This is a genomic window from uncultured Gemella sp. (genome assembly GCF_963537375.1).
Taxonomy (GTDB): Bacteria; Bacillota; Bacilli; order Staphylococcales; family Gemellaceae; genus Gemella.
In genome coordinates this window covers 1-57,671 of record NZ_CAUTDQ010000002.1, presented here as the reverse complement: position 1 = coordinate 57,671, position 57,671 = coordinate 1, and the positions used below count along the sequence as shown (strand labels likewise).

55 protein-coding genes and 2 tRNA genes (1 of these 57 running past the window's edge) are annotated in these 57,671 nt (G+C 30.8%); 50 read left to right on the top strand and 7 right to left on the bottom strand.

What is annotated here, in order from left to right; translation table 11 throughout:
* The 3 genes from RYK99_RS00910 to RYK99_RS00900 form a co-directional block, all read left to right on the top strand.
* Positions 1–5,967 carry the 3' portion of a ZmpA/ZmpB/ZmpC family metallo-endopeptidase gene (locus tag RYK99_RS00910; RefSeq protein WP_314989288.1) on the top strand. Its footprint begins 246 nt before the window's first position, so the window shows 5,967 of its 6,213 coding nt (coding positions 247–6,213); the start codon falls outside the window, past its left edge; its stop codon occupies positions 5,965–5,967.
* Positions 5,968–6,104: 137 nt separating this feature from the next.
* Positions 6,105–6,866: a copper homeostasis protein CutC gene (locus RYK99_RS00905; RefSeq protein ID WP_314989286.1), complete on the top strand. Its 762-nt coding sequence runs from the start codon at positions 6,105–6,107 to the stop codon at positions 6,864–6,866.
* Positions 6,859–7,242 carry a VOC family protein gene (locus tag RYK99_RS00900; protein WP_314989284.1) on the top strand — a complete coding sequence of 128 codons (384 nt, stop codon included), beginning with the start codon at positions 6,859–6,861 and terminating at the stop codon, positions 7,240–7,242. Before RYK99_RS00905 ends, RYK99_RS00900 begins: the two co-directional genes overlap by 8 nt.
* A 51-nt stretch (positions 7,243–7,293) precedes the next feature.
* On the opposite strand, the gene RYK99_RS00895 is transcribed toward RYK99_RS00900, so the two are convergent.
* Positions 7,294–8,286 (bottom strand): ornithine cyclodeaminase family protein, encoded by a 993-nt coding sequence (locus RYK99_RS00895; protein WP_314989282.1) that lies wholly within the window; start codon positions 8,284–8,286, stop codon positions 7,294–7,296.
* 418 nt (positions 8,287–8,704) lie between these two features.
* Here RYK99_RS00895 and RYK99_RS00890 point away from each other — a divergent pair.
* The 23 genes from RYK99_RS00890 (at position 8,705) to RYK99_RS00780 (ending at position 29,055) form a co-directional block, all read left to right on the top strand.
* A tRNA-His gene (locus tag RYK99_RS00890) sits at positions 8,705–8,780 on the top strand.
* Between the two features lie 19 nt (positions 8,781–8,799).
* A tRNA-Cys gene (locus RYK99_RS00885) sits at positions 8,800–8,873 on the top strand.
* A gap of 236 nt (positions 8,874–9,109) precedes the next feature.
* Complete coding sequence (locus RYK99_RS00880) at positions 9,110–9,997, top strand: phosphate/phosphite/phosphonate ABC transporter substrate-binding protein (RefSeq protein ID WP_314989280.1); 888 nt, start codon at positions 9,110–9,112, stop codon at positions 9,995–9,997.
* A gap of 128 nt (positions 9,998–10,125) precedes the next feature.
* The gene (ruvA, locus tag RYK99_RS00875; RefSeq protein ID WP_314989279.1) at positions 10,126–10,707 is read left to right on the top strand and encodes a Holliday junction branch migration protein RuvA; all 582 of its coding nucleotides are present in this window, start codon (positions 10,126–10,128) and stop codon (positions 10,705–10,707) included.
* Between the two features lie 19 nt (positions 10,708–10,726).
* The gene (ruvB, locus tag RYK99_RS00870) at positions 10,727–11,728 is read left to right on the top strand and encodes a Holliday junction branch migration DNA helicase RuvB (protein WP_048801927.1); all 1,002 of its coding nucleotides are present in this window, start codon (positions 10,727–10,729) and stop codon (positions 11,726–11,728) included.
* A 168-nt stretch (positions 11,729–11,896) separates the two neighbouring features.
* Positions 11,897–12,661: an epoxyqueuosine reductase QueH gene (locus RYK99_RS00865; RefSeq protein WP_204643292.1), complete on the top strand. Its 765-nt coding sequence runs from the start codon at positions 11,897–11,899 to the stop codon at positions 12,659–12,661.
* Between the two features lie 336 nt (positions 12,662–12,997).
* Positions 12,998–13,261 (top strand): phosphocarrier protein HPr, encoded by a 264-nt coding sequence (locus tag RYK99_RS00860; RefSeq protein ID WP_003145399.1) that lies wholly within the window; start codon positions 12,998–13,000, stop codon positions 13,259–13,261.
* 1 nt (position 13,262) lies between these two features.
* A complete protein-coding gene (ptsP, locus tag RYK99_RS00855; RefSeq protein ID WP_314989273.1) occupies positions 13,263–14,975 on the top strand; it encodes a phosphoenolpyruvate--protein phosphotransferase in 1,713 nt (570 codons plus the stop codon).
* Between the two features lie 496 nt (positions 14,976–15,471).
* Positions 15,472–16,494, top strand: a complete 1,023-nt coding sequence (gene pheS / locus RYK99_RS00850) for a phenylalanine--tRNA ligase subunit alpha (RefSeq protein ID WP_314989271.1) — start codon at positions 15,472–15,474, stop codon at positions 16,492–16,494.
* A 12-nt stretch (positions 16,495–16,506) separates the two neighbouring features.
* Positions 16,507–18,900, top strand: coding sequence for a phenylalanine--tRNA ligase subunit beta (pheT, locus tag RYK99_RS00845; protein ID WP_314989269.1), 2,394 nt, complete (start codon positions 16,507–16,509; stop codon positions 18,898–18,900).
* A gap of 7 nt (positions 18,901–18,907) precedes the next feature.
* Positions 18,908–19,531, top strand: a complete 624-nt coding sequence (gene plsY / locus RYK99_RS00840) for a glycerol-3-phosphate 1-O-acyltransferase PlsY (protein WP_314989267.1) — start codon at positions 18,908–18,910, stop codon at positions 19,529–19,531.
* On the top strand, positions 19,515–20,366 hold the full coding sequence (locus RYK99_RS00835; protein ID WP_314989265.1) for a tetrahydrofolate dehydrogenase/cyclohydrolase catalytic domain-containing protein: 852 nt from the start codon (positions 19,515–19,517) through the stop codon (positions 20,364–20,366). Before plsY ends, RYK99_RS00835 begins: the two co-directional genes overlap by 17 nt.
* Before the next feature lie 184 nt (positions 20,367–20,550).
* Positions 20,551–20,724 (top strand): preprotein translocase subunit SecE, encoded by a 174-nt coding sequence (gene secE, locus RYK99_RS00830; RefSeq protein WP_314989263.1) that lies wholly within the window; start codon positions 20,551–20,553, stop codon positions 20,722–20,724.
* An 11-nt stretch (positions 20,725–20,735) separates the two neighbouring features.
* A complete protein-coding gene (gene nusG / locus RYK99_RS00825; RefSeq protein ID WP_003144927.1) occupies positions 20,736–21,281 on the top strand; it encodes a transcription termination/antitermination protein NusG in 546 nt (181 codons plus the stop codon).
* 37 nt (positions 21,282–21,318) lie between these two features.
* The gene (locus RYK99_RS00820) at positions 21,319–22,176 is read left to right on the top strand and encodes a DegV family protein (protein WP_314989260.1); all 858 of its coding nucleotides are present in this window, start codon (positions 21,319–21,321) and stop codon (positions 22,174–22,176) included.
* Positions 22,177–22,200: 24 nt separating this feature from the next.
* Positions 22,201–22,584, top strand: coding sequence for a VOC family protein (locus RYK99_RS00815; protein WP_271986935.1), 384 nt, complete (start codon positions 22,201–22,203; stop codon positions 22,582–22,584).
* A 133-nt stretch (positions 22,585–22,717) separates the two neighbouring features.
* The gene (gene rimP / locus RYK99_RS00810; RefSeq protein ID WP_003146167.1) at positions 22,718–23,182 is read left to right on the top strand and encodes a ribosome maturation factor RimP; all 465 of its coding nucleotides are present in this window, start codon (positions 22,718–22,720) and stop codon (positions 23,180–23,182) included.
* A gap of 20 nt (positions 23,183–23,202) precedes the next feature.
* Positions 23,203–24,234, top strand: coding sequence for a transcription termination factor NusA (gene nusA, locus RYK99_RS00805; RefSeq protein ID WP_314989254.1), 1,032 nt, complete (start codon positions 23,203–23,205; stop codon positions 24,232–24,234).
* Positions 24,235–24,247: 13 nt separating this feature from the next.
* Complete coding sequence (gene rnpM / locus RYK99_RS00800) at positions 24,248–24,535, top strand: RNase P modulator RnpM (protein ID WP_048801940.1); 288 nt, start codon at positions 24,248–24,250, stop codon at positions 24,533–24,535.
* Entirely contained in the window at positions 24,535–24,846 is a 312-nt protein-coding gene (locus tag RYK99_RS00795) for a ribosomal L7Ae/L30e/S12e/Gadd45 family protein (RefSeq protein ID WP_314989252.1), read from the top strand. The genes rnpM and RYK99_RS00795 overlap by 1 nt, the downstream gene beginning before the upstream one ends.
* Positions 24,846–26,900 carry a translation initiation factor IF-2 gene (gene infB, locus RYK99_RS00790; protein ID WP_314989250.1) on the top strand — a complete coding sequence of 685 codons (2,055 nt, stop codon included), beginning with the start codon at positions 24,846–24,848 and terminating at the stop codon, positions 26,898–26,900. Before RYK99_RS00795 ends, infB begins: the two co-directional genes overlap by 1 nt.
* A gap of 12 nt (positions 26,901–26,912) precedes the next feature.
* Positions 26,913–27,272, top strand: a complete 360-nt coding sequence (rbfA, locus tag RYK99_RS00785) for a 30S ribosome-binding factor RbfA (protein WP_048801943.1) — start codon at positions 26,913–26,915, stop codon at positions 27,270–27,272.
* 184 nt (positions 27,273–27,456) lie between these two features.
* Positions 27,457–29,055, top strand: a complete 1,599-nt coding sequence (locus tag RYK99_RS00780; RefSeq protein ID WP_003146158.1) for an ABC-F family ATP-binding cassette domain-containing protein — start codon at positions 27,457–27,459, stop codon at positions 29,053–29,055.
* Positions 29,056–29,105: 50 nt separating this feature from the next.
* Here the strand turns inward: RYK99_RS00780 and RYK99_RS00775 are convergent, their stop codons facing one another.
* Entirely contained in the window at positions 29,106–29,573 is a 468-nt protein-coding gene (locus tag RYK99_RS00775; protein ID WP_314989246.1) for a GAF domain-containing protein, read from the bottom strand.
* 305 nt (positions 29,574–29,878) lie between these two features.
* Between RYK99_RS00775 and RYK99_RS00770 the strand changes: the two genes are divergently transcribed.
* Positions 29,879–31,573: a septation ring formation regulator EzrA gene (locus RYK99_RS00770; RefSeq protein ID WP_314989244.1), complete on the top strand. Its 1,695-nt coding sequence runs from the start codon at positions 29,879–29,881 to the stop codon at positions 31,571–31,573.
* A 125-nt stretch (positions 31,574–31,698) separates the two neighbouring features.
* On the opposite strand, the gene RYK99_RS00765 is transcribed toward RYK99_RS00770, so the two are convergent.
* The 3 genes from RYK99_RS00765 to RYK99_RS00755 all read right to left on the bottom strand — a co-directional run bounded on the left by RYK99_RS00765 (position 31,699) and on the right by RYK99_RS00755 (position 34,373).
* The gene (locus tag RYK99_RS00765) at positions 31,699–32,493 is read right to left on the bottom strand and encodes a metal ABC transporter permease (RefSeq protein ID WP_314989242.1); all 795 of its coding nucleotides are present in this window, start codon (positions 32,491–32,493) and stop codon (positions 31,699–31,701) included.
* Positions 32,486–33,196 carry an ATP-binding cassette domain-containing protein gene (locus RYK99_RS00760; RefSeq protein WP_314989240.1) on the bottom strand — a complete coding sequence of 237 codons (711 nt, stop codon included), beginning with the start codon at positions 33,194–33,196 and terminating at the stop codon, positions 32,486–32,488. Before RYK99_RS00760 ends, RYK99_RS00765 begins: the two co-directional genes overlap by 8 nt.
* A gap of 133 nt (positions 33,197–33,329) precedes the next feature.
* The gene (locus RYK99_RS00755; RefSeq protein WP_271966347.1) at positions 33,330–34,373 is read right to left on the bottom strand and encodes a metal ABC transporter solute-binding protein, Zn/Mn family; all 1,044 of its coding nucleotides are present in this window, start codon (positions 34,371–34,373) and stop codon (positions 33,330–33,332) included.
* A 362-nt stretch (positions 34,374–34,735) separates the two neighbouring features.
* Between RYK99_RS00755 and rpsB the strand changes: the two genes are divergently transcribed.
* From rpsB to RYK99_RS00725, 6 genes are all read left to right on the top strand, one after another.
* Complete coding sequence (gene rpsB, locus RYK99_RS00750; RefSeq protein ID WP_271966346.1) at positions 34,736–35,473, top strand: 30S ribosomal protein S2; 738 nt, start codon at positions 34,736–34,738, stop codon at positions 35,471–35,473.
* Positions 35,474–35,529: 56 nt separating this feature from the next.
* Positions 35,530–36,417: a translation elongation factor Ts gene (gene tsf, locus RYK99_RS00745; protein ID WP_314989236.1), complete on the top strand. Its 888-nt coding sequence runs from the start codon at positions 35,530–35,532 to the stop codon at positions 36,415–36,417.
* A 119-nt stretch (positions 36,418–36,536) separates the two neighbouring features.
* Entirely contained in the window at positions 36,537–37,250 is a 714-nt protein-coding gene (pyrH, locus tag RYK99_RS00740; protein ID WP_314989234.1) for a UMP kinase, read from the top strand.
* Positions 37,251–37,274: 24 nt separating this feature from the next.
* Positions 37,275–37,832 carry a ribosome recycling factor gene (gene frr, locus RYK99_RS00735; RefSeq protein ID WP_271966343.1) on the top strand — a complete coding sequence of 186 codons (558 nt, stop codon included), beginning with the start codon at positions 37,275–37,277 and terminating at the stop codon, positions 37,830–37,832.
* Positions 37,833–37,842: 10 nt separating this feature from the next.
* The gene (locus RYK99_RS00730; protein WP_254263195.1) at positions 37,843–38,046 is read left to right on the top strand and encodes a DUF896 domain-containing protein; all 204 of its coding nucleotides are present in this window, start codon (positions 37,843–37,845) and stop codon (positions 38,044–38,046) included.
* A 2-nt stretch (positions 38,047–38,048) separates the two neighbouring features.
* Entirely contained in the window at positions 38,049–38,294 is a 246-nt protein-coding gene (locus RYK99_RS00725) for a YneF family protein (protein WP_003146143.1), read from the top strand.
* Between the two features lie 50 nt (positions 38,295–38,344).
* Here RYK99_RS00725 and RYK99_RS00720 read toward each other — a convergent pair whose 3' ends face one another.
* Positions 38,345–39,196, bottom strand: coding sequence for an RluA family pseudouridine synthase (locus tag RYK99_RS00720; RefSeq protein ID WP_314989229.1), 852 nt, complete (start codon positions 39,194–39,196; stop codon positions 38,345–38,347).
* A 335-nt stretch (positions 39,197–39,531) separates the two neighbouring features.
* Here RYK99_RS00720 and RYK99_RS00715 point away from each other — a divergent pair, with 335 nt between their 5' ends.
* Genes RYK99_RS00715 through RYK99_RS00695 form a run of 5 tightly spaced genes read left to right on the top strand, consistent with a single transcriptional unit; the run spans position 39,532 to position 43,878 of the window.
* On the top strand, positions 39,532–40,077 hold the full coding sequence (locus RYK99_RS00715; RefSeq protein ID WP_003146140.1) for a helix-turn-helix domain-containing protein: 546 nt from the start codon (positions 39,532–39,534) through the stop codon (positions 40,075–40,077).
* A gap of 10 nt (positions 40,078–40,087) precedes the next feature.
* On the top strand, positions 40,088–41,176 hold the full coding sequence (locus tag RYK99_RS00710) for an ABC transporter ATP-binding protein (RefSeq protein ID WP_314989227.1): 1,089 nt from the start codon (positions 40,088–40,090) through the stop codon (positions 41,174–41,176).
* A gap of 2 nt (positions 41,177–41,178) precedes the next feature.
* The gene (locus RYK99_RS00705; RefSeq protein ID WP_314989225.1) at positions 41,179–41,997 is read left to right on the top strand and encodes an ABC transporter permease; all 819 of its coding nucleotides are present in this window, start codon (positions 41,179–41,181) and stop codon (positions 41,995–41,997) included.
* Positions 41,997–42,797 carry an ABC transporter permease gene (locus tag RYK99_RS00700; RefSeq protein WP_314989224.1) on the top strand — a complete coding sequence of 267 codons (801 nt, stop codon included), beginning with the start codon at positions 41,997–41,999 and terminating at the stop codon, positions 42,795–42,797. Before RYK99_RS00705 ends, RYK99_RS00700 begins: the two co-directional genes overlap by 1 nt.
* A 1-nt stretch (position 42,798) precedes the next feature.
* Entirely contained in the window at positions 42,799–43,878 is a 1,080-nt protein-coding gene (locus RYK99_RS00695) for a spermidine/putrescine ABC transporter substrate-binding protein (RefSeq protein ID WP_314989222.1), read from the top strand.
* 40 nt (positions 43,879–43,918) lie between these two features.
* On the opposite strand, the gene RYK99_RS00690 is transcribed toward RYK99_RS00695, so the two are convergent.
* Entirely contained in the window at positions 43,919–44,365 is a 447-nt protein-coding gene (locus tag RYK99_RS00690; protein ID WP_314989220.1) for an FxLYD domain-containing protein, read from the bottom strand.
* Between the two features lie 447 nt (positions 44,366–44,812).
* On the opposite strand from RYK99_RS00690, the gene RYK99_RS00685 reads away from it, so the two are divergent.
* The 12 genes from RYK99_RS00685 to RYK99_RS00630 all read left to right on the top strand — a co-directional run bounded on the left by RYK99_RS00685 (position 44,813) and on the right by RYK99_RS00630 (position 57,247).
* A complete protein-coding gene (locus tag RYK99_RS00685; protein ID WP_314989218.1) occupies positions 44,813–45,769 on the top strand; it encodes a DUF4878 domain-containing protein in 957 nt (318 codons plus the stop codon).
* 234 nt (positions 45,770–46,003) lie between these two features.
* Positions 46,004–47,716, top strand: coding sequence for a DNA polymerase III subunit gamma/tau (gene dnaX / locus RYK99_RS00680; RefSeq protein ID WP_314989216.1), 1,713 nt, complete (start codon positions 46,004–46,006; stop codon positions 47,714–47,716).
* Between the two features lie 117 nt (positions 47,717–47,833).
* Positions 47,834–48,151 (top strand): YbaB/EbfC family nucleoid-associated protein, encoded by a 318-nt coding sequence (locus tag RYK99_RS00675; RefSeq protein WP_003146124.1) that lies wholly within the window; start codon positions 47,834–47,836, stop codon positions 48,149–48,151.
* A 1-nt stretch (position 48,152) separates the two neighbouring features.
* Positions 48,153–48,749, top strand: coding sequence for a recombination mediator RecR (gene recR, locus RYK99_RS00670; protein ID WP_314989213.1), 597 nt, complete (start codon positions 48,153–48,155; stop codon positions 48,747–48,749).
* Positions 48,750–48,765: 16 nt separating this feature from the next.
* The gene (tkt, locus tag RYK99_RS00665; RefSeq protein WP_314989211.1) at positions 48,766–50,742 is read left to right on the top strand and encodes a transketolase; all 1,977 of its coding nucleotides are present in this window, start codon (positions 48,766–48,768) and stop codon (positions 50,740–50,742) included.
* On the top strand, positions 50,732–51,100 hold the full coding sequence (locus RYK99_RS00660; protein WP_271966330.1) for a S1 RNA-binding domain-containing protein: 369 nt from the start codon (positions 50,732–50,734) through the stop codon (positions 51,098–51,100). The genes tkt and RYK99_RS00660 overlap by 11 nt, the downstream gene beginning before the upstream one ends.
* 298 nt (positions 51,101–51,398) lie before the next feature.
* On the top strand, positions 51,399–54,020 hold the full coding sequence (gene alaS, locus RYK99_RS00655) for an alanine--tRNA ligase (RefSeq protein ID WP_314989208.1): 2,622 nt from the start codon (positions 51,399–51,401) through the stop codon (positions 54,018–54,020).
* 184 nt (positions 54,021–54,204) lie between these two features.
* The gene (locus RYK99_RS00650) at positions 54,205–54,510 is read left to right on the top strand and encodes an Asp23/Gls24 family envelope stress response protein (protein ID WP_271966328.1); all 306 of its coding nucleotides are present in this window, start codon (positions 54,205–54,207) and stop codon (positions 54,508–54,510) included.
* A gap of 14 nt (positions 54,511–54,524) precedes the next feature.
* Complete coding sequence (gene nusB / locus RYK99_RS00645; protein ID WP_314989203.1) at positions 54,525–54,920, top strand: transcription antitermination factor NusB; 396 nt, start codon at positions 54,525–54,527, stop codon at positions 54,918–54,920.
* A gap of 13 nt (positions 54,921–54,933) precedes the next feature.
* Positions 54,934–56,193: an exodeoxyribonuclease VII large subunit gene (gene xseA / locus RYK99_RS00640; protein WP_314989200.1), complete on the top strand. Its 1,260-nt coding sequence runs from the start codon at positions 54,934–54,936 to the stop codon at positions 56,191–56,193.
* Positions 56,194–56,394, top strand: coding sequence for an exodeoxyribonuclease VII small subunit (gene xseB / locus RYK99_RS00635; RefSeq protein WP_314989198.1), 201 nt, complete (start codon positions 56,194–56,196; stop codon positions 56,392–56,394). It abuts the gene before it with no gap.
* A complete protein-coding gene (locus RYK99_RS00630; RefSeq protein ID WP_314989196.1) occupies positions 56,387–57,247 on the top strand; it encodes a farnesyl diphosphate synthase in 861 nt (286 codons plus the stop codon). Before xseB ends, RYK99_RS00630 begins: the two co-directional genes overlap by 8 nt.
* Positions 57,248–57,671: the final 424 nt, after the last annotated feature.

Below are 57,671 nucleotides of genomic sequence, written 5' to 3'. Positions count from 1 at the left end.
TATTACTTAGTATTTAAACCAACCCAAACAACACAACTAAATAAATTACCTAATACTGGTTTAAATTATGGAGTAGGAAGCATGATCCTAGGAGGAATGCTAGGACTATTAGTAGTTGTTGTAGCAAAAGGTAAAAATAAATCACGTAAAATACTATCAATACTGTTAGTTACTAGTATGGGAACGACTACTCTAGAGTTACCGGTTAGAGCTATGGAAGACTTAAAATTATCAATCTATAACATGGATTATAACCTTAAAGTTGGAGATAAACTTCCTAAGATTTCTTCGATTCCTGGATATAGTTTTGTTGGATTTATTAAAAATGAAGGTGAAACTAAAAAAGTAAATGAAGAAGTTAAAGAAAATGTTACGTCACAACAAAATACTAAAAAACAACCACAATTAAATAGAATTACGAATACAAATGCAACAGAAATAAAACAGGAAAATAAAACAACATCAAATAATGTTGATAAAAAAGAAGATAGAAAAGTATTAGGGGTTAATACAGTGAATCCTCAAGATGAAGTGTTAGCTGGAAAACTGACTAAACCTGAATTATTATATACTGATAAAACAGTAGAAACGCCTATACAATATAATCAAGTTATAGAAAATAATAACCAGTTACCTGAAGGAACAACAAGAGTAAAGCAACATGGACAAGCAGGTAAAAAGATTGAGGTTATTAGAACATTTACCGTAGAGGGAAAAGAAGTTTCTAGAGAGTTAATTTCTACTAATACAGAAGCACCGGTTTCAGAAATTATAGAAAAAGGAACGAAAAAAGTAGTCAGTACTGTTACTCCAAAAGGTGAAAAATTAGTAAAACCAGCTGTCGAAGTAAAACCTGAGTACACAGGAGTACAGGCCGGAGCAATAGTCGAACCAGCAAAAACAGAAGCACCGAAAGAGTATACGGGAGTACAAGCTGGAGCAATAGTCGAACCAGAAAAAGTAGAGACACAATATGGTGGAGTTACTTCTGGAGCATTGGTAGAACCAGAGAAAGTAGAACCACCGAAGGAATATACAGGAGTACAATCTGGAGCGATAGTCGAACCAGCGAAAGTGGAAGCGCCGAAAGAGTATACAGGAATACAAGCCGGAGCAATTGTTGAGCCAGAAAAAGTAGAGCCACCGAAGGAATATACAGGAGTACAATCTGGATCGATAGTGGAACCTGAGAAGGTAAATCCGCCAAAAGAGTATACAGGAGTACAAGCAGGGGAAATAGTCGAACCAGAGAAGGTAGAATCACCGAAAGAGTACACAGGAGTACAATCTGGAGCAATAGTTGAACCAGAAAAAGTAGAGCCACCAAAAGAATACACAGGGAAAATCGAATCACCGAAAACAGAGAGTCCAAAACCTGCGGTAGAGTCTAACAATACAACAGAAAACAATAATGTAGAAAAAAATGCTAGTGCACTTCTTCGAATGAGTTTTGTTAAAGACAACAAAGTATTATCAGGAACGGGTTCAGCTACTTTTATAGCTCCTAATGTATTGGTGACAGTAGCGCATAATTTTATTAATAATTCTTCAGATAACACTACTGGTGAATTTAGAGGAGATAAAGCTAAAAACACATATGAATGGCAAACACCTGATGGACAAAAAGGTTCATTCACATCAAACGATATACACTTCTATAATCAAAAAGATTATCCAAAAGGATTTATCTACGATTTAGCAGTTATTAAATTACCTGAATCTACAAGAAGACCATATGCCAACTTAGTAGAAAATTACTCTAAAGTAAATGTTAATGATAAGTTAAATGTGTATGGTTATCCTAGAGGAGAGTATACTCACTTAAAAGATACTACTGTAGAAATGGAACAAAAATACGCTAATAATACTTATGGGGTCCAATACCAAGGTGGAAAAGCTGGTATGAGTGGTGGAGGAATCTTTAACTCTAAAGGAGAAGTCATTGGTATACACCAAAATGGAGCTGAAAATCGTTCAGGAGGATTGATTTTATCTCCAACACAATTAGCTTGGATTAGAAGTATTATAAATGGTAAAGAAATTACACCTAAATATGATGCTCTTGAACGTCATAAAGATGAGAAAAAAGATGACACTAATGAAGAGAAAGAAATTGTTAAAAAATTAGAACTTAGAAATATTTCTTCTGTTGAACTATATTCAAAAGATGGTACTAAGTATCGTCATGTAACTTCACTTGCGTCTTTACCAAATAATCCAGAAAATTACTTTATGAAAGTTAAATCAGAGAACTTTAAAGATGTGATGCTTCCAGTTACAAGTATTACTAATGATAATAAAGATAATAAAGATGTTTATAAGATTGTAGCGAGTGTAAATAATCTGATACAACATGAAAATGATAAAGTACTAGAAAATTATACATACTATTTACCAAAAACGCAGAAAAGTGAAGCGGGAGTTTATACATCATTCAAAAATTTAGTCGATGCAATGAATAATAATCCAAATGGAGAGTTTCGCTTAGGTGCAACTATGGATGCTCGTGAAGTTGAACTTCCAGATGGTCAAGAAAGTTATGTGAAGAATGTATTCCACGGTAGACTAATAGGTCAAAATAGTAATAAGTATTATGCTATATATAATCTGAAAAAGCCATTATTTAATGTTTTAAGTAATGCTAGAGTACAAAATCTTTCACTAAAAGATGCTAATGTTTCTGAAAAATACAATGCTGCGACAATAGCGAAGGAAGCAATTAACGATACTCGTATTGAAAATGTTCATGTTGATGGAGCAATAGCCGGGGAACATGAAATAGGAGGATTAGTATCACAAGTAAATAATTCTACTATTTCTAACAGTAGCTATACAGGTAGAATAACTAATACATATAAAACCGTTGCTAGTTATCAAATAGGAGGTTTAGTAGGTAAACTTTCTGGTTCGAGGGGATTAATAGATAAGTCGTTTGCATCAATTGATTTAGCATCAAACGCAACTAAAGGGGATCAATCTATTGGTGGAATAGCTGGTGCAGTAGAAGATAGTGCACTAATTAGTAATAGCTACGCTGAAGGAAATCTTAATAATGTTCAACGTTTTGCAAATGTTGGTGGAGTAGTTGGTAATCTTTGGGATCCAGTAGGAGGATTAGAGAAATCTGGTCGACTTACTAATGTACTAAGTGATGTTAATGTTACGAACGGTAATGCAATAACTGGAAAAGATTTCACTAACATGCAAGCAAATCATGTATATAGCAATAAAAATAATAAGGTTGTGAACGTAGTACAAGAAGATGATGAAATCTTAACTAAGGATTCTACAGTTCAAAGAGGAGAAGTATTAGAAGACGCACAGATTAGAGAGAAAAAAGCTGCTTTTGTTACAAAAAATACTATTAAAACAGAAGATTTTAATTTTTCTTCTAGATATGTAACTGACTATAAAAAACTTGAAAATGCCGTTTCATCTAAAGAAAAAGTATATAAAAACATAGAAAAACTATTACCATTCTACAATAGAGAGACAATAGTTAAGTACGGGAATTTAGTAGAGACAAGTAGTAATCTTTATAATAAAGAATTATTATCTGTAGTTCCTATGAAAAATAATGAAGTAATTAGTGATATTAACAAAGATAAATCAAGTATAAATAAACTATTACTATATTACGCGGACAATACAACAGAAACGATAAATTTAGAACATCAAAGTGATTTTTCAAATGTAGCAGAGTATAGAATAGGTAATACAAATTTAATTTATACACCGAATACATTACTTCGCAATTATGATAATATTTTGGAAAAAGTATTACCAGCATTAAATAGTGTAGAATATAAATCAGAGGCAATAAGAAAAGTATTAGATGTTTCTAATGATGTTAGCTTAACGGAGTTATATTTAGAAGAACAGTTCAATACTACAAAAACTAATTTGAAAGATAGTTTGACAAAACTTCTTACTGCAGACGCTGCAATAGCACAAAATAACAATAAGATAATAGATAATTATGTAATCGAGAAAATTAAAAATAATAAGGAAGCATTACTTTTAGGATTAACATACTTAGAGCGTTGGTACAATTTTAAATATGGTGAAACAAAAGCAAAAGATTTAGTTATGTATCACTTGGATTTCTTCGGAAAATCAAATAGCTCAGCGTTAGATAATGTTATCGAACTAGGTAAATCTGGATATAATAATCTACTAGCAAAAAATAATGTTATAACTTATAATGTATTATTAGCGAAAAATTATAAAACTAATAATTTATTTGATGCATTAGAAAAATATAGAAAAGCTTTCGTGCCAGATAAAACAAATAACGAGTGGTTCAAAGATCAAACTAAAGCTTATATTGTAGAAGAAAAATCTACGATTAAAGAGGTAAGTGATAAACAATCAAAAGCAGGGACTCCACAATCTATAGGGGTATATGATAGATTAACTAGCCCATCATGGAAATATCCAAGTATGGTGTTGCCGCTATTAACATTACCTGAAAAATCGGTGTTTATTATAGCGAACATTTCGACAATAGGTTTTGGTGCTTATGATAGATATAGAAGTAAAGAACATCCAGCAGGAAATAATTTAAATGACTATGTTGAAACAAAAGCTAAAGAAGCGGCTGTTAGATTTAGAGATCACTATGATTATTGGTATAAAATATTAGATGATAAAAATAAAGAAAAATTATATAGAAGTGTTCTAGTCTATGATGCATTTAGATTTGGTACAGATGAAATGGAAGATAAAGTTACATACCAAGCTGATTTTGAAACTGATCATTCAGCAATAAAACATTTCTTCGGTCCGGCAGGAAATAATGTTGTTCATAATTCTAATGGAGCATACGCTACAGGAGATGCATTCTATTATATGGCATATCGCATGCTTGATAAAGATGGTGCGGTAACTTACACACACGAAATGACTCATAACTCAGATAGAGAAATTTATCTTGGAGGATATGGAAGAAGAAATGGACTTGGACCAGAGTTTTATGCTAAAGGATTGTTACAAGCTCCTGATCATCCATATGATCCTACTATTACGATTAACTCTATTTTGAAATATGAAGAATCAGAGAATCCAACTAGACTTCAGGTTAATGATCCTACGGAACGCTTTAAGAATGCTGAAGATTTACAAAAATATATGCATAATTTGTTTGATGTAATTTATATGCTAGAATATCTAGAAGGTAATGCAGTTGTTAACTTAGATATTTCTAAGAAAAATGAATTGTTAAGAAAAATAGAAAATAAATTTGAAATAGATCCAGATGGAAGTAAAGTTTATGCAACTAATGTTGTTCGTTACTTAAATGAAAACGAGCTAAATAAATTAACATCATTTAACAGTTTAATTGAAAATGATGTTATTACAAGGAGAGAATATGAAAATGGAAATGATAATACCTTTAAACGAAATGGTTATTATACAATTAAACTATTTTCACCAATATATGCAGCTTTAAGTAATAATGAAGGAACACCGGGTGATTTAATGGGACGACGCATGGCGTTTGAATTGTTAGCTGCGAAAGGATTTAAAGATGGTATGGTACCATATATTTCTAATCAATATGCGGAAGAAGCAAAAGCAAAAGGTAAAGTGATTAAGTCATATGGTAAGGAAGTCGGTAATGTAACTGATGAGTTAGTACTTCAAAAAGTATTTAATAATCGTTACTCATCTTGGGTAGAATTTAAAAAAGCGATGTATGAAGAGCGAAAAGCTAAATTCAAAAATCTAATAAGTATTAGCTTTTATAATCCAAATGTAAGTTTCTCAAGAAATAGTAGGGTAACAATAACTAATATAGATATGCTTCGTAATATGATAACTGAAGCGGTCAAAGCTGATGCGGAAGATGAACTAGCAAAAATGTATCTTGAACAAAGTAGAGTTCATAAACTTAAACGAGCAATCTTTAAAGCGTATCTTGATAAAACTAAAGATTTCAGAACTTCTATTTTTGGAGAAGAATAAAATATTTTATAATACTCTTAATAATAAGGATATGAGATTTTATGTCTCATATCCTTATTACATATAAAGAATAAATTTTTATTGTTTTTTTGAAGTGTGATATAATAGAGTCAAAGAGTTAAAAGGAGATTTCAATTATGATAAAAGTTGAAGTGTGTGCAAATAGTGTTCAAGATTGTTTAATTGCTCAAAGTGAAGGTGCTGATAGAATAGAGTTAATTAGTGCTAGCTACTTAGGAGGATTAACACCTACAACAACTGTTCTAGATATGGTACTTGAAAGTGGAGTAGAAATTCCTATAATGGCGATGGTGAGACCAAGGGGAGGCGGTTTTTGTTATTCTAAATTAGAAAAAGAACAAATGTTTAGAGAAGCAAAAGAACTTTTAAAACATGGTGCTAATGGAATAGTTTTTGGGTTCCTTACTGAAGATAGGAAGATTGATTGGATTGAAACTGAGAAAATGATAGAGCTTTGTGATAGTTTTGGAGTAGAGAGTGTTTTTCATAGAGCGTTTGATTGTTCAGATGAACCAGAGTATAACCTACAGCGTTTAATAGGTCTTGGTTGTACTAGAGTTTTAACGAGTGGACTAGGAGCGAATGTTAATAGGGGTGCTAAGTTGTTAAAATATCTTCAAGAAAAATATGGTCAACATATAGAAATACTTGCAGGTGCTGGTATTTCAACGGACAATATCGAAAAAATTATTACTAAAACAGGGGTTACACAGGTGCATGGAACATTTAAAAAGTATGGGGTAGACGTAACGACAACTGCTGACGATGTAACTTATAGATACACAGAAAAAGGGGATTTTGAAGAAGTTGATCCTGTACAATTAGCAAAAGCGATAGAAATAGTTAGAAATATAAATAAGGAAGAGATTAATGTTTAGTAATATTCATCATATAGCGATTATTGGAACTAATTATAAAAAAACTAGAGAGTTTTATGTGGATAAATTAGGGTTTAAAGTAATAAGTGAGTACAATAGAAAAGATAAAAATGATATTATTATAAATGTACAACAGGGTAATTTAGTATTAGAAATTTTTATAAAAGAAGATGCACCGATTAGACCGAAGATGCCAAATCCAGAACATACAGGGTTAAGACATTTAGCGTTTAGAGTTGATGATGTCGAGAAGGTATTAGAAAAGTTTGATGAACTTGGTATTATTCATGAATCATTAAGATATGATGATTTTGATAATAAAAAGATGGCATTTTTCTTTGATCCAGATGGATTACCTTTAGAAATACATGAATAATAAAATAAAACTCCTGAACCGCTATGGAAAAGGAGTTTTATTTTATATAATTTATATATCAATTTTTGTTCCGATATTTGCTTTTATGGCCTCTTTTATTATATAGTCGGCGCATGCTATATCAAATACGGCACTCCCAACTGATTTGAAGATTGTCATTTCATCTTTACTAGTTCGACCTTCAATAGAATTTAAAACTAGTTCTCCAAGTTCTCCTTTGAAATCTTTGAGAGAAATTAGTTTGTTTTCTAAAGGTTGAAGTATGTCGCCAGCTTCACTAAGAACACCATCTTTTGTATCAAAGTAAATTTTATTGTTAGAATTTATTATTTCAGAAGGAAGTTCAACCATATCGTAAGTAAATGACCCTATTCCGTTAATATGAACTCCTTGTTTTAAGTGTTTAGCAGAGAAGGTTGGTGTTAATGAAGTAGTTACTGTAGTTATTATATCTGAATCAATAGTAGCATCATTAACATTTTCGTAGGCAATAATGTTAGTAGAAAAATCAATAAGTTCTTCTTTGAGTTTTTCTACAAATTTCTTAGTTTTTTCGAAGTTTCTTGCAACGACTCTGAGTTCTGAGAGATTTCTTATTGTTAGTAAAGCACGAGCTTGTTCAAAAGCTTGTCCACCTGTACCGATTAGTGTTGCTATTTTGCTATCTTTATTGGCTAATAAATCAATAGCAGCACCTTGTAAAGCGGCTGTTCGTAAAGCTGTTAAATAAGTTCCGTCTATAATTCCATTTACGATACCTGTTTTTTCATCTAAAGTAATCATAGTAGAAGGAACAGAAGGCAAGTTTATTAAAGAATTATCAGGGTAAACTGATACTATTTTTATTCCAATGCTATCTGATTCAGAAGATATTTTTCCAGGCATAAATAATACTTGTCCATTATTTCTTTCAGATATAATAGGAGTCCTCAGAGGAATATCTGTTTTATTTAAACTATAATTTTTAGCGGCTTCTTTACAAATTTCAATGGCTTTTTCCATAGAGATGCATTTTTGAACATTTTCTTTATTTAAAATTATCATAATTGTATTCTCCCAGTCTGTTTATTTATATAATAATTATATCATGATGAGAGAAGTATAGTAAGAGATAGTTGAAATATAAGAATAATATAATAAAAAATCATTAGAATATATGGGAGTGACTCAGAAATCGATTTTGTCGAGTCGCCCCCACACAGTTTATTAGATATCTAAAAAGCTTTTATAAAGCGTATTTAGATATCAATAAACCACTGCGTCTATGAGTTTTCATATAAATCTTGTTAAAATTTAGAGATTTTGGGTCAGCCCCATAAAATATCCGTGTTTGTAGTTAAATGTATAATTAATTAAGATTAATATTAGAATAAGTATTTTAGATTGAATTATAAAAAATATCTTAAAAAGTTCTTGACATAATTTGATGGAAAATGTATAATAAATATTGTTGTTAAATATGGCGGCTGTGGCGAAGTGGTTAACGCATCGGATTGTGGTTCCGACATTCGGGGGTTCGATTCCCCTCAGCCGCCCCATTAAAATTAAATACAGTAAGGCGGCTTAGCCAAGTGGTAAGGCACGGGTCTGCAAAACCTTGATCACCGGTTCAAATCCGGTAGCCGCCTCCAATTTAAATCATCTTTTCAAAGGTGTTTTTTTTATGCCTAAATTACGGGTTTTATTATATTATTTATTATATATTATTCAAATATTTGAAAATTTATTAGTAATTACCGAACATTTTTTCTTTAAAGAGTAAAATTTCTGTTGAATTTTACTGTTATTTCAATTTAAAGGTAGATATATTGATTTTTTTGTGATAAAATTATATCAAATTCATAAAATGTACCGAGGAGGAAATAATATGAAGAAAATATTATTGGCGTTATTTAGTTTTATTTTTGTCTTCTCTATCGTAGGATGTTCTACTAAAACTGAGACGAAAAAGGAAGAGAAAGTTATTAAGATGGGATTTGTTCCTCTAAAAAATAGTGAGAAGTTAGTAGAAGATCTTAAGCCGATTTCTGATTATCTATCTGAAAGATTAGGGGTAAAAGTAGAAGCATTTACGGCTAGTAACTATATTGGTGTAGTTGAAGGTTTAGGTAGTGGAAGTGTTGATTTTGGTATCATCCCTCCGTTTTCATCGCTACTTGCTCAGAAACAAAGTAATGCAAAACCGATTTTAACTTCTAAAGGGAAAACAGGGAAACCTGGTTATACTGCTGAACTATATGTAAGAAAAGACTCAGGTATTAAATCTCTTCAAGATGTTAAAGGTAAAAAAGTAGCATTTGTTGATCCTTCATCTTCTTCAGGATATATCTATCCGGGTGCTATGTTAGTAAATGCTGGACTGAACTTAGACAAAGACATTAGTTATCAATTCAGTGGTGGACATGATAAGAGCTTACAACTTCTTTTAAATAAAGATGTTGATGTAATTGCAACATTTGATGGTGTAGAAGATAGATATGCGAAAGATTTTCCACAAGCTAAAACTGATATTCAAAAATTAGCATCAAGTGATATGATTCCAGGTGTTATGGTAACAACTTCTAGCAAAATGGATAAAGAGCTTCAAGAAAAATTAGAGAAAGCCCTAAGAGATATTGAAAAAGATCCAAAAATGAAAGAAATGTTTACTAAAATGTTCAGTATCACAGGATTTACTGATGTGGATCAAGATGCATATAAAAAAGTTGAAGCTACAGCAAAAGTTATGAATGTAGATTTAGATAAAGTAAAATAATAGGAAGAACTTGGTACTACTCGTGCCAAGTTTTTTCGTTGTTGTAGATTTGATTTCTATAAATAAAACACTTGAGATTTTTTTCGTTTAATTTTATAATTAAATAATCAATCAGGAGTGTGAATGTAATGTACGCGTATATTAAAGGTAAAATTTCGGAAGTAAATCCGACTAATATAGTGGTAGATAACAATGGAATAGGTTATGAAGTTGTAGTAGCTAATCCATATGAATATCACTTAAATGAGGAAAGAACTGTTTTTATAAGTCAACAAGTTAGAGAAGATTCTAACGTTCTTTATGGTTTTTCAAATAAAGAACAAAAGAAAGTCTTTTTACTTTTATTAAAAGTTAAAGGTGTAGGACCGAAAAGTGCTTTAGCTATTTTAGCTGGAGGTACTAGTGAAGAAATAATTAGTGCAATTGAAAATCAAGATGCTGTTTATTTAACTAAGTTCCCTGGAATTGGGAAAAAATCAGCTCAACAAATTATTCTTGATTTACAAGGCAAGGTTGATTTTAGTATGACGAATATAAGCAGTGCACCAAAGGCTGTTAATAATTATCTAAGTGATGCAATCCTAGCTCTAGAAGCACTAGGATATAGTAAAAAAGAACTTACAAAAATTGAGAAGAAACTTTCTACTCATCAGTTTGACGGTGTAGATGAATATGTAAAACAAGGATTAAAACTATTGATGAATGTATAGTAGATGAAAGGAGGAAATTATGGACGACAGAATGGTATCGGCTAGTCAAAACTTTGGTGAAGAACGTGAAGAACAGTCTTTAAGACCAAAATTTTTAAGTCAGTACATAGGGCAAGAACAAATTAAGAGTAATTTGAAAATATTTATAGAAGCTGCGAAATTACGTGGTGAGGTGCTAGACCATTGTTTATTATATGGACCTCCAGGATTAGGTAAAACAACACTTGCAACAATTATAGCAAATGAAATGGAAGTAGGTATTAAGTATACTTCTGGACCTGCAATAGAAAAATCTGGGGATTTGGCAGCTATCTTAACTAGTCTTGAACCTGGTGATGTTCTTTTTATTGATGAAATTCACAGAATAAGTAGATCTATTGAAGAGATATTATATTCTGCTATGGAAGATTTCTATCTTGATATTGTTATAGGAAAAGGTGAAGAATCACGTAGTATTAGAATTGAGCTTCCTCCTTTTACGTTAGTAGGAGCAACAACAAGAGCTGGTGCTTTAACAGCCCCTCTTAGAGATAGATTCGGAGTGCATTGTCGTTTAGAGTTCTACACTATAAGCGAACTCCAAAATATCATAGAAAGAACTTCAGATATTTTCGAATGTGATATTGATGAAGAGAGTTCGTATGAAATTGCTATGAGATCTCGAGGTACACCTCGTATTGCAAATAGGTTGTTAAAACGTGTTAGGGACTTTGCACAAGTTAAGAATGATGGTGTAATAGCCAAAGATTTAGCGATAGAATCATTAGATTTGCTTCAAGTTGATGCTAAAGGACTTGATAATATTGATTATAAAATTTTAGAATGTCTAATTAAACGATATGATGGTCGTGCTGTTGGTTTAGAGACTATTGCTGTAACAATAGGAGAAGAAAGTATAACTATTGAAGATGTATATGAACCTTATTTAGTAAAAGAAGGATTCATTGAACGTACTCCAAGAGGACGTCGTGCAACACCTAAAGCATATCAACATTTAGGGATCAGTTATAAAGGTGAATAGAAAGAAACATGAGTTTACGAAAGCATACTGTAACAGGTTATGATAATGAAACTCGTGTTTTTTATTGATAATATCTTTTAATTAATAATGATATTAATTGTAAAAAATTAAAAAGTATATTAAACTTGTTTAGTAAATTATTAGAAATTTTAGAAGGATTGAATTCGTATGATCGATAGTAAACAATTTATAAACACAAGACATAAAAATCAAAAGATTAATTATGATAATGTTTTAAAAGAACTTATAAAAGAGTGGGAAAAAACTAATTTTAGACCAAAAATTCTTATTCACTCTTGTTGTGCACCTTGTAGTACTTATGTACTTGAGTATTTATCAGAAATCAGTGACATAACTATATTTTTCTCAAATTCAAATATTCATCCGAAAGAAGAATATATTAAACGTATGCTTGTACAAAAAGATTTTGTTGAAGAGTTTAATAAAAGAAATGATAAGAAAATTAAATTCTTAGCTGATGAGTATGCTCCGAGTAAATTTATTAGTGCGGTAAAAGGACATGAAGAAGATCGTGAGGGTGGAGATAGATGTCATATTTGTTATGAAATGCGTTTAGATTCATCAGCTCAAAAAGCAGAGGAGTTAGGATATGATTATTTTGCATCTGCATTAACTCTAAGTCCTAAGAAAAATGCAACTGTAATTAATGAAGCTGGATATGTTCTTCAGGAGCAAGTATCAATTTATTATTTACCTTCAGATTTCAAAAAAAATAATGGATATAAGAGATCTGTAGAAATGTGTAATGATTATAATATTTATAGACAATGTTATTGTGGATGTGTCTTTGCAGCAAAAGATCAAGGGATTGATTTTAAAGAAGTAAACAAAAATGCTCGTGAGTTTAATAGGAATCATGAAGATTATGAAAAATTTAAATCAATTATTAAGCTTGGTGGAGAGTTAGTATAGTAAAATTGTTATATAGTTTACAATATAACAATAAATATATAATGATTTTAAATTATTTCAGCATAATATAATATAAAAAAGTATCGTTGCTTCTCTTGTAATTGATACTTTTTTAGTATATTTGACAATTTTTCTAATTTTATCATTGAAAATCTGTTTTCATATTTTTTCATTAGTTTTAATGTAATTGGTTACTATAGGAAAAGAAATGGTTTTCTTTGTTATAGAATACATATGATATTTAAGGGTGAATGAGTACAAAATACTTGTAAATATTGCTTTCATATGTTATTATTTGAATGTAAATATTTTTTTAAATAAAAAGGAGACATAACTATGTTACAAAAAGAATTTAAAGTAATCGACGAAACAGGAATCCACGCTAGACCAGCTACTTTATTAGTACAAGCTGCTTCTAAATTCCAATCAAACATCGAATTAGAATTCAACGGACGTAAAGTTAACTTAAAATCAATCATGGGTGTTATGAGTCTTGGAGTTGGAAAAGACGCTGATATCGTAATTTACGCTGATGGAGCTGACGAAGCAGAAGCATTAGCAGCTTTAGAAGAAACAATGAAGAAAGAGGGATTAGCATAAAATGTTACAACTAAAAGGTATTGCAGCTTCTCAAGGGATATCTTTTGCTAAAGCATACATTTTTGTTGAGCCTGATTTAACAGTTAAAGAAGTTAAAGTTCAAGACGTTGATGCTGAAGTTAAACGTTTTGAAGATGCTATTGAAATTTCTAAAAAAGAATTAACTATTATTAAAGATAAAGCTCACGAAAATTTAGGTGCTGATAAAGCAGCGATTTTTGAAGCTCACTTATTAATTTTAGAAGACCCAGAATTCATGGGAACTGTTAAAACTGATATTCAATCAAAAGAAATTAATGCTGAATATGCATTAAAAGAAACTTCAGACATGTTCGTTTCTATGTTTGAAGCAATGGATAATGACTACATGAAAGAACGTGCTGCTGATATTCGTGACGTTTCTAAACGTATTTTAGCACACTTACTAGGTGTAGATTTACCAAACCCAAGTTTAATCGATGAAGAAGTAATCGTTATTGCTGAAGACTTAACTCCATCTGATACTGCTCAACTTAATAAACAATTTGTTAAAGGATTTGCAACTAACATCGGTGGACGTACTTCTCACTCAGCTATCATGGCAAGATCATTAGAAATTCCTGCAGTAGTAGGAACTAGTACAATTACTGAAGAAGTTAAGAATGGAGATATCTTAATTCTTGACGGATTAGAAGGTGTTGTATACGTAAATCCAGATGAAGCTACTACAGCTGAATTAAAAGAAAAACACGCTAAATTTGAAGCGCAAAAAGCCGAATGGGCTAAGTTAGTAACAGAAAAATCTGTAACTCAAGATGGACATGAAGTTCTTTTAGCTGCAAACATTGGTACACCTGCTGACTTAGAAGGTGTAAATAACAATGGTGGGGAAGCTGTTGGTTTATACCGTACAGAGTTCTTATACATGGGACGTGATCAACTACCTACTGAAGATGAGCAATTCGAGGCTTATAAAGCTGTATTAGAAGGAATGGGTGACAAACCTGTTGTTGTTCGTACTTTAGATATCGGTGGAGATAAAGAATTACCATACTTAGATTTACCAAAAGAAATGAACCCATTCTTAGGGTTTAGAGCTATTCGTCTTTGCCTAGAAGAAAAAGACTTATTCAGAACTCAACTTAGAGCATTATTACGTGCTTCAGTTTACGGTAAACTTTGTGTAATGTTCCCAATGATCGCTACAGTTCAAGAATTTAGAGCTGCTAAAGCTTTATTCTTAGAAGAAAAAGAAAAATTAGTAGCTGAAGGTGTTGCAGTAAGTAACGATATCGAATTAGGTATCATGGTTGAAATTCCATCAACTGCTGTTATCGCTGATATCTTCGCTAAAGAAGTTGACTTCTTCTCAATCGGTACTAATGACCTTGTTCAATACACAATGGCTGCAGACCGTATGAGTGAAAAAGTTTCATACTTATACCAACCATATAACCCAGCAATTTTACGTCTTGTGAAAAATGTTATTGAAGCATCTCACAAAGAAGGTAAATGGACTGGAATGTGTGGAGAAATGGCTGGAGATAGCTTAGCTATTCCATTACTATTAGGTATGGGACTAGATGAATTCTCAATGTCAGCTACTTCAATTCTTCAAGCACGTAGCCAAATCAAAAACTTATCATTAGAAAAAATGAAAGAGTTAGTTGATAAAGCTATTATGTGTTCAACAACTGAAGAAGTATTAGCATTAGTAGAAGAATATACAAAATAATGTAATATAATAAAGGTTTTTGGTTATGCCAAGAACCTTTTTATATTTATTCATCAGTTGATCAACAATTTATTTTAAATAATTAATATTTAAATTTAGAGCGTAATGTATTTTTAATATTATAGATTTTTCAATGAAAATTGCTTTATTAGTTGACATTATAGTATATTTATATTATCATTTTAAATATAAAATTTTTCAAAAACGATGATTAAGACGGTATATTGGATGTTTTTAACAGGGAGCAGCTACGTGACTGAAAGAGTTGTACTAACTGAGAATATATTTTCAGCTTATGAGTAATTGTATAAGTAGACTATGAGTACAATCGGTTGGTACCCGTTAAAAACCATATTAAGGAAGCGAATTGCTTTAAAATACGGGTGGTACCACGATATATTCGTCCCTTGAGACTTAGTCTCGAGGGGCTTTTTATTTTGGATAAATAATAGAACTTATACCTATGTCTTTATATTAAATTTTTAAGGAGGAACTTATGACTTTAGAGAATATAAGAAAAGAATATTTAGAATTAATTAAAACAATTAAAGATGAAAAAAAACTTTATGACCTAAGAGTTAAATTTTTAGGAAAAAAAGGTGCATTAACAGAAGTTATGAAAGGTGCACGTGATTTATCACCAGAAGAAAGACCAACTTTTGGAAAACTTGTTAATGAAGTGAAAACGTTCATTAACGATAGCTTAGAAGCCAAAAAAGTTGAACTAGCTAAAGTTGCATTAGAGTTAAAATTGGCTAGCGAAGAAATTGATGTGACTCTTCCTAGTAAAAAAGTACAATTAGGTGGATTAAATCCATTAAATAAAATTATTGAGGAAATTGAAGAAATCTTTATTTCAATGGGATATTCTGTTGCAGAAGGTCCAGAGGTTGAAACTGACAAGTTTAACTTTGAAATGTTAAATTTACCAAAAGATCACCCAGCTCGTGATATGCAAGATTCATTTTATATTACAAATGAACTGTTAATGAGAACACAAACTTCACCTGTTCAAGCTCGTGAAATGTTAAAAGCTAATGGTGAAGGACCAATCAAGATTATTTGTCCTGGTAAAGTATTCCGTCGTGATAATGATGATGCTACACACTCTCACCAATTTACACAAATTGAAGGATTAGTAGTAGATAAAAATATCACATTTAGTGATCTAAAAGGAACTTTAGAACACTTTATAAAAGCTGTATTCGGAGAAAATAAAAAAATCCGTCTACGTCCAAGTTTCTTCCCATTTACTGAACCATCTGTAGAGGTTGATGTATCTTGGGGTAACGAGGATGATGAAGAAAACATTAAGTGGCTTGAAATTTTAGGAGCAGGTATGGTACACCCTAATGTTCTTAAAATGGCTGGTTTTGATCCAGAGGTTTATACTGGATTTGCCTTTGGTATGGGACCAGAGCGTGTAGCGATGTTGAAATATGGTATTAGCGATATTAGAAGTTTCTATACAAATGACGTAAGATTCTTACAACAATTCAATAGTGATAGAAATGATTAATAGGAGGTAGTAATGTTAGTAAGTTATAATTGGTTAAAACAATATACAAATGTTGAAGATAATGCTAATGCATTAGCTGAAAAAATCACTCGTGGTGGTATTGAAGTTGAAGGTGTTGAATATTTAGCAGAAGAAATTTCTGGTGTAGTAGTTGGATATGTTGTATCTAAAGAAAAACACCCAGATGCTGAAAAATTAAACGTATGTCAAGTTAACGTTGGTGAAGAAGAAAACTTACAAATTGTTTGTGGTGCACCAAATGTTGATGCAGGACAATATGTAATTGTTGCTAAAGTTGGAGCAAAATTACCAGGTATTAAAATTAAAAAAGCTAAACTTCGTGGTGTAGAATCACAAGGTATGATTTGTTCGTTAGGTGAATTAGGATTAAGTAAAAGTGTTGTTCCTAAAAACTATCAAGAAGGAATCTATGTTTTTGAAACTGAACAAGAGCTTGGTTCTGATGTTGTTGAAGTATTAGGGTTAAATGACTATATCTTAGATCTTTCAATTACTCCAAACAGAGCTGATGCACTTAGTATGCGTGGTCTTACTTATGAATTAGGTGCTTTATATAATAATAAAGTTGATTTTAAAGATGTTGAAAAAGAAGAAAACTATGAAGCAACTTCATTACAAGTTTCTATTGAAAGTGATTCTTGTAGAAACTATGTAGGTCAAGTTGTTAAAAATGTAGAGGTTAAAGATTCTCCATTATGGTTACAAACAAGACTTATGAATTCTGGTATTCGTCCAATCAACAACATCGTAGATATTACAAACTATGTACTTTTAGAATTTGGTCAACCAATGCATGCTTTCGATAAAGATTTAGTAGGAGATAAAATTGTAGTTCGTGACGCTAAAGAAGATGAAGTTCTTGAAACTCTTGATGGAGAAGAGAGAAAATTACAAACAACAGACTTAGTAATTACAGATGGAACTCGTGCTATTGCTCTTGGTGGAGTAATGGGTGGTAAAAATTCAGAAGTAAGTGAAGAAACTAAAAATATTATTTTAGAATCTGCTTATTTCAATCCTACATCAGTACGTCGTACTTCAGCGGCTCTTGGTTTAAGAAGTGATTCTTCTGCAAGATTCGAAAAAGGAATTGATCCTAATATGCAAAAAGCAGCTCTTGCTCGTGCAGTAGAATTAATTTTAGAATTATGTCCAGAGGCAGTGGTTGAAAGTTCTGTTGGAATAGTTAAAAAAGAAGAAGAGAAAGTTGTAGAAATTACTACATCTTACATCAATAACTATCTTGGAATTACATTATCAACAGAAGAAATAGTGGCTATTTTAGAAGGATTAAGTTTTACAGTAGAAGTTTCAGGAGAAAACTTAGTTGTTAAAGTTCCAACAAGAAGACCAGATATATCAATTAAACAAGATTTAGTAGAAGAAGTTATTAGAATTTACGGATACGATAATTTAGCATCAACATTACCGAAATTCTCTAAAACTACTAAAGGCGGCTTAACTTATTCTCAAAGAATGGTACGTGATTTACGTGGAGTATATGCTAGCTTAGGATTTAATGATACTATTAATTACTCATTAGTATCTGAAGAAGAAGCAACTCAATATACTTTAGAAGATCACCATAAAGTAAGATTATTAATGCCTATGACTGAAACTCACTCGACTTTACGTCAAAGTTTAGTTCCGGGATTATTAAACACAGTTCAATACAATGTAGCTAGAAAACAAAAAGACCTTAAATTATTAGAAATTGGTCGTGTGTTCTTCGGAAGTGGGGATGATAATATTCAACCTAAAGAAACATTATATTTAAGTGCTGCTCTAACTGGGGAAGAAAGAGCAACTAAATGGCTTAAAGAAAGCAGTACTCTAGATTTCTTCGCAGCTAAAGGATACCTAGAAGTTGTATTTGAACGTTTAGGATTAGAAGAAAAAGTTACATACAAAAAATCTACTCTTGAAGGAATGCACCCAGGACGTTTTGCTGAAGTATACTTAGGAGAAAAACGTATTGGTTTCATCGGAGAGGTTCATCCACAAGTTGCAGATAAACTTGGTCTAAATACTACTTATGTATTTGAAATTAATTTAGATGAAGTGATTTCAGAAAGTAAAGTTAAACCTAAATATGAGGAAGTAACGAAATATCCTGAAATTACACGTGATATAGCTATGTTAGTTGATGTTAAAGATGAATATCAAAATATTTATAATGTAATCGAATCTGTAAATAGTAAGCTTATTACTAATGTAGAACTATTCGATTTATATGCTGGTGCTGAATTATTAGCAGGTAAAAAATCATTAGCTCTAACTATTACTTATAGCGATAAACAAAAAACTTTAACAGATGAAGAAGTAACAGCGGTTCATGAAAAAGTACTTGCTGCACTTACAGCGTACGGAGCAATTATTAGGTAGGTAGTCTATGATTACACAAATAATATTATTTTGCATTTTAGCATATGTAATTGGTTCTATACCATTTGCATTAATCGTAGGAAAAGTATTTTATAATACTGATATTAGAACATTAGGAAGTGGAAACTTAGGTACAACAAATACCTTCAGATGTCTTGGTAAGAAGGCTGGAGTAACGGTGTTTATCTGTGATGTTTCTAAGGGGGTAGTAGCGACATTTCTTCCAACTTTGCTGCTTGGTAGAGTTGATTATCTATCAATATTTGGAGCTTTTGCAATGATAGGGCATGTGTTTCCTATCTTTGCAAACTTCAAAGGTGGGAAAGCGGTAGCTACAGGATCAGGAGTGTTTATCTTCCTTTATCCAATGTTAAGTTTATTATTATTAGCTATATTCTTTTCAACACTATTTTTAACTGGTTATGTTTCATTAGGAAGTATTCTAATAAGCTTAACAGCAATAGGTTATCTTGGTTTCTTTGAAGCTGGTATTGATAAATGGGTTATGATGGTTATGTGTGTATTTGTAATTTATATGCATAAAAAGAATATAAAAAGATTATTAAACGGGACAGAAAATCAATCGAAATTAAAAATAAAAAGGGGAACAAAGAATGACAAAAATCATTAGTGGGACTGAACTTGCAAAGAAATTGCGAGGAGAAATTAAAGAGGAAGCAACTGCTTTAAGAGAAAGAGGTGTTGAACCAACACTTGCGGTTGTGTTAGTCGGAGATAATAAAGCGTCAAGAAGTTATGTTAATTCTAAACATAAAGCTTGTATAGAAAATAATATTAATTCAATAAAAATAGAATTACCTGAGGAAATTTCTACTGATGATTTATTAACTGAAATTGAAAAATTAAATAAAGATGAAAAAGTTCATGGAATTTTAGTGCAATTACCATTACCAAAACATATTGATGCTGAAAAAGTATTAAATGCTGTAAGTCCGGATAAAGATGTTGATGGATTTCATCCAATTAATGTAGGTAAGTTAGTAATTGGAGAAGCTAAACTTATTCCATGTACTCCACTTGGGATTTTAGAGATGATTAAATCAACTGGAGAAGAAATCTCTGGGAAACTTGCATTAGTAATAGGTAGAAGTAATATTGTTGGTAAACCAATTTCAACTTTACTTTTACAAAATAATGCGACTGTAATAACAGCTCACTCTAGAACTAAAGATTTAGAATCTTTAATTGAACAAGCGGACATTATTGTTAGCTGTGTTGGAGCTGCGCATTTCTTAAGTGGAAAAGAAAAAGTAAAACCAACATGTACTATTATCGATGTAGGAAATAATTATAAAGATGGTAAGTTAGTTGGAGATGTAAATCTAGATGAATTTATTGATAAGGTTGCTTATATTTCTCCTGTTCCAGGAGGAGTAGGACCTTTAACAATCACAATGTTAATGAGAAATACATTAACTGCCGCTTACGATTTACTAGCTAAATAATTTCAACAATATATAGTACTTTTTGAGATTATATTTAATTGAAATGTTTATGAAATAATGATACAATAATATATTGAACAAGAATGCATTGTTTTTATAGATATATAGACTTATATATTATACTATGTTATAATTTATAAAATGTAGAATAGTAAAGAAATTTATGTGGGAGGTTTGTAATTAGATGATAAGATTTTTGAAAAATGTTGTTGCCGAAATGCATAAAGTAAGTTGGCCAACATTTAGTGAACTTGTTAGAAAAACATTGATTGTTATTGTTGTAGTTGGAATATTAATGTTATTTAGCTACGTAGTTGATTTAGGAATAACTGCTGGAATTAGACGTTTTAGTAGATAAGAGAGGTTATTATGAGTGATACAGTAAGTAAAGAATGGTATGTAATTCATACTTATTCTGGTTATGAAAACAAAGTTAAAGATAATATTGAAAAAAGGGTTGAGTCTCTTGGAATGGAAGATAAGATTTTTAGAATCGTTGTTCCAGAAGAAAAAGAAACTATCTTAACTCCAACTGGAAAGAAAAAAGAAGTAAATAGAAAAACATTCCCAGGTTATGTACTTGTTGAATTAGTAATGACTGATGATTCTTGGTTTGTTGTTAGAAATACTCCTGGTGTAACTGGATTTGTTGGATCTCATGGTGGAGGTTCAAAACCTAGTCCATTATTACCAGAAGAAATCAACTTTATTTTACAACAAATGGGATTATCAAATGTTGTTGATATTGATATTGAGGTTGGTGATTATGTTCGCGTAATCTCTGGACCATTCGTAGACATGGAAGGTAAAGTTGTAAACTTAGATCTTCATAATTATAAAGCTGACGTTATGATTGAACTTATGGGTAGAGAGACTAAGGTTGAGCTTGAACTTTATAATATCGAAAAATTCTAAGAAAGGAAAAGCTATCTTTAAGGTAGTCGGATAGAATGTGGAAAAGATTGCAATAATTATGGATTCAACTGCATATTTATCAGAAGATTTGAAAAAAGAACTGGATATTCGTACGGTTTATTTAAATCTTATTATTGATAATAATTCATATAAAGAAGTTATTGATATGCCACTTGATAAATATCATGAATACTTAAAAGATCCTAACAATAGCTTCCCTACAACATCACAACCAGCGATTGGGGAAGTTGTAGCTTGCTTAGAAAAATTAAAAGAAGAAGGATATACTGATGTAATTGCTATTGCACTATCAAGTGGAATAAGTGGAACATATTCATCATATTCTGTAGCTGGATTAATGATTGATGGATTAAATGTACATCCTTTCGATTCTGAAGTTTCTTGTAGACCAGAAGGATATTATGCGATTAAGGCAGCAAAACTAATTAAAGAAGGTAAAACTTCTAGTGAAATCATTTCAGCTTTAAATGAGATGAAAAAAGTATCTGATGCATACTTTATGGCAGATGATTTATCTCACCTTCAACGTAGTGGTCGTTTAAGTGGAGCTCAAGCAGTAGTAGGAAGTTTACTTCAAGTAAAACCATTACTACATTTTGATGATAAGGTGATAGTACCTTTCCAAAAAATTCGTACATATAAAAAAGTTGTATCAAGAATGTATGAATTATTTGATGAATATTATAAACAACATGAAGGAGAATACATCACTGTATGTGTTCTGCACGTTGATGCATTAGACAAAGCTGAAGAAATTAAAAAATATGTCGAAGAAAATTATTCGAATGTAACTGTAGATATAGATGGAATAAGTCCAGTTATCTCTACACACCTTGGATTAGGAGCAGTTGCAATTGGATGGACAATTTTATAATAAAAATTTTAAGAGGTGAAAAAAATGGTTCAAACTATGGCGCATACTTGCTACCGTGTAGCAGATTTAAAAGAATCAGTTAAATTTTATACTGAAGCATTTGACTTTGAAGTAAGTCGTGAAAGAGACTTTCCTGAATATAAGTTCACGTTAGTATATCTAACATTACCTGGATCAAACTATGAGTTAGAATTAACTTATAACTATGATCACGGTGCATATGAACTTGGAGATGGATATGGTCACATTGCTATCTCTGTTGAAGACTTAGAAGCATTATACGAAAAACACAAGGCTGCTGGATACGATGTAACAGATCTTAAAGGTCTTCCAGGATTCCCGCCAAGCTACTACTTCATTAAAGATCCAGATGGATACAAAATTGAAGTAATTCGTACTAAAATGTAGTTATCATTTGATTTTTTAAAAATCATATGATATAATGTACTTACATTGAAATAAATTACCGAAAGGGTGGTGAATTTTGAAAGGTTCTCCGCTCTTTTATATTGCAATAAAAACTAAGAAAGAGGTATGCTGTATGAGTATTGTAGAAAAAGTTAAAACTATAGCAACAAAACAAACAGAAAATACGGAATTTTCTCTTTATGATGTTGAATACGTAAAAGAAGGAACTGAGTACTTCTTACGCATTTACTTCGATAAAGATGGTGGATTATCACTTGATGATTGTGTATTATTAAGTGAAAAGTTAGCAGAAGAGCTAGATAAAGAAGATTTCATCAGTGATAAGTATTATCTAGAAGTTTCTTCTCCAGGTATAGAAAGAGATCTTAGAAATCTTGAAGAAGTAACTAATTCTGTAGGTAAACACGTTTATATTAAAACATATGAAAAAATTGATAATCAAAAAGAGTTTTATGGTGATATACTAGCTGTTGAGGGTGAAGAAATTACTGTTGAATATAAAGATAAAGCAAGAGTGAAAAAATCAACGATTAACTATAGTAAAATCGCTAAAATTAGATTAGCTGTTAAATTTTAATTATTAAAGGAGAAAGAAAGATGAGCAAGGATTTGCTTAAAGCTATTAAATTAATTGAACAAGAAAAAGGAATCGCAGAAGATATTCTAGTAGAAGCTATTGAATTAGCTTTATTATCAGCTTATAAAAAGAATTTCAATGCTGCAAAAAACGTAAGAGTAGATTTCAACAGAGCAACTGGTGATTATAAATTTATTATTAGAAAAGATGTTGTTGAAGAAGTTTACGATGATAGAATTGAGTTTGCACTTGAAGATGCATTGAAAATTAATCCTGCATATGAAGTTGGGGATATTTACGAAGTAGTTGATTTACCAAGTGACTTTGGTCGTGTTGGTGCGCAAGCTGCGAAACAAGCTTTATTACAAAGACTTCGTGAAGCTGAAAAAGAAATTTTATATAAAGAATATATTGAACATGAAGGTGAAATTTTATCTGGAACTGTAGATAGAATTGACTCAAGATATGTTTATGTTAAACTTGGAAAAATTGAAGCTATTTTAGGTGAAAATGAAAGAGTTAAAGGTGAAACATACATTCCTCAAACTCCTATTAAAGTTTACATCGCAAAAGTTGATAACCCAAGTCGCGGAAGCAAGCCACACGTATTAGCTTCTAGATCACATCCTGAATTCATCAGAAGATTGTTCGAAATCGAAGTTCCTGAAATTTATAGTGGAACAGTAGAAATTAAGAGTGTATCTCGTGAAGCAGGGGAAAGAACTAAATTAGCTGTTTATGCTGAAGATAAAAACATCGATCCTGTAGGAGCATGTGTAGGTAATAAAGGTGATCGTGTTAACCGTATCGTTGAAGAACTAAACGGTGAAAAAATTGATATTATTACTTGGGATGCTGATCCAGTTAAATTTATTACTAATGCCTTAGCACCAGCAAAAGTTGAAGAAATTACTATTGATGAAGAAGAAAAAATCGCTAATGTTAAAGTGAAAGATGATCAACTTTCTCTAGCAATTGGTAAAAAAGGTCAAAACGTTCGACTTGCTGCTAAATTAACTGGTTGGAAAATCGATATAAAAGCTGTTGAATAGTGAGGTGTTGACTGTGAAAAAAAGAAAAATACCAACAAGAAAATGTATTTTAACAAATGAGATGTTCCCGAAGAAAGATTTATTACGAATCGTTAAAAATAAAGAAGGAGAAATCTCTGTTGACCCTACAGGTAAACAAGCTGGTCGTGGTGCGTATGTCGTTTCTGATTTAGAAGTTATTAAAGCTGCTCAAGAAAAGAAACAATTAGAGAAGTTTTTCTCTGCATCACCAGAAGTTATGGAACCTATCTATAACGAAGTAATTAGATTAATTTATAGAAAGTCAATTCCACAAAAATAATGATAAAAGCATATAATTTATTAGGTTTAATGCAAAGAGCAGGTAAACTTATTACAGGTGAAGATTTAATCACAAAAAATTTAAAAAATAATAAAATCAAATTGTTAGTTATTGCTGAAGATTGCGGTGTGAATACTAAAAAGAAATTAACAGACAAGGCTAATTTCTACAATGTTCAATGTATCGAATTTTCAACGATTGAAAATATAAGCATAGCGATTGGAAGAGATAATCGTGTTGCTGTAGGAATAACTGATGATGGTTTTAAAAAAAAATTCAAACAATTATTAGAAGAAGGAGGAAAACAGTAATGAAAAAAGTCAGAATTTATGAGTACGCTAAAGAAGTAGGAAAACAATCAAAAGACCTTATTACAGTTTTAAAAGATGCTAATATTGAAGTATCTAATCACATGTCAATGTTAACAGAAGAGGGGTTGGCTAAGCTAGATAGTGTTTTCAAAAAACAAGAAAAAGCTACAGAAAATGAACAATCTTCAAATAATGAAGGTAAAAAAAATAAGAAGAAAAAAATAAAAAAAGAGAAAGTTAAAAAATCTCAAAAACAACAACCAGCTATTATTGAAGCACCATCAGAAGAAACTATCTCAGAAGATACTATTTTAGTTAAAGATGGAATGACTGTTGGTGAATTATCAGAAGTTCTAAATGTAGGTTCGACTGAACTTATTAAAAAATTATTTATGGAACTAAAAATTATGGCGAATATTAACCAGTCTCTTACTTTAGAGCAAATCGAGTTAATCGCTATGGATTATGGTAAAGAAATCCAAGAAGAAGTTGAGATTAATAAAGAAGACTTAGATCTTTACTTCGAAGTTGAAGATGCAGATAAAGATCTTAAAGAACGTGCTCCAATCGTTACAATTATGGGACACGTTGACCACGGTAAAACAACATTACTAGATACTATCAGAAATTCACGTGTTACAGCCGGTGAAGCAGGTGGTATCACACAACACATTGGTGCTTATCAAGTACGTGCTAAAGATAAGAAGATTACTTTCTTAGATACACCAGGTCACGCAGCCTTCACAACAATGCGTGCACGTGGAGCTAAAATTACGGACGTAACTATCTTAGTAGTAGCAGCAGACGATGGTGTAATGCCTCAAACTATTGAAGCTATTAACCACGCTAAAGCAGCTGATGTACCTATTATTGTTGCGGTAAACAAAATGGATAAACCTCAAGCAAACCCAGATAGAGTTATGAATGAATTAGTAGAATATGGGCTAATCTCAGAAGAATGGGGTGGAGATACAATCTTCGTACCAATCTCAGCTCTTAAAGGTGAAGGTATTGATGAATTATTAGAAAATATCTTATTAGTAACTGAAATGCAAGAATTAAAAGCTAATCCGAATCGTTTAGCTTTAGGTACAGTTATCGAAGCGAAGCTTGATAAAGGTCGTGGAGCAGTAGCAACATTACTAGTACAAAATGGTAGCTTAAATGTTGGAGATCCTTTAGTAGTTGGTAACACGTTCGGACGTGTTCGTGCTATGATTAATGACCGTAGTAAAAATATCCAAACTGCTAAACCATCTACTCCTGTAGAGATTACTGGGTTACAAGATGTTCCTAATGCTGGAGATCGTTTCGTAGTATTTGGAGATGAAAAAACAGCTCGTCAAATCGGTGAAAAACGTCAACAACAATATATTGAAACTACTCGTCAAGCTAACTCAGCTGTATCATTAGATACATTATTCGAGCAAATGAAACAAGGTGAAATGAAAGACCTTAACATTATTATTAAAGCAGACGTTCAAGGTTCAGTTGAAGCATTAGCTATGTCATTAGCTAAAATTGATGTTGAAGGTGTTAATGTACGTATCATCCACACTGGTGTTGGTGCGATTAACGAATCTGATATTACTTTAGCAGTAGCATCAAACGCTGTAGTAATTGGATTTAACGTACGTCCTGATAATAATGCTAAACAAATGGCTCAAACAGAGCAAGTAGATATTCGTCTTCACAGTATTATCTACAAAGTTATTGAAGAAATTGAAGCTGCAATGACAGGATTATTAGATCCAGAATTCGTAGAAAAAGTTATCGGACTTGCAGAAGTACGTCAAGTATACAAAGTATCAAAAATTGGTACAATTGCTGGTGCTTACGTTACTGAAGGTAAAGTATCACGTGATGGTAAAGTACGTGTAATTCGTGATAGTGTAGTAATTTACGAAGGTGAAATTGATACATTAAGAAGATTTAAAGATGATGTTAAAGAAGTACAAAGCGGTTATGAATGTGGTATGACTGTAGAAAACTTCAATGATATTAAAGAAGGAGATGTCTTCGAAGTATACATCATGGAAGAAGTTAAAAAATAGGAGGCAAACTTTATGTCAGAACTAAGAGTTAACAGACTTGCAGAACAAATTAAAAAAGAAATTACTTATGTCTTAGCTACAAAAGTAAAAAATCATGATTTAGGATTTGTTACTGTAACAGAAGTTGCTTTAACAGGAGATTATTCTCAAGCAAAAGTATTTTACACTGTTTTAGGTGGAGAACGTGAAAAAGAAAAAACAAAAGAAGCGTTTAAAAAAATTAAAGGTTTCGTAAAAAGTGAAGTTGCTAAAAAAATTAAAATTAGAAAATTTCCTGAACTTATTTTCCAATATGACACTACAGCTGAATATGCGTTACACATTGAAAGCTTAATAGCTAGTGTTAGTAAAAAGGAAAAAGACGAAGAATAATTAAATTAGAGGAGCGACTCGTTAAATATAGTTTATAAGAATTGTATTTACTGGGTCGCCCCAGTATAGTTGATTGGTTATGAATATGAGGATTTATAAGTTTCAACTATATTAAGTGAGCAAACTTTGAATCATTTACTTGTATTCAAGGTATTTAGTAAAATAGTATTTAAAGGAGAAAAGAATGTTACAAGTAACGAATTTAGGTTTACGTTTTGCAGATAGAAAATTATTTGAAGATGTAAATATAAAATTTACAAATGGTAACTGCTACGGGTTAATCGGAGCAAATGGAGCAGGTAAAACAACATTTTTAAAATTATTGTCTGGTGAAATTGATTCACAACAAGGGCACGTTTCTTTAGGAAAAGGTGAACGTCTTGCTGTACTTCGTCAAAACCACTTCGCATATGAAGAGAATAGAGTTATCGATGTTGTAATGATGGGACATGAGCGTCTTTGGGATGTAATGAACCGTAAAAATGAAATTTACATGAAAGATCCATTTACTGAAGAAGATGGAATCATCGCAGCTGAACTTGAAGGTGAGTTTGCTGAAATGGATGGATGGACTGCAGAAAGTGATGCGGCTCAACTTCTTGAAGGTTTAGGAATTTCTGTAGAGTTTCACGATATGTTAATGGGAGAGTTAGATAATGCTATTAAGGTTAAAGTTCTTTTAGCGCAAGCATTATTCGGTAATCCAGATGTACTTTTACTGGATGAGCCTACTAACGGTCTTGATATTAGTGCAATTAAGTGGTTAGAAGAGTTCTTAATTAACTTTGAGAATACTGTTATCGTAGTCAGCCACGACCGTCACTTCTTAAATAACATCTGTACACACATTTGCGATTTAGACTTTGGTAAAATTCAACTTTATGTTGGTAACTATGACTTCTGGTATCAATCTAGTCAACTTGCTAGAAGAATGGCAGAAGATAATAACAAGAAAAAAGAAGAAAAAATTAAAGAATTACAAGAATTCATCGCACGATTCTCTGCGAATGCTTCTAAATCTAAACAAGCAACAAGTAGAAAGAAAATGCTTGATAAAATTACTCTTGATGATATTAAACCAAGTAGCCGTCGTTATCCATACGTTCGTTTCACACCAGATCGTGAAATCGGAAATGACTTACTTATCGTTGAAGGTGTAAGCAAAACTGTAGAAGGTAAAGAAGTATTAAGTAATGTAAGTTTCACTGTAAACCCTAATGATAAAGTTATTTTATTAGGAGATGAAGTTGCTAAAACTACATTACTAAAAATTCTTGCTGGTGAAATGGAACCTGATAGTGGAACAGTTAAATGGGGTATTACAACTTCTAGAAGTTATATGCCAAAAGATAATTCTGAATACTTTGAAGGATTAAAACTTTCATTAGTAGAATGGCTTCGTCAATATGCTTCTCCTGAAGAGGAAAGTGAAGCATACTTACGTTCATTCTTAGGAAGAATGTTATTCTCCGGTGAAGAGGCACTTAAACGTGCACACGTATTATCAGGGGGAGAAAAAATGCGTTGTATGTTATCTAAGATGATGTTATCAAAAGCAAACGTAATTCTATTAGATGAACCTACAAACCACCTTGACTTAGAATCTATTACAGCTGTCAATGAAGGTATTATTGCTTTCAAAGGTTCTGTATTCTTTACATCTCATGACTATGAGTTTATTCAAACAATTGCGAATAGAGTAATTGAATTAACACCTGAAGGTGCAATTAACAAAGAGATGGATTACGAAAACTACCTAAGATTCAAAGGTATAATAGACTAATAAAAAATAAGGAGATATACTACATTAGTATATCTCCTTTAATAATATTATTAAAAATTAATTTTTTCAAAAACTTGTTTAGTTACTTCACTGAAAGCTGCTACTTCTTCTTTACAGAATCTATTGAATTCAATAGAATCAATATCTAGTAAAGCTACTACTTTATCATTTTGAATAATAGGCACTACTAGTTCACTGTTTGTTGCACTATCGCATGCAATATGACCTGGAAATTTATGAACATCCTCAACGTATGTAGTTTCACGAGTAGTGAAGCAGTGTCCGCAAACTCCTTTGTTAAATGGTATGCGAGTACATGCTACTTTACCTTGAAATGGCCCAAGAACTAGATTGTTATTTTTTTCATCTAATAAGTAAAATCCAACCCAGTTTGTATTCGGTAAATATTCTTTATACAATGCTGAAAGATTTGATAGATTTGTTACTAGGTTTTCTTCACCATAAACTAATGCCGCTGCTTGTTCGATAAATAATTGTTTATTTTCTACTATATTCATAATATACCTCTTTTAAAAACTTTAGTATATTTTCGCATAAATATGAAAAAAAATAAAGTGATAAGAATAGTATACTTATAATAAAAATTTTTATATTGTTTAAAAATGAAGACTATTATAGGAAATTAGTAGATGTCAAAAAATTTGTTAACAATACTTAGAGATTTTATTAATAAGAAAAATTGAAAAAGATTTAAAAAAATTACTGAAACGCTTTGTTTTTTGTGATAAAAATGGTATAATTTTGTTAGGTTATTGTATTAATAAACGTAAACAATTAAATAAAACATTCAGGGGGAAGATATATGACATATATATTTTTATTTGTGTGTATCCTTGTTCTTGGAGGAGTAGTAGCTCTATTCGTCTTTAGAAATAGGAAAAAACAAGATTTATACCCTCTTTTAGTTATGAAAGATGAGCTAGAGAGAGAAACACTATCTGATGATTTGAAAAAGGTAAAAGCACTGGAAATTGCTGGTAAAGCTGAAAAACTTTATTCTCAATGGGAAAGTGAATGGTACGAAATTCAAAGCATAGATATTGAAGAACTTGACAGAGATCTTTATAGTGCTGAAACTTATATTGATAAATTTAATTTCAAACGTGCTGATGAAGTAATTATGAATAGTGGTGAACTAATTGCTAATATTAAAGATAGAATTGCTGGAATTAGAAGAGAAATTAAAGAATTAACAGAAGTTGAACCTAGAAATAGAGAACTATATGAAGAAATCGTAGTTGAGTACAAAGAGCTTAATAGAGAACTATTAGCTAAACGTCATCAATACGGGGCTGCAGCAGAACAATTTGAACAAAGTATCAAAGAAATTGCACCACAGCTTGATGATTTCAAACTTTTAACATCAACTGGTAAATACCTTGAGGCTCAAGAAAAGATTAATTCTGTTAAAGAATTAATAGATGATCTTAAAGAAAGAATGGAAGTTTTACCTGACCTGTTAAAAGAAATTGAAAAAACTTGTCCAGCTCAAATTCAGTCATTAAGACTAAAAGTTGAGGAAATGGAGAAAAAAGGATTTAAACTTAATCACTTAGAAATCTCAAGTAAAATTGAAAGTAGTGTATGGCAACTTAGCGATGCACGTGAAAAAGTTAAATCTGGTGATATAGATTTAATAGAAAATATTCTTGATGGTATTTATGATGTTATCGATGAAGTTTCTAATGATCTTAAAAAAGAACTTGATTATAAAAAATACATTGAAGAAAATTATAGAGAAATCACAAATAAACTTGAATTACAAGATAAACTAAATGAAGCTCTATATAATAATATTCAAGAAATCAAAAATAGATATCAAATCTATCAAAAAGATGAAGAAATGGTTGCTAACTACTATGATGAACTTAGTGATTTACTTGATGTTAAACATGATATAGATGTATATATCAATAATCAACCAAAATTAAACTATAAAGACTTGAAAGAGAAAGTAGAACTATTAGGTCAAGGATTAGAAAAAATCGAAGAAGATCAAACAAACTACTCTAGATATCTAACAAGTCTTCGTGAAGAAGAAGGTCACGCTCGTGAAAAACTTATCTTCATCAATCAAGAAAAAGAAGTTATTAAACGTAAATTGGATAATTCACGTGTTCCAGGATTTAGTGATAGATTCATCGTTTTATATAAAGATGTAACTGATAGTTATAGATATGCATTAGAGGAGCTTAAAAAAGAACCTATTAATATCGATTTATTAAAACGTGCAGTTGCTGAAGCTGAAGAATCACTTGATATTTACGCATCAGAAGTTAATAACATTCTTACTGATATCGAGTTAATCGAAAAACTAATTCGTTATGCAAATAGATACAGAAAAGATAATGTTGAATTCCACCAACAATTAACAGTTGCTGAACAATATTATAGGGAGTATCGTTACAACAAAACTTTAGAGATTATTAGAAATTCTCTAGATAAAGTTGAACCAGGTGCATACGAAAGAATTAGAAATTCAGTGAAACCTAGATAATAAAGAAGCCCTAGTTTTAGAAATGAAACTAGGGTATTTTTATGTGATAAAAGTATTTTAGAGGGATAATTAAAAAACGCTGTGACTATTTAATGTAATAGTTACAGCGATTTATTTGAATCATATTACTTTCTCTTAAGGTTATAGTATCCTAAACTAGCAAAGTAGAAGAGTGCTTCTATTGTTGCAATGAAGAATGTAGTAGGTAGGGAAGTATAGTAAGAAAGTGTAATCCCTGCCCAAGTCCCAATAAGTGCAAATGAAGTTGAGATAAAGATCATAAGTCCAACCTTATTGGTAAGATATCTAGCTGCGCTGGCTGGAACAGTTAGAAGAACAAACATTAATAATGCTCCTACTACTGGTACTGTAATACTTGTTGCAACTGAAAGTAAAACTAAGAAAAATATCGATATAAATTTTCCATTAAGTCCAAGTGCTTTTGCCCCAATTGCATCGAATGAATCGAATTTGATTTTTCTATAGAAGATAGAAAGTAGTAGTATTACAGCAAGTGCTAAACTAAATATTAATTTTACATCGTTTCTCGTAATTGAAACAACACTACCAAATAGTATATTGTTAACGTAACTTGTACTTTTTGGTGTTAGTGATAAGAATAATAATCCTAAACCTAAGAATATACCTAACATTACACTAACTGTTGCTTCTCGTCTAAATGCTTTTACACTTAAATGTCCTACAAGATAAGACATTGTAATAGTAAAAATTAATAATCCGTAAATTGGATTTATACCTAAGAAAACGGCAAATGCTGCTCCTGCGAAACCGACATGTGATAGAGTGTGAGAGATAAATGACATATTTCTAGCCATTACAAACACACCTATATATCCTGCCATTATTGCAACGATTGTACCGGCTATAAAGGCATTTTGCATAAAATCATAATTAAACATGGTTGTTATCTCCTACATAGTGTTTACAAAGTTTTAGTGTATTCTTCTCTTTGTTATAGTCCGCTATACTGATAAATTTGAAGCAACCTTCTTCTAGGTATAGTATTTTATCAACATATTTTTCATCTAAAAGTGAAAGTTCATGAGTTATACAAAGAGTAATAATGTTTTCTTTTTTTGTAATTTCTTTAACTAACGTCATACATTCAACTTCACTAGTTTTGTCTAGGTTAGATGTAAACTCATCAAGAAGTAGTAAGTTCGGTTTGTTTACTAATGCTTGAGCTAAGAAAACACGTTGTTTTTCACCACCTGAAAGAGTACCTATAGATTTATTTTCTAGTTTTATAGAATTTGTTAAAGACAATGCATTCTTTATACTTTCTTTTTCTTTTTTACTAAGCCATGGAAGAAATCCTTTTTGAATAGGTAGAGATACAAAGTCAGCAGCAGATAAAGGTAGTTCTTCATCAATTTGTCGAAACTGAGGGACATAACCAAGAGTTGGGTTTTCTCCTATAAGAATAATCTCATTAGCTTTATTTAATTTTTCAAGTATATTGTTTAATAATGTTGTTTTACCAACACCGTTTTTCCCAACAACAGCGACAACCTCTCCTGAAGATACAGAAAAAGAAATGTTGTCTAAAATTGTTTTATCTCCTATTGAATAAGTGAGATTTTTTATATTAAGTTCAGTCATAAAATCTCCTAAATTATTTAAATTTTTATTTGTTATATTTCGAATATAAAAAAGAAGAGATACGATTTAGAATCTCTTCTTTATATTATACTACATATTTATAATATGTGAAGACTAATTTTTAATCTTCTTATTAATGTTTATGTTCTTTTTCATGATCGTGGTCATGATCTTTGTCTTTATCTCCGTGAGAGTGGCCTTCATGAGAATGACCTTCGTGACCGTGGTCATGAGAGTGACCTTCATCAGCACCTTCAACATGATAAGCTTTTTCACCAGAACCACCATTTAAGATTTCTTCTAGTTTATTATATTGATCTAACATCCATTCGATATATGTTTTACCATCAGGTTGTGTTTCAGTTACATTAAGTACTGGTACTTTATTTTGTTCAGCTAAGCTAATTAAACCTTCGATTGTTTTGTTAGTAGTTTGAACATTGTTGATGATTAATGAAATTTGTTTAGATTTAATTTGTTCTTGAATAGCTTTTAAATCTTGTGGAGCAGGGTCATTACCTTCTTCAGTAGCTTGAGCTAATTTTTTTACTTGGTCACTAGTTTTGAATCCTAATGCATCTACTGCATATTCAAAAACTGGTTCAGTTGTTAATACTGATTTCCCATTTGCTTTTTCTTTTAATGAATTAATTTTATCAGTAATTTTAGAAAGTTCCTTTTTATAGTTATCTCTATTTTTTTCATAGAAATCTTTATTAGAAGAATCTTTTTCTGATAATACTTTAGTAAGTTCGTCAGCAACTTTACTCATTACTTCAGGATTATACCAAATGTGTTCATTATCTCCATCTTTAAGTCCTAGTAGTTTTGCACCATCAATTTTTTTAATGTCTTTACTATTTGCAGTAAGTTTTTCAAACCATGAATCATAACCGCCACCGTTTAAAATAGCAATGTTGGCATCAGCTACAGCTTTAGCATCTTGAGCTGTTGGTTCGAAATCATGAGGATCAACTGAAGTTGAAGTAATAATAGATGAAACTTCTGCTTTATCTCCTGCAATACTCTTAGCTACTTCTGCATAAAAGTTTACTGAAGTAACAATTTTAGTTTTACTTCCAGAGTTTGAAGCTCCGGAATTTGTTTTGCTTGAACATCCGACTAAAAGTAGTGCGAATGCAGCAACAATTGAAATTAGTTTAAAAAATTTATTCATTTGTAATATCCCTCCGTTATTCGTAATTATTACGTTCTAATAAATTATAATACTACTTACGAAAAAAATCAACCACTTAAACGAAATAATTTTGATTAATATGAAAATTTTAAATTAATTTTCATAAATCTTAAAAAGCAAAAATAAGAAAGAGTAGAAAAAATTTATATATATAGAAGATAAATATTGATTTAAAATTCATTAAAATACTTGATTTTTAGTTGGTAATGCTATATAATTAATAAAGTTGAGTAAAAATCAACAAAAATATAACACACGACATTTGAGTAGCTGCTCGGTGCATTTATGTTTGCAGTAAGCTTAGAGAGTGTCGGAGGAAAAAACCAAGGAGGAAAATAACTATGGCAGTTATTTCAATGAAACAATTATTAGAAGCTGGTGTACACTTCGGTCACCAAACAAGAAGATGGAACCCTAAAATGGACAAATACATCTTCACAGAAAGAAACGGTATCTACATTATCGACTTACAAAAAACAGTTAAAAAAGTTGATGAAGCATACGAATTCGTAAAATCAGTTGCTGATCAAGGCGGAAAAATGTTATTCGTAGGTACTAAAAAACAAGCACAAGATGCTATTAAAGAAGAAGCTGAAAGAAGTGGTCAATACTACATCAATCACCGTTGGTTAGGTGGAACTTTAACTAACTACAAAACTATTAAAGGACGTATTGACAGAATCGCTGAAATCGAAAAAATGGAAGCTGATGGAGTATTCGAAGTATTACCTAAAAAAGAAGTTATCGAATTAAGAAAAGAATACGATAAATTAAACAAATTCCTAGGAGGAATTCGTGAAATGAAAGGTATGCCAGATGCAATCTTCGTAGTAGATCCTAAGAAAGAGCACAACGCTATTGCTGAAGCCAAAAAATTAGGAATTCCTGTAGTTGGTATCGTAGATACAAACTGTGATCCAGATGACGTAGATTACGTAATCCCTGCAAACGACGATGCTATCCGTGCGGTTAAATTATTAACAGCTAAAATGGCAGACGCTTTTGTAGCTTACAACGAAGGAAACATCGAAGAAACTGAAGAAGCTTTCGTAGAAGAAGTAGAAGCAACAGAAGAATAATCTAAAGATAATAAATAATTAAAAATATAAAAATAAAATAACGGAGGCAAATCAAAATGGCACAAATTACAGCTAGTTTGGTAAAAGAATTAAGAGAACGTACTGGTGCTGGTATGATGGACTGTAAAAAAGCACTAACTCAAACTGATGGAGATATCGATGCAGCAATCGACTACCTAAGAGAAAATGGTATCGCTAAAGCAGCTAAAAAAGCTGACAGAATCGCTGCAGAAGGTCTTTCTTACATCGAAGTTAAAGGTAACAAAGCTGTTATCTTAGAAATTAACTCAGAAACTGACTTCGTTGCTAAAAACGAAAAATTCGTTGCTTTAGTAAAAAATGTTGCAGAAGCTATCTTAGCAGCTGAACCAAAAACTTTAGAAGAAGCTCTTCAAGTTGAAGCTCAAGGTGGAACTGTTGAAGCAGTAATTAACGAAGGAATCGCTACAATTGGTGAAAAACTTTCATTAAGAAGATTTGAAGTTGTTTCTAAAAGAGATGCTGATGCATTTGGTGCATACTCTCACATGGGAGGAAGAATCGGTGTTCTTACTCTTGTTGAAGGAAGCACAGATGAAGAAGCAGCTAAAGATGTTGCAATGCACATCGCTGCTTTAGCTCCTAAATACTTAGACGAAAGCGAAGTACCAGCTGATGTACTTGAGCACGAGAAAAAAGTATTAACTGAGCAAGCATTAAACGAAGGAAAACCTGCTAACATCGTTGAAAAAATGATCGTTGGTAGAATTAACAAATTCTTAGAAGAAATCACAGTTGTTAAACAAAAATTCGTTAAAGACGATAGTTTCACTGTTGAAAAATTCGTAGCATCAAAAGGTGGAAAACTTGCTAAATTCGTACGTTACGAAGTTGGTGAAGGTATCGAGAAAAAAGAAGATAACTTTGCTGAGGAAGTAATGAGCCAAGTTAACGCTAGCAAATAATAATTCTCTATTTAATATATACTATTAAAAGAGGTTAAGCACACACTTCTTGTGTGTGCTTTTTTAAAAAATTAATATAGTAGAAACAATAATGTCTGTAATATATTAGGAGGATAAAAATGGCTACTAAATATAAAAGAGTTTTATATAAACTTAGTGGTGAAGCACTAGCAGGTGGAAAAGGATTTGGAATTGATTCTGAAGTTGTTAATAAAATAACTTCTCAAATCGTTGAAGTAGTAAAACAAGGGGTAGAAGTTGCAATCGTTGTTGGTGGTGGAAACATCTGGCGTGGTAAAACTGGTGAGGAACTAGGGATGGAACGTGCTACAGCTGACTCAATGGGAATGTTAGCTACAGTTATGAACTCATTAGCATTACAAGATTCATTAGAGCAAAAAGGTGTTGATACACGTGTATTAACTTCAGTAGAGATGAAAGCAATGGCTGAACCTTATATCAGAAGACGTGCAATTAGACACTTAGAAAAAGGTCGTGTTGCTATCTTTGCAGCTGGTATAGGTAATCCATACTTCTCTACGGATACAACAGCAGCTTTACGTGCAAAAGAAATAGGTGCAGAAGCTATCTTAATGGGTAAAAATGGAGTAGATGGTGTTTACTCTGCTGATCCTAAACTTGATAGTACAGCAACAAAATATGATAAGTTATCATACATGGATATTATGAACAAAGGTTTAACAATTATGGATTCTACAGCAATTACATTCTGTATGGATAACCACCTGCCAATTATTGTCTTTTCAATAGATGAAGCAGATAACATTGTTAAAGTTGTTTCTGATTCTAATTTAGGAACAATTATAGAATAAAATTTATACTAGGAGTTTACAATTATGCCTGAACAAATTATGAATAATTTAAACGAAAGAATGGAAAAAGCTATTGCTAGTTTACGTCGTGAATTAGCATCAATTAGAGCTGGAAAAGCTAGTGCAGCTGTATTAGATAGATTAACAGTTGATTACTATGGTGTACCAACTCCAATTAACCAAGTAGCAGGTGTTTCTGTACCAGAACCAAAAATGCTTGTTATTTCTCCATATGAAAAAACTTTATTAGGAGATATCGAAAAAGCTATTCAAGCATCTGATTTAGGATTAAATCCAGCTAATGATGGTACAGTAATTCGTATTGTGTTCCCAGCATTAACTGAAGAACGTCGTAAAGAACTTGCTAAATTAGTAGGTAAAGAATCAGAAGGTGCTAAAGTTGCAGTACGTAACGTGCGTCGTGATGCTATGGATTCAATGAAAAAATTAGAAAAATCATCTCAAATTACTGAAGATGATCTAAAAGGATATTCTGATGATATTCAAAAAGTAACAGATAAATTCGTTGCTGAAATCGATAAAGTAACAAAAGAAAAACAAGATGAGTTAATGAGCGTATAATATTATGGAAATGACAGAAATTATTGCTAAAATTAATTCACTTAACGCTACAAAAAAAGAGCGTGAATTAACAGCTGAAGAATCAGAAGAATTAGCTAAATATAGACAACTATATTTACAAAATTTTAAAGCTAATATGCGAAACATATTAGATAATACAAGAGTAATTAATGAAAATGGAGAAGATATAACTCCTAAGAAGAAAGGAAATTAACAATGAGTGCAACTGCAGTTACAATTTTAGTTGGAGCAATTTGTTTACTTGCTGGTGTAGTAGGAGGGTTCTTCCTAGCAAGACGTAATTTCATGAACTACATGGAAAAAAATCCTCAAATCAACGAAGATATGGTTATGAGTATGATGAGTCAAATGGGACAAAAACCATCTCGTAAAAAAATTAACCAAGTTATGAGCAACATGCAAAAAGCGCAAAAACAAGCTCAAAAACAAATGAAAAAATAATAAAATTAAACAGATGTGTAAAAAAATGCACATCTGTTTTTCTTTTATATCTATAGTAGAAATTCTTTTCCTAAAGAAGATTTAACTTCTATTGGATGTCCTGTAACTGGGTGTAGAAATTCAACTTTTAATGCACCTAAATACATTTTATCGTATTTATATCCATCTTTAGAATAAAGTTTATCACCGATAATTGCAACTCCATTAGAGGCTAAATGAACACGGATTTGATGTGTTCGCCCAGTTTCTAATGATACTGTTACTAAAAATCTATTTTGATCTATTTTTTCGCATGAAAGAATATTAGTAATTGCATTTTTACCATTTCTTGTTACTGCCATCTTGTTCTTTTCTTTACTATCTCTACCTATATTTGAATTGATAGTTTGTGGTTTAATATTATTTTTTATTAGTGCAGAATAGTAACGTTTAATTTGTCTTTGCTCAAGCATCTGATCTAGTTTTGCTTTAATTAATGGAGTTTTGGCTAATATTACTAATCCACAAGTATCAATATCTAGTCTATGGATAGATTCTAAGTAGTTGTAGTCAGAGATTAAGTAGTTTACCAATGTATCATCTTCTAATTCTATATCATTAGGGTGTGTTTTTATACCGAATGGTTTAGAAACAACTAATAAGTATTCATCTTCAAACTCTTTAGTTATAGATACTGTAGAATTTTCTTTATATTTTGATGATCCTAAGTCTATGTTGACTTCTAAAATATCTCCTACTTTTAATGGTGAGTTTAATTCCGCTTCATTAGAATTTATTTTAATAGATTCTTTATTGTGATGATTATTCATTCTTATAGTATGGATATTCTTCTTTGAAACTTTTAAAAATTGACTTAAGTAACTCTCTACTGTAGGGAAAGTTTGTGTTATATTGAATTTCATTGAGACTCCTTGTATTATGTCTTTTCTTGATAATATTATTATATACTAAATTGATGATATAAGAAAGAAAAATGAAGACAATAATATTGCAAAATTAACTTAAAAAAACTTTATAAAATAGGGAATTTTAACTTGATTTTAACTATAAAATATAGTAATATATAACTTGTGATTTAATTATACTAAACAGAGTGTTTACTAATAATAAACTTAAATAACGATAAGTTTACTAATGGTAAACAATTATTACAGTAAGTTAGATAATAATAAACATAGATAACGAAAAGTTAGATATTGATAAACAATTTTTAACTTTTCACTAAAAAGGAGTAGTTATGTATTCTATAGGTGAAAGATTAAAAAGACTACGTATACAAAAAAACCTCACCCAAGAAGAATTAGGTGAACGTACAGACTTGAGTAAGGGATATATATCCCAGGTAGAACGTGACCTAGCATCGCCATCGATGGAAACTTTTTTTAATATATTACAAGTTTTAGGGTGTGCGCCTAAGGACTTTTTTGATAAAGAAAGTACAAGCCAAAAGGTTTATTATTCTTTAGAGGATCAAACCAGTTATGAAGAAACTGATGAAGGATACGAACTTACTTGGTTGGTTCCTGAATCAAATGAAAAGGAAATGGAATCACTAATTTTAAAACTAGAGAAAAATTCTAGTTACAAAACATTTGATCCTTCAGAATCAGAAACATTATGTTATGTTCTTAAGGGGAAATGTAAATTAAAATTAGGAGATGAGGAATTTATAGCCTCAACAAATGAAAGTTTTTATTTTTTAGCTACATCTGAACATAGATTATCGAATCCATTTGATGAAGAATGTGAAGTGTTAATAGTAGCTACTAATTCGTATTTATAAGGAGAAAAAAATGGCAAATATTGTTGAATTCAAAAATGTATCAATGACTTTCGGTAATAATAATGTACTAAAGAATATTGATTTGGAAATAGAGAAAGGTAAATTTTATACACTACTTGGACCTAGTGGTTGTGGGAAAAGTACAATCCTAAAATTAATTGGAGGATTCTTAAGCCCAACTTCAGGTGATGTATTATTAGATGGTAAAGTAGTAAATGATTTACCAGCAAATAAAAGACATGTAAATACTGTATTCCAAGATTATGCTTTATTTCCACATATGAATGTTTTTGAAAATGTAGCATTTGGACTTAAAATAAAGAATGAAAAGAAAGAAATAATCAAGAAAAAAGTAAAGAAAGCTCTAAAACAAGTAAACTTAGCTGGATTTGAAAATCGTGAGTTAACTGAGATGAGTGGTGGACAAAAACAACGTGTTGCTATTGCACGTGCTATCGTTAACGAACCTGAAATTATTCTTCTTGATGAATCTTTATCAGCATTAGACCTGAAATTACGTCAAGAGATGCAATATGAACTTCGTGAACTTCAACAACAAACAGGAATTACATTTATCTATGTAACACACGACCAAGAGGAAGCTTTAGCGATGAGTGATTATATCTTTGTGATGAATCACGGTAAAATCGAACAAAGTGGAACACCACTTGATATTTATGATGAACCAGTTAACCGTTTCGTTGCTGATTTCATTGGTGAATCTAATATTGTTAATGCAGTAATGCTAGATGATTATTTAGTTGAAATTTATGGTAAAGAATATGAATGCGTGGATGCTGGATTAGATAAAAATAAACGTGTAGAAGTTGTTATTCGACCTGAGGACTTGGAAATTACAAGCGCTGAAAAAGGAAAAATTAATGTAGTTGTTGATACTCAATTATTTAGAGGGGTTCACTATGAAATTTGTTGTTTAGATGATCAATATAATGAATGGATTGTTCACTCAACAAAACAAGCAAAACCAGGCGCTGCTGTAAGTTTGAACTTTGATCCTGAAGCAATTCACATCATGGTTCCAGGGGAAACTGAAGAAGAATTTGATGCTCGTCTTGAATCATATGAAGAGGAGGAGTAGAGATGTTTAATAGAAAAACTCGATCATTCTTTATGATTCCATATATTTTATGGATGCTACTTTTTGTAGTATTTCCAATTGTACTTATCGTTTATCATTCATTTAGAGATATAGATGGTAATTTCACATTAGCTAACTACAACATATTCTTTAGTAGTACTTATGTGCTTATGACACTATATAGTTTTTGGTATGCATTTTTAATTACATTTATTTGTTTAATTATTAGTTATCCATTAGCTTTTGCGATTAATAAAAGTAAACATAAAGAATTATTACTTTTACTAATAATTTTACCAACATGGATTAATATTTTATTAAAAACTTATGCGTTCTTAGGTTTATTTGGAGAATATGGAACAATTAATAGTTTCTTAGAATACATAGGTATCGGTAGTCAGAGTCTACTATTTAATTCATTCAGTTTCATTTTTGTATCTAGTTACATTTTCTTACCTTTTATGTTATTACCTATATATAATTCGGTATCTGGAATGAACAAGAACTTAATCGAAGCATCTTATGATCTAGGAGCAGATTTTAAAACTACATTCATGAAAATTATTTTACCACTAAGTATTAATGGGGTAAAAACAGGTATTCAGGTGACCTTTATTCCAGCGTTATCACTATTTATGATTACTCGTTTAGTAGCAGGTAATAAGATTATTAACTTAGGTACAGCTATCGAAGAGCACTTCTTAGTAACACAAAACTGGGGAGTTGGTTCTACGATTGCGGTATTCTTAATAGTGATCATGGGTATTATTATGATACTTACTAATACAAAAGACAAAACAAATTTTGGAGGTAGAAAATAATGAAATTAACTTCAAAAATTTATTTAGGGATTATCTTTGCAATTTTATATTTACCTCTAATCTACTTGGCTTATTTTTCATTTAACTCAGGAAAGACAATGATTGACTTTGAAGGTTTTTCATGGAAACATTACGTAGAGTTATTCGAAAATACACGTATGATGATTATTGTAATTAACACAGTTGTTGTTGCATTATTATGTGGATTATTTTCAGCAATTTTTGGAACTTTAGGTGCTTTAGGTATTTATTCTTTAAAATCTAAAAAACAAAAAAATTCATTTTTAGTGGGTAATAATATTCTTATAGTTAGTCCTGATGTAATTATTGGATGTTCATTCTTACTAATGTTCACATTCATCTCAAAATATACAGGACTAGACAAAATTCAAGGATTCTGGTCAGTGTTATTATCACACATTGCATTCAGTATTCCGATAGTAGTACTTATGGTATTACCTAAATTATATGAAATGCCTAAGAGTATGGTAGATGCAGCTATTGACCTTGGTGCTACATATCCACAAGTTTTAAGTAAAATAGTTATTCCATATATTACCCCAGGAATATGGGCAGGATTTTTCATGGGATTAACTTATTCTCTAGATGATTTTGCAGTTACATTTTTTGTAACAGGTAATGGATTCCAAACTTTATCTGTTGAAATATATTCGATGGCTAGACAGGGTATTAACCTACAAATTAATGCCTTATCTACAGTGTTAACTGTCTTCGTAGTTGTGGCAGTACTTATTTATTATGTAATTAATACTAGTAAACTAAAAAGGGAGGTAAGATAATATGAAAAAATTACTTATTTCAGCTGTTTCAATATTAGTTATTTGTTTAGGACTTTTATATAGTCGTAATTTCATAGATAGTTCAAATAATGGAGATAAACAAACATTAACAATTTTTAACTGGGGAGAATATATTGATCCAGATTTAATTAAGAAATTTGAAGAAGAAACAGGGATTTCAGTTGTTTATGAAACATTCGATTCTAACGAAGCGATGCTTACAAAAATTCAAGCTGGTTCAACACCTTATGATATAGTAATTCCATCAGATTATATGATTAAAAAGATGAAAAAATTAAATCTTTTAAAGAAACTAGATCATAGTAAAATAGAAGGTTTCGATAATATTGATCCACAGTTTAGAGATAAATCTTTCGACCCGAAAAATGAATATTCGATTCCATATTTCTGGGGAACTCTAGGGGTTTTATATAATAAAACTAAAGTTCCGGAAGACTTAACGTTTGAAAAATGGAATGATCTATGGGATTCGAGATTAGCAAATAATGTATTATTAATCGATGGGGCTCGTGAAATGATGGGGATTGCGCTTCAATCTGAAGGTAATTCGGTTAATGATACTAATGAGGTAAATCTAAACCTAGCAGAAAGAAAATTAGAGTTACTTCATCCAAATGTTAAAGCCATTAACTCAGATGAGAAAAAGATGCTTATGATTAACAATGAAGCCTGGGCTTCTGTAGTATTCTCAGGTGATGCTAAAGCTATCATGGGTGAGAATGAAAATATGGTATATGCATTGCCCAAAGAAGGAACGAATCTATGGTTTGATAACATAGTAATTCCAAAAACTTCTAAAAACGAAGAAGTAGCATATAAGTTTATTAACTTCATGTTAAAACCGGAAAATGCGGCGAAAAACTCTGAGTTTATTGGATATGCAACACCAAATACTAAGGCTAAAGAGTTACTCCCAGAAGAAACTACGAGTGATGAACAATTTTATCCTGATTTAGAAAGTTTCGGTAACAGAGCAGAAGTGTATCAAGACCTAGATCCAAAAATGCTTCAACTTTATAATGATTTATTCTTGAAATTCAAGATTAATAATAGAAAATAAAATAAACGAGATTATCGAATTTGATAATCTCGTTTTAATATTAGAATCCACTAACTTTTAATTCTTCAGTTTTAAATGTAACGTTTTTCTCAGAACCAAGATATGTTGCTTTAAATTTCCAAGTAGCATTTGGTTTCAAGTCATTAACGTTTGCTAAGACATCTCCGACTTTATTTCCATTTGCATCATAAGCAGGAATTGTAACTTGAACATAAGATTTCTCTTTATCAGTGTTATTCTTTAGTACACCTGTAACATAACTTGTAAATGAATCTTTCTCTACATTTAATTCAGAAACTTCATATTTAGCTTTTTGTGTTTCTTGTGCAGAATTTTTCACTTCGACATCTTTTTTCTTACTACCCGTTGTTTGCTGAATAATTAAAATAAGTACAATTGCAGCTAAAATTATAAACCAAACTCTTTTATAGATAGGCTTTTTTTGTACATATACATTTCCATTTTGATCTGTAATTTTTTTTGCCATAATAATTCCTCCGTAAAATTTTTATACTAACATTATATATATATATATTTAGTCAAGTGAAATCATAATTGTCAGCTCAAATATTGATTAATTTCAAATATATTAAGAAGAAGATAGTGTGATACTCTAAGCTAATCAAAGTTGATTATTTAGAGTATCATGTTTGGTGATAATTTATACTTATATAAAGAAGTATAATGCTTAAAATTAGAATTCAGACATTTCTTATTATCAAATTGTCTTTGATGATTAATCTAAATATTATGTATTTAAAGAAATATTTTAATGAACTTATTCAAATATAGATTATGGTAAGTCTAAATATCGTTGACAAAAAGCCTAAGCCTCTAGTATAATAAAGTATTGAGAAGAATTGTATTTATTAATAAAATTTTAAAATATTCTATATTTTATCTTCCAAAAATTAATAAAAAGGAGAAAGTTTTTATGAATAATAGAGGACAAAATGTAAATCCAAATGGTACTCCTCAAAATAATCAGCCAAATCAGGGTTATCCTCAACAGAATAGTCAATATCAAGGAAATGGTTATAATGGGCAAAATCAACAAAATTTTAATAGAAATGTAAATAATCAGCATCCTTATCAAAACCAAAACCCCCAGGTAAATAATGTGAATAATCAGCAATATCAAGGGTATGCTAGTGGACAAAATCCTCAAAATACTAATGTGAATAATGCACAGTTTAGAGGGCCAGGCTATAACGGTCAAAATCCACAATTCAATAATGTAAACAATCCACAATTTAAAGGACAAGGTTATAACGGTCAAAAATCACAATTTAGAGGACCAGGTTATAATGGACAAAATCCTCAATTTGGGAATATGAATAATGGACAGTTTAATAATCAAAATGGTTATAATAATCCTAACCAATTCAATCCACAATTCGGTAATAATAATCCAAACTTTAATCCAATGAATCGCGGGCCTAAGATGGATAGTAAGATGATAGGTTATATAACAGCTGCAGTTGCTGCATTAATAGTTGTACTTATGATATTTATGTTCTCTAGTGGTAGTGGTAAACTAGGTGGAGGAACACCAGAAGAAGCTGTGAAAAATGCTATAGCTGCAACTAAAGATGGTGATTTTAAGAAATTAGTAAATAATATTTACTTTGAAAGTGATGAAGCTAGAAGTAAAGCTTTAGAACAATTTAACAACATAGATGGTACTAAAAAAGCATCAATCGAATTAGCAAAAACATATATAGATATGATAGAAATTGGAGAAGTTAAATCCATAAATGAAAATAGAGCTAAAGTTGAACTTAAAGTAAAAGGAAATGATCTGCTAAAACAATTGGGTGGAGATACTACTCGAACTACATATGTGAAAAAAGTAAACGGTAGATGGTTTATTGAAGATAATCTTTTCTAAAGTATGGACATATAAGTTATAAATTTTAAAAAAAATTTTTATGAGAACTCATAGATGTAGTGATTTATTAATATTAGAATCTATTTTATAAGATATTTTATACAAAGCGAGAGTAATTCGACAAAATCGATTTTTCTGAAATTACGATTTTGTTGGGTCACTCTCTTTTTTTTACTATAAGTAAAATTGAAATTATGTTATAATATATTAGTTAAAATAATTTAGGAGGTTTGTATGTTTCAAGCGTTATATAGGAAATATAGACCACAAACATTTACTGACATAGTAGGTCAAAATCATATTGTTTCTGTTTTGAAAAATGCGATTGATAAAGACCAAATTAGTCATGCCTATTTATTTTATGGATCTCGAGGTACTGGTAAAACTTCTATTGCAAAAATATTTGCAAATGAAGTTAATGGTAATGAAGAATATCAAAAAGAAAATGTAGATATTATTGAAATTGATGCTGCAAGTAATAATGGTGTAGATGAAGTACGTGATATAAAAGAAGCTACTAAATTCTTGCCTACTGAAGGTAAATATAAAGTTTACATCATCGATGAAGTACACATGTTAACGACAGCAGCATTTAATGCATTACTGAAAACTTTAGAAGAACCACCTGCTCATGTGATATTCATATTAGCTACTACTGAAATTCATAAAATACCAGCGACTATCTTATCAAGATGTCAGAGGTTTGAGTTTAAAAATCTTTCACAAGAACAATTAGTTGATAGACTAAAGTATATTTCAGAAAATGAAGGAATAGTAATTGAAGATGCAGCTATAGAAAAAATTGCAACTCTTGCGAAAGGTGGACTGAGGGATGCAATTAGTATACTAGATCAAGTATCTAACTATTCAGAAAAAATTACTTTAGATCATATATTAGAAGTTACTTCTTCAATAAGTGAAGATGATATTCTTGAGTTTTATAGAAGTCTTCTGCAAGGAGATGTCACAAAATCTTTATTGACATACGATAATTTTGTTAGCCAGGCTAAGGATACCAAATTGTTACTTAATGATCTTATTAATGTAACACGAGATGTAGTTGTGTATAAAAATTTAAATAACACAACGTATACGGTATATAATATTGACAAAATAGCGGAAGAAGTTAATAAAGTTGCATTTGACTATTTTTATAAAATTATAGAATATTTATCGCAAACAGAGCAGTATATTAGATTTTCGACAGAATATATGAGTTACATGCAAATTTGTATTGTAAAAATATGCTCGAAAGAAGAAGTTGTTAATCAGACTACAGTTCAAAATAGTGTTGATAATTCGGTGGCAAATTCTAGAACAGTTGAATTAGAAAATAGAGTTAGGATACTTGAAGATAAATTAAATCAATTAAATAATAATGTAAATAGTTTATCTGAAAATTCTATTAGTAAAGAAACACATGAAGTTATTAAAAACAATAGTGTTAAAGAGTTTGTTACTACTAGTTGGCAAGGTACTCCAAAAGAAGAGATTAAAGAAGTAATTATCAAAGATAAGAATAAGATTATTGAACTTATTAAGGCTTCAAGTGAGAATTTTACCAATTATGCAGCAAATGTTTTTAATAAGATAATTAATGAAAGCTTGAATTCGAATAATCCAGATGTAGTAACAATGAGAGAATTATTTAGCTCTTGTCAATTAGTGGCTTCTTCTAAAGAAGGTGGATTATTAGTTTTTAGTGAAGTAGATAATATGGTAAAAATGGCGCCAAATTCTAAATATAAAAAATATTTGGAAGGTCTATTCAAGAGATTTATTGGCGTAGATTACTCGATTTATACAATTCAAGATCATCAGTATACTGTGCTTAAAGATGAACTTGCAAATCCAGTTGTAGAAAGCAATTTGATTGAAGAAGAAATTGAAGAAAAGCCGATAACTAAAATTGATGAGTTGTTTGGAGATATAATAATAGAAAACTAACATTTGAAAAGATGCATGAAAATAATTGAAATAACTTGAAAAAAATTCCAAATTATTGACAAGTAGTAAAAATTTAAATAGAATTATAATATAAATTAGACATTAGGAGGAAATATTATGCGCGGAATGGGAAATATGCAACAAATGATGAGAAAGATGCAAAAAATGCAAAAAGACATGTTAGCAGCCCAAGAAGGATTAAAAGACCAGACTGTTGAAGGAACTGTATCAGGTGGTATGGTAACAGCAATAGCAAATGGTGATGGAAAAATATTAGATATAAAAATTAAAGAAGAAGTAGTTGATCCAGAAGATATTGAAATGCTTCAAGATATGATTTTAACTGCAGTAAATGATGCACTAGAAAAATCTACTCAATTAAAAGAGGAAACATTAGGTAAATTTACAAACGGATTAAACATCCCAGGACTATAAGATGCAATATCCTAAACCGATTTTAGATTTAATAGACAGTTATTCATTGTTACCTGGTATAGGAAAGAAAACTGCAGTAAGGTTAGCATTTCATACTTTGAAAATGCATGATGATGATATAAAAAACTTTGCGGATAGTTTAGTACATTTAAAAGAAAAGCTAACTAATTGTGAAGTATGTGGACGACTTAGTGAAGAGCATGTGTGTGATATTTGCTCTGATGCAGGTAGAGACAAATCGATGATTTGTGTTGTTGCTAATGACAATGATTTAGTAGCAATGGAGAATATGCAACAATATAGAGGAGTGTATCACGTACTTGATGGTTTAATTTCACCGATGGATGGAATAGGTCCACTTGATATTAATATAAAGTCTCTTTTTGAGAGAGCACAAGATGAAACAGTAAAAGAAATAATACTGGCAACAAACTCGTCACCAGAAGGTGAAGGTACTGCAAGTTTTATTTCAAGATATTTAAAAAATACAGATATAAGAGTTACCAGAATAGCTCAAGGTATTTCCTTTGGAAGTGATATTGAGTATGTTGATGAAGTTACTTTATCAAGGGCTATTTCAGGTAGAATAGAGTTATAATTTAGGAGGACAGTTTATGTCACAAAAATCAGTAAACGCGATAAAAGTATTGGGTGTTGATGCGATTAACAAAGCGAAATCAGGACACCCTGGTGTAGTAATGGGAGCAGCACCGATGGCTTACTCATTATTCACAAAACACCTTAGAGTAAATCCAAAGAAAACTAACTGGATCAATAGAGATAGATTCGTATTATCAGCAGGACATGGATCAATGTTACTATATTCATTATTACATCTTTCAGGATTTGAAGATGTATCTTTAGAAGAAGTTAAAAACTTCCGTCAATGGGGTTCTAAAACTCCTGGGCACCCAGAGTTTGGACACACAAAAGGTATTGATGCAACAACAGGACCACTAGGACAAGGTATCTCTACAGCAGTAGGTATGGCTTTAGCAGAAAGATATTTAGCTGCTAAATATAACAAAGAAGGTTATGACTTATTTGATCACTACACATATGTAATCTGCGGTGATGGAGATATCATGGAAGGTGTTGCTTCAGAAGCATCAAGCTTTGCTGCAGTGCAAAAATTAAATAAACTTGTAGTATTATATGATTCAAATGACATCTGTCTAGATGGAGAGACTAAAGATGCATTTTCTGAAAATGTTCGTGCTAGATATGAAGCATACGGATGGAACACTATCCTTGTTGAAGATGGTGCAAATGTAGACGCGGTTAGCACAGCTATTGAACAAGCTAAAAAATCTGATAAACCTACATTAATCGAAGTAAAAACAATTATCGGAGCTGGTTCACCTAATAGACAAGGAACAAATGGAGTTCATGGTGCACCATTAGGTGATGAAGAAACAGCATTATTCAGAAAAGAAATCGGTTGGGAAAATGAACCATTCGATATTCCTGCAGATGTTTATGCTGATTTTAAAGCTAATGTTGCGGAACGTGGAGAAAATGAATATGCTAAATGGGAAAAATTATATGTAGATTATAAAGCAAAATTCCCTGAATTAGCAAAAGAGTTAGAAGAAGCTTTAACTCGTGAAGATATTAAACACCTATCAAAAGAAAGTTTTAGTTTCAAAAATGTAGGTGAAGCTCAAGCAACTCGTAATTCATCTCAAGATGCAATAAATAGTGTTGCAGCTGTTTTACCAACATTCTTCGGAGGATCAGCTGACCTTTCACACTCTAATATGACGTTTATTAAAGGTGATGGATTACAAGATGATGAACACAGAACAGAACGTAACGTACAATTTGGTGTTCGTGAATTCGCTATGGCTACTGTACTAAATGGATTGACATTACACGGGGGAGTACGTGTATTCGGTGGTACATTCTTCGTATTCTCAGATTACCTAAAAGCAGCATTAAGATTATCAGCATTACAAAACTTACCAGTAACATATGTATTTACGCATGATAGTATTGCAGTAGGTGAGGATGGTCCAACACACGAACCAATTGAACATTTAGCATCATTAAGAACTATTCCAAATACATATGTATTTAGACCTGCTGATGCGACTGAAGCACAAGCTGCATGGTATCTATCACAAAAAACAAATGATAAACCGACATCAATTGTATTAACTCGTCAAAACTTACCGATTTTAGAAAATTCTTCATTTGAAAAAGTTGCTAAAGGTGCTTATGTTGTACATGAAACAGCAGCAGACTTTGATACTATTTTAATTGCTACAGGATCTGAAGTTGCATTAGCAATTGATGTAGCTCATGAATTAGAAAAAGATGGTTCAAAAGTGCGTGTTGTAAGTATGCCTTCAGTTGAATTATTTGAAGAGCAATCAAAAGAATATAAAGAAGAATTATTACCACTTAATGTACGTCGTCGTGTATCATTAGAAATGGGTAACAGTGCTCTTTGGTACAAATATGTTGGTTTAGATGGATTAGCTATCGGAATTGATAAATTTGGAGCTTCTGCACCTGCGAATAAAGTAATTGAAGAATATGGATTTACTGTTGAAGCAGTTGTAGAGAAAATTAAAAATGAGCTATAGAGAAATTCGCCCTGGCGATATCATAAAAGTAAAAGTAACAGCCGTCAAACCATATGGTGCTTTTATTGAAACACGAGATAAAATGGTAGGTTTAATACACATTTCTGAAATTACAAATTGTTTTATATTCGATATAAGTAGTTATATAAAACAAGATGAAATTTTAGAAGTAAAGGTCCTATCTATCAAGGATAATAAAATTAATGCAACATTAAACTTTAAACAAAAAAAAGACAATGATAAGAAAGAAATTAATAGCCTTGATACTTTAAATTTCGTGTATGGATTTGACACACTTAAACAAAATATGAAGCTGTGGCAAAAAAAAGCTATACTCGAAATGAGAAATTCTAAATAATTTCTATTGACAAATGTAATTTAACTGTTTATAATATATTTAAATATTAAATGAAGTTTAGGAATTAGAAGTTGATAATATTATTTAAAAGAGAGAATCTAGTGGTGAAAAGGATTCATAATATAACTTTTATGCTACCTATGTAGTGCTTCATCGGCATTCATGCCGTTATAAAAACTAATGAGGAGTACAAAGTACTCGAATTAGGGTGGTAACACGATTATAGTCGTCCCTTGTGTAATTAAATTTACACAAGGGGCTTTTTTATTTTATTTGTTAGCTTGAAAGGAGAATATAAATGAAACAACTAACATCAACACAAATTAGAAGAATGTATTTAGATTTCTTCGTAGAAAAAGGACACAAAATTGAACCAAGTGCATCTTTAGTGCCAGTTGACGATCCTACATTACTATGGATTAACTCAGGGGTTGCAACACTAAAAAAATATTTTGATGGTAGAGAAATACCTGAGAATCCAAGAATTACTAACTCACAAAAATCTATTAGAACAAATGATATTGAAAATGTAGGTAAAACTGCACGTCACCATACATTCTTCGAGATGTTAGGTAACTTCTCAATTGGTGATTATTTCAAAAATGAAGCAGTACCTTGGGCTTGGGAATTCTTAACTTCTGAAAAATGGTTAGGATTAGAAAAAGAAAAATTATCAGTAACTATTCATCCTGAAGATACTGAAGCATACGATATATGGCGTAATGTTATCGGTCTTCCTGAAGATAGAATAATTCGTATTGAAGGTAACTTCTGGGATATAGGAGAAGGACCTTCAGGACCAAATACTGAAATCTTCTATGACCGTGGAGAAGATGCTGATACATGGTCACCAAAAGAGGAAATGTACCCAGGTGGAGAAAATGATAGATATCTAGAAGTTTGGAATGTAGTATTCAGTCAATATAACCACAATGCTGATGGTACTTACACTGAACTTCCTGCGAAAAACATAGATACAGGAATGGGATTAGAGAGAATTGTATCTGTATTACAAGATGTTCCAACAAACTTTGATACAGACTTATTTATTCCAATCATTAGAGAAATTGAAAAACTTTCTGGAGCTAAATATGGTGTGAATGCTGAGCAAGATGTAGCATTCAAAGTTATCGCTGACCACATTAGAACAGTAGCATTCGCTATCGCTGATGGAGCATTACCATCAAATGAAGGACGTGGATACATACTTAGAAGACTTTTACGTCGTGCAGTTAGATATGCTAAAGTTTTAGGATTAAATAACTCATTTATGTACAAATTAACAGATGTTGTTGCTGAAATTATGGAAGACTACTATCCAAATGTTAAAGAAAGTGCAAGCTTCGTAAAAGATGTAATTCTTAAAGAGGAAGATAGATTCCACGAAACACTAAACGAAGGTGAAGCAATCTTAAATAATATTGCAAAAGAAGTTAAAGATACAACAAAAGTAATTTCTGGTAAAGATGCATTTAAACTTTATGATACTTTTGGATTCCCAATTGAATTAACTGAAGAGTATGCAGAAGAATTAGGATTAACAGTTGATATTGATGGATTTAATGAAGAGATGGAAAAACAAAAAGAACGTGCTCGTTCATCTCGTCAAGAAGATTCTTCAATGCAAGTACAATCTGACCTATACAACAGAATAGTAGGAGACAGTGAGTTTACTGGATATATTAAACTTACAGATGAAGGTAAATTATTAGCTATAGTTGATAAAGAAGATAACTTATTAGAAAACTATAAAGGTGAAGAGAATGTAAAAGTAGTATTCGATAAAACTCCATTCTATGCTGAAAGTGGTGGTCAAGTATCTGATAGAGGTTTAGTATTAGCAGATGGATTCAAAGCAGAAGTAATAGATGTTAAGAAACTTCCTGATAAACGTCACATTCACTTAGTAAAAGTACTAGAAGGTGAATTAGTAGTTGGTAAAGAATATAAACTAGAAGTAGATAGAGCTTATAGATTAAATATTGAGAAAAACCACACTGCAACTCACTTATTAAATGAAGCCCTTCGTCATGAAGTTGGTTCTCATATTAAACAAGCAGGATCACTAGTAACTGATGAAAAACTAAGATTTGATATTACTCACTTCGCTCCACTAACTAAAGAAGAAATTGAAAAAGTTGAGAAAGAAGTTAACAATCAAATTTGGAATGCACTAGAAATCAAAACAGAAGAGATGCCAATAGCTGAAGCAAGAAAACTTGGTGCTCAAGCATTATTCGGTGAAAAATACGGAGATGTAGTTCGTGTAGTTTCTATCGGAGATTATTCTATTGAATTATGTGGTGGTACTCATAACGCTAACAGTGCTGAAGTTGGAATCTTCAAGATTGTTTCTGAATCAGGTGTAGCTGCAGGTGTACGTAGAATTGAAGCTTTAACAGGAAAAGCAGCATACGAGTATTTAAGAGAACAAGAAGAAACACTTCGTTCTGTTGAAAAATTAACAAAAGCTAATGTTTCAAATGTAGTAGAAAAAGTTTCTGGATTACAATCAGAAATTAAGAAACTAGCTAAAGAAAAAGAAAGCTTACAACAAAAAATTGCTAATTCTGAATTAAACAACTTAGTAAACAATATTAAAGAAGTAAATGGTGTAAATGTACTAACAAGTGTAGTAGAATCAGAAAATATGAATCACTTAAAACAACTTGTTGACAATGCTAAGTCTAAATTAGAAAACTATGTTATTGCTTTTGCTTCAGTAAATGAAGATAAAGTAAACTTCGTAGTGGCTGTAGACAAAGCTATCACTGATAAATATAACGCTGGAAAACTAGTAAACGTATTAGCAACAGTATGTGATGGACGTGGTGGTGGACGTCCAGATATGGCTCAAGCAGGAGCAAAAAATAAAGATAATATTGATAAAGCATTTGAAGAATTATTAGCTAATATCTAATATTTTTTCTGAATGATAATAGGGAAGGGATTGCCAAAAAAATAGTTTTAACGATTAACTATTTTAAGGTAATCTCTCCCTTTTTTCCTGAAAATATGGTATAATTAATAGAATTATTATGGACAAATAATAATTTAATGTTAGATTATTTCTAGTATTAAATATAATTTTGGAGGAAATGAGAATGGAAACTAAAAAATTAGGAAAAGTAGAAATTAATCCAAACGCTTTAGAAGTTATTGCTAATATAGCAGCAACTGAAGTTGAAGGGGTTTCTAAATTATTAGGAAAAAAAGTTTACTCTCGTGGGGTTGAACTAGAATTTGCAGGATCAGAATTAGTTATAGACGTTTATTGTAACTTAAAATCTGGTTTTTCTGTAGCTAAAACAGCAAGAAAAATTCAAGAAAATGTAAGAAATTCGATATTTAATATGACAGAGATCAATACTAAAACTGTAAATGTTAATATAATTGGAATTGATTTTTAATTTAGGAGATATAAATGAAGAGCAGACATGAACTTAGAGAAGCAGTTTTTAAAATCTTATTCCAAGTAGAGAATACTGAACTAGATTTTATTGAGCTGTTAGACTTAGAACAAGAAGAAATTTCTACAAGTATTTATGTAAATAAAACATTAACTGAGATTATTGAAAAAAAAGATGAAATTGATAAGGTAATTTCAAATAATTTAAAAGATTGGAAACTAGACCGTTTATCAAAAATGGATAGACAAATACTGCGTATTTCAGCTTATGAAATTCTTTATAGCGATATTCCTTATAAAGTTTCTATAAATGAAGCTGTTGAACTTTCAAAAAAATATAGCGAAAAAGATGAAAGTTATAAATTTATCAACGGAGTACTAAAAGGAATTGTAGAAAACTCAACAAAATAAGAGGTAAAGGTAGATGGAAGAAAGAACATATCTAACCGTTACAGCATTAAACAAATATATTGAGAGAAAGTTTTTATTAGACCCATATTTAGGTGAAATATATATAAAGGGTGAAATCTCGAATTTTAAACTTCATAATAACAATAATATATATTTTTCAATAAAAGATGAAAATACTAGAATAAATGCAGTTTGGTTCGGAGCGAAATCAAAGGATTTTAAAGATGGTGATACAGTTTTAATTAAGTCAAAGATTAATTATTATTTTCCTCGTGGAGAGCATAATCTTTTAGTTACTGATATGAAAAAAGATAGAATCGGTGAATTATATCAGAAGTTTTTAGAGCTAAAGGAGAAATTAGAGAAAGAAGGACTATTTCTACCTCAGTATAAAAAACAAATACCGAGTTTTTCTCAAAATATAGCTGTTGTAACAGCAAAAACTGGAGCAGCTATTCAAGATATTACTAGAACAATTCAACGTCGTTTTCCAATAGCAAAGATAAATATTTATTCTACTTTAGTACAAGGTGATAATTCTGTTCAAGATATAGTTAAAAACATTAAACTAGCTGATGATGGTTCTAACGATGTAATTATACTAGGACGTGGTGGTGGATCAATAGAAGACCTATGGAGTTTTAATAATGAAGAAGTAATTAGAGCGATTTTCAACTGTAAGACACCAATAGTAACAGGAATAGGACATGAGACAGATACGACGCTTGCAGATTTTGTATCTGATAGAAGAGCTTCTACACCAACTGCAGCTGCAGAATTGGTAACACCTAATATTGAAGATATTAAAAATAGAATCTCATTTAATTATGATAAACTAACAAATACTATTACTTATATTCTTCAAAATTATAAAAATAGAATAAGTAATAGTGAAAACAATCCATACTATAAAAACTATTCAAAAATATTTACAGAGTACAGAAGAACTGTTGAGTTGTTAGAAAAAGAACTTAGTAAATCCTTGCAAACACTTGTTAAGGATAAGAAAAGTGGTTTATCAATTTCAACTGATAAGTTTATGAACTTTGACTTGTTGGCTAGATTTAAAGAAAACTTTACTGCTGAGATAAATCGATTAGAAGCAAATTCACCGTTAAATATTATGAAAAAAGGTTATTCTGTTGCATTCTTAAATGATGAAAAAATAACATCTGTTAAGAATGTTAAAACAGGTGATGATATTACTGTTCAATTAGCCGATGGAAGTCTTGATTGTAAAGTTAACAATATATCCGGTAAAGGAGTTAAGTAAATGGGTAAAGAGAATTTTGAAACAAGTTTAATGAATCTTGAGAAAATTGTTGCAGAATTAGAATCTGGAAAACTATCTTTAGAAGATTCGTTAGACCGATATAAACAAGGAATCGATTTGATTAAAAACTGCAATGAGTTAATAAGTAATGCAGAGAAAGAAGTAGCTAAATTAACTAAGGATTTCAAAGAGGATGAATAATTTTAAAAACTTCATAGAAGAAAATAAAGATCAATTAAATAGTTTTGCTAAAGAATATATTGAAAAATTAGAAATGCCTGATATTTTAAAAGAATCTATTACGTATTCGTTAGTGAATGACGGTAAGAAAATTAGGCCACTATCATTTTTATATTTATTAAAATACTACGAAGTGGATTATACAAAGTATTTTGATATTGCGCTAGCCATTGAGTTAGTTCACACATATTCATTAGTTCATGATGACTTACCAGAGATGGACAATGATGATTATCGTTGGGGGAAACTTACGAATCATAAAGTTTTTGGTCAGGATCTTGCGGTACTTACTGGTGATGCTATGTTAACTTTGGCTTTCGAAGTACTTAGTGACTCTAATGTTGAGCCGACTTTAAAAGTTAGATTAATTAAGCAATTCGCTAATTATTCTGGAGCTATGGGAATGATTGCAGGTCAAGTATATGATGTAAAACAAAAAAATTACAATGTCGATGCGGACTATTTAAGAAAAATGCACAGTTTGAAAACAGGACGTTTAATTGAATTACCGATGGATTTCGCTTGTTTAGTTGCAGATAGAGCTGTAGATTATGATAGTGTTAAAGAATTTGGTAGGCAGTTAGGTATTGCTTATCAAATTAAAGATGATATACTTGATTATTATGGTGATTTTGAAAAAATTGGAAAATTACCAAGTGATGAGGATATGATTACATATCTTAGCTTCTATGGTATTGATGAATGTGAGGAACTACTTCAAAAACATACAGATAATGCTATAAATATAGCAAAACAATTAAATAATAGTTTATTAATAGATTTTGCAGATTATTTATTAAAACGAGATAAATAGTTTAAAATGCTAACTTAAATATAAATATTAATATATAATTTTAATTGTGTTTTGTATAATAAACTAATTAAATCTTTTATAAAGATTAGGTTATCTTTATAAAAGATTTTTTATTATATATAACAAAAATTAAATTGAAAACCACGAAAGTTTAGGGGTAAACTTCGTGGTTTTTTACAGTTATTATATTAGTCTAAATTTAGGGAATTAGAAACTCGTAGAACTAATATATTTAAAATGTTTACTGTAGCTTACTGGCACAAACATGAGGATTACTTATAATTGTAAAACTAAAAGTAGTTTGCTTCTACAGTTGACAAATTAACACTGTATATTTTTTGATATAATCAAAAAAGTGAGTTCTATTTTTAACCCTAAATATAAAGTAAAATACTTTACATAATTATTATACTAAAAATAAACG

What these genes read in the sequence shown, in the direction of transcription:
- RYK99_RS00905 (WP_314989286.1), top strand. Translation starts at nt 6,105, where the DNA reads ATGATAAAAGTTGAAGTGTGTGCAAATAGTGTTCAAGATTGTTTAATT.
- RYK99_RS00900 (WP_314989284.1), top strand. Translation starts at nt 6,859, where the DNA reads ATGTTTAGTAATATTCATCATATAGCGATTATTGGAACTAATTATAAA.
- RYK99_RS00895 (WP_314989282.1), bottom strand. Translation starts at nt 8,286, where the DNA reads ATGATAATTTTAAATAAAGAAAATGTTCAAAAATGCATCTCTATGGAA.
- RYK99_RS00880 (WP_314989280.1), top strand. Translation starts at nt 9,110, where the DNA reads ATGAAGAAAATATTATTGGCGTTATTTAGTTTTATTTTTGTCTTCTCT.
- ruvA (WP_314989279.1), top strand. Translation starts at nt 10,126, where the DNA reads ATGTACGCGTATATTAAAGGTAAAATTTCGGAAGTAAATCCGACTAAT.
- ruvB (WP_048801927.1), top strand. Translation starts at nt 10,727, where the DNA reads ATGGACGACAGAATGGTATCGGCTAGTCAAAACTTTGGTGAAGAACGT.
- RYK99_RS00865 (WP_204643292.1), top strand. Translation starts at nt 11,897, where the DNA reads ATGATCGATAGTAAACAATTTATAAACACAAGACATAAAAATCAAAAG.
- RYK99_RS00860 (WP_003145399.1), top strand. Translation starts at nt 12,998, where the DNA reads ATGTTACAAAAAGAATTTAAAGTAATCGACGAAACAGGAATCCACGCT.
- ptsP (WP_314989273.1), top strand. Translation starts at nt 13,263, where the DNA reads ATGTTACAACTAAAAGGTATTGCAGCTTCTCAAGGGATATCTTTTGCT.
- pheS (WP_314989271.1), top strand. Translation starts at nt 15,472, where the DNA reads ATGACTTTAGAGAATATAAGAAAAGAATATTTAGAATTAATTAAAACA.
- pheT (WP_314989269.1), top strand. Translation starts at nt 16,507, where the DNA reads ATGTTAGTAAGTTATAATTGGTTAAAACAATATACAAATGTTGAAGAT.
- plsY (WP_314989267.1), top strand. Translation starts at nt 18,908, where the DNA reads ATGATTACACAAATAATATTATTTTGCATTTTAGCATATGTAATTGGT.
- RYK99_RS00835 (WP_314989265.1), top strand. Translation starts at nt 19,515, where the DNA reads ATGACAAAAATCATTAGTGGGACTGAACTTGCAAAGAAATTGCGAGGA.
- secE (WP_314989263.1), top strand. Translation starts at nt 20,551, where the DNA reads ATGATAAGATTTTTGAAAAATGTTGTTGCCGAAATGCATAAAGTAAGT.
- nusG (WP_003144927.1), top strand. Translation starts at nt 20,736, where the DNA reads ATGAGTGATACAGTAAGTAAAGAATGGTATGTAATTCATACTTATTCT.
- RYK99_RS00815 (WP_271986935.1), top strand. Translation starts at nt 22,201, where the DNA reads ATGGTTCAAACTATGGCGCATACTTGCTACCGTGTAGCAGATTTAAAA.
- rimP (WP_003146167.1), top strand. Translation starts at nt 22,718, where the DNA reads ATGAGTATTGTAGAAAAAGTTAAAACTATAGCAACAAAACAAACAGAA.
- nusA (WP_314989254.1), top strand. Translation starts at nt 23,203, where the DNA reads ATGAGCAAGGATTTGCTTAAAGCTATTAAATTAATTGAACAAGAAAAA.
- RYK99_RS00795 (WP_314989252.1), top strand. Translation starts at nt 24,535, where the DNA reads ATGATAAAAGCATATAATTTATTAGGTTTAATGCAAAGAGCAGGTAAA.
- infB (WP_314989250.1), top strand. Translation starts at nt 24,846, where the DNA reads ATGAAAAAAGTCAGAATTTATGAGTACGCTAAAGAAGTAGGAAAACAA.
- rbfA (WP_048801943.1), top strand. Translation starts at nt 26,913, where the DNA reads ATGTCAGAACTAAGAGTTAACAGACTTGCAGAACAAATTAAAAAAGAA.
- RYK99_RS00780 (WP_003146158.1), top strand. Translation starts at nt 27,457, where the DNA reads ATGTTACAAGTAACGAATTTAGGTTTACGTTTTGCAGATAGAAAATTA.
- RYK99_RS00775 (WP_314989246.1), bottom strand. Translation starts at nt 29,573, where the DNA reads ATGAATATAGTAGAAAATAAACAATTATTTATCGAACAAGCAGCGGCA.
- RYK99_RS00770 (WP_314989244.1), top strand. Translation starts at nt 29,879, where the DNA reads ATGACATATATATTTTTATTTGTGTGTATCCTTGTTCTTGGAGGAGTA.
- RYK99_RS00765 (WP_314989242.1), bottom strand. Translation starts at nt 32,493, where the DNA reads ATGTTTAATTATGATTTTATGCAAAATGCCTTTATAGCCGGTACAATC.
- RYK99_RS00760 (WP_314989240.1), bottom strand. Translation starts at nt 33,196, where the DNA reads ATGACTGAACTTAATATAAAAAATCTCACTTATTCAATAGGAGATAAA.
- RYK99_RS00755 (WP_271966347.1), bottom strand. Translation starts at nt 34,373, where the DNA reads ATGAATAAATTTTTTAAACTAATTTCAATTGTTGCTGCATTCGCACTA.
- rpsB (WP_271966346.1), top strand. Translation starts at nt 34,736, where the DNA reads ATGGCAGTTATTTCAATGAAACAATTATTAGAAGCTGGTGTACACTTC.
- tsf (WP_314989236.1), top strand. Translation starts at nt 35,530, where the DNA reads ATGGCACAAATTACAGCTAGTTTGGTAAAAGAATTAAGAGAACGTACT.
- pyrH (WP_314989234.1), top strand. Translation starts at nt 36,537, where the DNA reads ATGGCTACTAAATATAAAAGAGTTTTATATAAACTTAGTGGTGAAGCA.
- frr (WP_271966343.1), top strand. Translation starts at nt 37,275, where the DNA reads ATGCCTGAACAAATTATGAATAATTTAAACGAAAGAATGGAAAAAGCT.
- RYK99_RS00730 (WP_254263195.1), top strand. Translation starts at nt 37,843, where the DNA reads ATGACAGAAATTATTGCTAAAATTAATTCACTTAACGCTACAAAAAAA.
- RYK99_RS00725 (WP_003146143.1), top strand. Translation starts at nt 38,049, where the DNA reads ATGAGTGCAACTGCAGTTACAATTTTAGTTGGAGCAATTTGTTTACTT.
- RYK99_RS00720 (WP_314989229.1), bottom strand. Translation starts at nt 39,196, where the DNA reads ATGAAATTCAATATAACACAAACTTTCCCTACAGTAGAGAGTTACTTA.
- RYK99_RS00715 (WP_003146140.1), top strand. Translation starts at nt 39,532, where the DNA reads ATGTATTCTATAGGTGAAAGATTAAAAAGACTACGTATACAAAAAAAC.
- RYK99_RS00710 (WP_314989227.1), top strand. Translation starts at nt 40,088, where the DNA reads ATGGCAAATATTGTTGAATTCAAAAATGTATCAATGACTTTCGGTAAT.
- RYK99_RS00705 (WP_314989225.1), top strand. Translation starts at nt 41,179, where the DNA reads ATGTTTAATAGAAAAACTCGATCATTCTTTATGATTCCATATATTTTA.
- RYK99_RS00700 (WP_314989224.1), top strand. Translation starts at nt 41,997, where the DNA reads ATGAAATTAACTTCAAAAATTTATTTAGGGATTATCTTTGCAATTTTA.
- RYK99_RS00695 (WP_314989222.1), top strand. Translation starts at nt 42,799, where the DNA reads ATGAAAAAATTACTTATTTCAGCTGTTTCAATATTAGTTATTTGTTTA.
- RYK99_RS00690 (WP_314989220.1), bottom strand. Translation starts at nt 44,365, where the DNA reads ATGGCAAAAAAAATTACAGATCAAAATGGAAATGTATATGTACAAAAA.
- RYK99_RS00685 (WP_314989218.1), top strand. Translation starts at nt 44,813, where the DNA reads ATGAATAATAGAGGACAAAATGTAAATCCAAATGGTACTCCTCAAAAT.
- dnaX (WP_314989216.1), top strand. Translation starts at nt 46,004, where the DNA reads ATGTTTCAAGCGTTATATAGGAAATATAGACCACAAACATTTACTGAC.
- RYK99_RS00675 (WP_003146124.1), top strand. Translation starts at nt 47,834, where the DNA reads ATGCGCGGAATGGGAAATATGCAACAAATGATGAGAAAGATGCAAAAA.
- recR (WP_314989213.1), top strand. Translation starts at nt 48,153, where the DNA reads ATGCAATATCCTAAACCGATTTTAGATTTAATAGACAGTTATTCATTG.
- tkt (WP_314989211.1), top strand. Translation starts at nt 48,766, where the DNA reads ATGTCACAAAAATCAGTAAACGCGATAAAAGTATTGGGTGTTGATGCG.
- RYK99_RS00660 (WP_271966330.1), top strand. Translation starts at nt 50,732, where the DNA reads ATGAGCTATAGAGAAATTCGCCCTGGCGATATCATAAAAGTAAAAGTA.
- alaS (WP_314989208.1), top strand. Translation starts at nt 51,399, where the DNA reads ATGAAACAACTAACATCAACACAAATTAGAAGAATGTATTTAGATTTC.
- RYK99_RS00650 (WP_271966328.1), top strand. Translation starts at nt 54,205, where the DNA reads ATGGAAACTAAAAAATTAGGAAAAGTAGAAATTAATCCAAACGCTTTA.
- nusB (WP_314989203.1), top strand. Translation starts at nt 54,525, where the DNA reads ATGAAGAGCAGACATGAACTTAGAGAAGCAGTTTTTAAAATCTTATTC.
- xseA (WP_314989200.1), top strand. Translation starts at nt 54,934, where the DNA reads ATGGAAGAAAGAACATATCTAACCGTTACAGCATTAAACAAATATATT.
- xseB (WP_314989198.1), top strand. Translation starts at nt 56,194, where the DNA reads ATGGGTAAAGAGAATTTTGAAACAAGTTTAATGAATCTTGAGAAAATT.
- RYK99_RS00630 (WP_314989196.1), top strand. Translation starts at nt 56,387, where the DNA reads ATGAATAATTTTAAAAACTTCATAGAAGAAAATAAAGATCAATTAAAT.